General features: G+C 70.6%; 53 protein-coding genes and 1 pseudogene (1 of these 54 running past the window's edge). 28 read left to right on the plus strand and 26 right to left on the minus strand.

Features of this window, described 5'->3' with window-relative positions:
* Both ADL25_RS46540 and ADL25_RS27340 read right to left on the minus strand, forming a co-directional pair.
* Window positions 1-326 carry the 5' portion of a helix-turn-helix domain-containing protein gene (locus tag ADL25_RS46540; protein ID WP_319115144.1) on the minus strand. Its footprint begins 184 nt before the window's first position, so 326 of the gene's 510 nt are visible here — the first part of the coding sequence; its start codon is at window positions 324-326; the stop codon falls past the left edge of the window.
* The gene (locus tag ADL25_RS27340) at window positions 262-1,140 is read right to left on the minus strand and encodes a helix-turn-helix transcriptional regulator (RefSeq protein WP_059130492.1); all 879 of its coding nucleotides are present in this window, start codon (window positions 1,138-1,140) and stop codon (window positions 262-264) included. Before ADL25_RS27340 ends, ADL25_RS46540 begins: the two co-directional genes overlap by 65 nt.
* A gap of 105 nt (window positions 1,141-1,245) precedes the next feature.
* Here ADL25_RS27340 and ADL25_RS27345 point away from each other — a divergent pair, with 105 nt between their 5' ends.
* The gene (locus ADL25_RS27345; protein ID WP_059130545.1) at window positions 1,246-1,941 is read left to right on the plus strand and encodes an SDR family NAD(P)-dependent oxidoreductase; all 696 of its coding nucleotides are present in this window, start codon (window positions 1,246-1,248) and stop codon (window positions 1,939-1,941) included.
* Window positions 1,942-2,575: 634 nt separating this feature from the next.
* Here the strand turns inward: ADL25_RS27345 and ADL25_RS27350 are convergent.
* The 3 genes from ADL25_RS27350 to ADL25_RS50775 are packed head-to-tail and all read right to left on the minus strand — an operon-like array spanning window position 2,576 to window position 4,865.
* The gene (locus ADL25_RS27350) at window positions 2,576-2,947 is read right to left on the minus strand and encodes a MerR family transcriptional regulator (RefSeq protein WP_059130546.1); all 372 of its coding nucleotides are present in this window, start codon (window positions 2,945-2,947) and stop codon (window positions 2,576-2,578) included.
* A gap of 26 nt (window positions 2,948-2,973) precedes the next feature.
* Window positions 2,974-3,744, minus strand: coding sequence for an SDR family NAD(P)-dependent oxidoreductase (locus ADL25_RS27355; protein ID WP_059130493.1), 771 nt, complete (start codon window positions 3,742-3,744; stop codon window positions 2,974-2,976).
* A gap of 53 nt (window positions 3,745-3,797) precedes the next feature.
* The gene (locus tag ADL25_RS50775; protein ID WP_234381063.1) at window positions 3,798-4,865 is read right to left on the minus strand and encodes a helix-turn-helix domain-containing protein; all 1,068 of its coding nucleotides are present in this window, start codon (window positions 4,863-4,865) and stop codon (window positions 3,798-3,800) included.
* 4 nt (window positions 4,866-4,869) lie between these two features.
* Here ADL25_RS50775 and ADL25_RS27365 point away from each other — a divergent pair, with 4 nt between their 5' ends.
* From ADL25_RS27365 to ADL25_RS27380, 4 genes are all read left to right on the plus strand, one after another.
* Complete coding sequence (locus tag ADL25_RS27365) at window positions 4,870-5,232, plus strand: transposase (protein WP_416384740.1); 363 nt, start codon at window positions 4,870-4,872, stop codon at window positions 5,230-5,232.
* Between the two features lie 127 nt (window positions 5,233-5,359).
* A complete protein-coding gene (locus ADL25_RS27370) occupies window positions 5,360-5,722 on the plus strand; it encodes a MarR family winged helix-turn-helix transcriptional regulator (protein WP_059130495.1) in 363 nt (120 codons plus the stop codon).
* The gene (locus tag ADL25_RS27375) at window positions 5,719-7,152 is read left to right on the plus strand and encodes an MFS transporter (protein ID WP_059130496.1); all 1,434 of its coding nucleotides are present in this window, start codon (window positions 5,719-5,721) and stop codon (window positions 7,150-7,152) included. Before ADL25_RS27370 ends, ADL25_RS27375 begins: the two co-directional genes overlap by 4 nt.
* A gap of 33 nt (window positions 7,153-7,185) precedes the next feature.
* Window positions 7,186-7,479 (plus strand): DUF1330 domain-containing protein, encoded by a 294-nt coding sequence (locus ADL25_RS27380; protein WP_059130497.1) that lies wholly within the window; start codon window positions 7,186-7,188, stop codon window positions 7,477-7,479.
* Window positions 7,480-7,727: 248 nt separating this feature from the next.
* Here ADL25_RS27380 and ADL25_RS27385 read toward each other — a convergent pair whose 3' ends face one another.
* A complete protein-coding gene (locus tag ADL25_RS27385) occupies window positions 7,728-8,846 on the minus strand; it encodes an FAD-dependent oxidoreductase (RefSeq protein ID WP_059130498.1) in 1,119 nt (372 codons plus the stop codon).
* 53 nt (window positions 8,847-8,899) lie between these two features.
* Between ADL25_RS27385 and ADL25_RS27390 the strand changes: the two genes are divergently transcribed.
* The 3 genes from ADL25_RS27390 to ADL25_RS27400 all read left to right on the plus strand — a co-directional run bounded on the left by ADL25_RS27390 (window position 8,900) and on the right by ADL25_RS27400 (window position 12,295).
* On the plus strand, window positions 8,900-9,592 hold the full coding sequence (locus ADL25_RS27390; RefSeq protein ID WP_059130499.1) for a TetR/AcrR family transcriptional regulator: 693 nt from the start codon (window positions 8,900-8,902) through the stop codon (window positions 9,590-9,592).
* Between the two features lie 926 nt (window positions 9,593-10,518).
* Window positions 10,519-11,454 (plus strand): SDR family NAD(P)-dependent oxidoreductase, encoded by a 936-nt coding sequence (locus tag ADL25_RS27395; RefSeq protein WP_059130500.1) that lies wholly within the window; start codon window positions 10,519-10,521, stop codon window positions 11,452-11,454.
* Between the two features lie 205 nt (window positions 11,455-11,659).
* On the plus strand, window positions 11,660-12,295 hold the full coding sequence (locus tag ADL25_RS27400) for a TetR/AcrR family transcriptional regulator (protein WP_199839216.1): 636 nt from the start codon (window positions 11,660-11,662) through the stop codon (window positions 12,293-12,295).
* 316 nt (window positions 12,296-12,611) lie between these two features.
* On the opposite strand, the gene ADL25_RS27405 is transcribed toward ADL25_RS27400, so the two are convergent.
* Together ADL25_RS27405 and ADL25_RS27410 are read right to left on the minus strand one after the other, a co-directional pair.
* Entirely contained in the window at window positions 12,612-13,811 is a 1,200-nt protein-coding gene (locus ADL25_RS27405) for an MFS transporter (RefSeq protein WP_059130501.1), read from the minus strand.
* Window positions 13,812-13,904: 93 nt separating this feature from the next.
* Window positions 13,905-14,948: an alcohol dehydrogenase catalytic domain-containing protein gene (locus ADL25_RS27410; RefSeq protein WP_059130502.1), complete on the minus strand. Its 1,044-nt coding sequence runs from the start codon at window positions 14,946-14,948 to the stop codon at window positions 13,905-13,907.
* A 260-nt stretch (window positions 14,949-15,208) separates the two neighbouring features.
* Here ADL25_RS27410 and ADL25_RS27415 point away from each other — a divergent pair, with 260 nt between their 5' ends.
* The 3 genes from ADL25_RS27415 to ADL25_RS27425 all read left to right on the plus strand — a co-directional run bounded on the left by ADL25_RS27415 (window position 15,209) and on the right by ADL25_RS27425 (window position 17,812).
* Window positions 15,209-16,162, plus strand: a complete 954-nt coding sequence (locus ADL25_RS27415; protein ID WP_059130503.1) for a helix-turn-helix domain-containing protein — start codon at window positions 15,209-15,211, stop codon at window positions 16,160-16,162.
* 113 nt (window positions 16,163-16,275) lie between these two features.
* Window positions 16,276-16,644: an ArsR/SmtB family transcription factor gene (locus ADL25_RS27420; RefSeq protein ID WP_059130504.1), complete on the plus strand. Its 369-nt coding sequence runs from the start codon at window positions 16,276-16,278 to the stop codon at window positions 16,642-16,644.
* 160 nt (window positions 16,645-16,804) lie between these two features.
* Window positions 16,805-17,812 carry a zinc-dependent alcohol dehydrogenase family protein gene (locus ADL25_RS27425; protein WP_059130505.1) on the plus strand — a complete coding sequence of 336 codons (1,008 nt, stop codon included), beginning with the start codon at window positions 16,805-16,807 and terminating at the stop codon, window positions 17,810-17,812.
* 124 nt (window positions 17,813-17,936) lie between these two features.
* Here the strand turns inward: ADL25_RS27425 and ADL25_RS27430 are convergent, their stop codons facing one another.
* The 4 genes from ADL25_RS27430 to ADL25_RS27445 all read right to left on the minus strand — a co-directional run bounded on the left by ADL25_RS27430 (window position 17,937) and on the right by ADL25_RS27445 (window position 20,122).
* Window positions 17,937-18,107 carry a hypothetical protein gene (locus ADL25_RS27430; protein WP_159045014.1) on the minus strand — a complete coding sequence of 57 codons (171 nt, stop codon included), beginning with the start codon at window positions 18,105-18,107 and terminating at the stop codon, window positions 17,937-17,939.
* 501 nt (window positions 18,108-18,608) lie between these two features.
* Complete coding sequence (locus ADL25_RS27435; protein WP_059130507.1) at window positions 18,609-19,055, minus strand: type II toxin-antitoxin system PemK/MazF family toxin; 447 nt, start codon at window positions 19,053-19,055, stop codon at window positions 18,609-18,611.
* Window positions 19,056-19,136: 81 nt separating this feature from the next.
* On the minus strand, window positions 19,137-19,319 hold the full coding sequence (locus ADL25_RS27440; RefSeq protein WP_059130508.1) for an antitoxin: 183 nt from the start codon (window positions 19,317-19,319) through the stop codon (window positions 19,137-19,139).
* A 98-nt stretch (window positions 19,320-19,417) separates the two neighbouring features.
* Window positions 19,418-20,122 carry an SDR family oxidoreductase gene (locus ADL25_RS27445; protein ID WP_059130509.1) on the minus strand — a complete coding sequence of 235 codons (705 nt, stop codon included), beginning with the start codon at window positions 20,120-20,122 and terminating at the stop codon, window positions 19,418-19,420.
* A gap of 107 nt (window positions 20,123-20,229) precedes the next feature.
* Here ADL25_RS27445 and ADL25_RS27450 point away from each other — a divergent pair, with 107 nt between their 5' ends.
* From ADL25_RS27450 to ADL25_RS27460, 3 genes are all read left to right on the plus strand, one after another.
* The gene (locus ADL25_RS27450; protein WP_059130510.1) at window positions 20,230-20,739 is read left to right on the plus strand and encodes a winged helix-turn-helix transcriptional regulator; all 510 of its coding nucleotides are present in this window, start codon (window positions 20,230-20,232) and stop codon (window positions 20,737-20,739) included.
* 90 nt (window positions 20,740-20,829) lie between these two features.
* Window positions 20,830-21,402, plus strand: coding sequence for a TetR/AcrR family transcriptional regulator (locus tag ADL25_RS27455; protein WP_059130511.1), 573 nt, complete (start codon window positions 20,830-20,832; stop codon window positions 21,400-21,402).
* Window positions 21,403-21,485: 83 nt separating this feature from the next.
* Window positions 21,486-22,502, plus strand: coding sequence for an alcohol dehydrogenase catalytic domain-containing protein (locus ADL25_RS27460; protein ID WP_059130512.1), 1,017 nt, complete (start codon window positions 21,486-21,488; stop codon window positions 22,500-22,502).
* Window positions 22,503-22,576: 74 nt separating this feature from the next.
* Here ADL25_RS27460 and ADL25_RS27465 read toward each other — a convergent pair whose 3' ends face one another.
* A complete protein-coding gene (locus ADL25_RS27465) occupies window positions 22,577-23,500 on the minus strand; it encodes a LysR family transcriptional regulator (protein WP_059130513.1) in 924 nt (307 codons plus the stop codon).
* A gap of 141 nt (window positions 23,501-23,641) precedes the next feature.
* Here ADL25_RS27465 and ADL25_RS49165 point away from each other — a divergent pair, with 141 nt between their 5' ends.
* From ADL25_RS49165 to ADL25_RS27475, 3 genes are all read left to right on the plus strand, one after another.
* Window positions 23,642-23,785 carry a hypothetical protein gene (locus ADL25_RS49165; RefSeq protein ID WP_159045015.1) on the plus strand — a complete coding sequence of 48 codons (144 nt, stop codon included), beginning with the start codon at window positions 23,642-23,644 and terminating at the stop codon, window positions 23,783-23,785.
* 216 nt (window positions 23,786-24,001) lie between these two features.
* Complete coding sequence (locus ADL25_RS27470) at window positions 24,002-25,162, plus strand: YbfB/YjiJ family MFS transporter (RefSeq protein ID WP_079050608.1); 1,161 nt, start codon at window positions 24,002-24,004, stop codon at window positions 25,160-25,162.
* 78 nt (window positions 25,163-25,240) lie between these two features.
* A complete protein-coding gene (locus ADL25_RS27475) occupies window positions 25,241-25,849 on the plus strand; it encodes a GOLPH3/VPS74 family protein (protein ID WP_059130514.1) in 609 nt (202 codons plus the stop codon).
* Window positions 25,850-25,867: 18 nt separating this feature from the next.
* Here ADL25_RS27475 and ADL25_RS27480 read toward each other — a convergent pair whose 3' ends face one another.
* Complete coding sequence (locus ADL25_RS27480) at window positions 25,868-26,563, minus strand: SDR family oxidoreductase (RefSeq protein WP_059130515.1); 696 nt, start codon at window positions 26,561-26,563, stop codon at window positions 25,868-25,870.
* A gap of 314 nt (window positions 26,564-26,877) precedes the next feature.
* Here ADL25_RS27480 and ADL25_RS27485 point away from each other — a divergent pair, with 314 nt between their 5' ends.
* A complete protein-coding gene (locus tag ADL25_RS27485; RefSeq protein ID WP_059130516.1) occupies window positions 26,878-27,510 on the plus strand; it encodes a TetR/AcrR family transcriptional regulator in 633 nt (210 codons plus the stop codon).
* 47 nt (window positions 27,511-27,557) lie between these two features.
* Window positions 27,558-28,121 (plus strand): CGNR zinc finger domain-containing protein, encoded by a 564-nt coding sequence (locus tag ADL25_RS27490; protein ID WP_059130517.1) that lies wholly within the window; start codon window positions 27,558-27,560, stop codon window positions 28,119-28,121.
* A 122-nt stretch (window positions 28,122-28,243) separates the two neighbouring features.
* On the opposite strand, the gene ADL25_RS27495 is transcribed toward ADL25_RS27490, so the two are convergent.
* The gene (locus tag ADL25_RS27495; protein ID WP_059130518.1) at window positions 28,244-29,308 is read right to left on the minus strand and encodes an alpha/beta fold hydrolase; all 1,065 of its coding nucleotides are present in this window, start codon (window positions 29,306-29,308) and stop codon (window positions 28,244-28,246) included.
* Between the two features lie 552 nt (window positions 29,309-29,860).
* Here ADL25_RS27495 and ADL25_RS27500 point away from each other — a divergent pair.
* Window positions 29,861-30,841: a D-cysteine desulfhydrase family protein gene (locus tag ADL25_RS27500; protein ID WP_059130519.1), complete on the plus strand. Its 981-nt coding sequence runs from the start codon at window positions 29,861-29,863 to the stop codon at window positions 30,839-30,841.
* Window positions 30,842-30,964: 123 nt separating this feature from the next.
* On the opposite strand, the gene ADL25_RS27505 is transcribed toward ADL25_RS27500, so the two are convergent.
* From ADL25_RS27505 to ADL25_RS27515, 3 genes are all read right to left on the minus strand, one after another.
* Window positions 30,965-32,452, minus strand: coding sequence for a flotillin family protein (locus ADL25_RS27505; protein ID WP_059130520.1), 1,488 nt, complete (start codon window positions 32,450-32,452; stop codon window positions 30,965-30,967).
* A gap of 133 nt (window positions 32,453-32,585) precedes the next feature.
* Window positions 32,586-32,804, minus strand: a complete 219-nt coding sequence (locus tag ADL25_RS27510; RefSeq protein ID WP_199839217.1) for a hypothetical protein — start codon at window positions 32,802-32,804, stop codon at window positions 32,586-32,588.
* Between the two features lie 24 nt (window positions 32,805-32,828).
* Window positions 32,829-34,250 carry an amidase gene (locus ADL25_RS27515; RefSeq protein WP_059130522.1) on the minus strand — a complete coding sequence of 474 codons (1,422 nt, stop codon included), beginning with the start codon at window positions 34,248-34,250 and terminating at the stop codon, window positions 32,829-32,831.
* 159 nt (window positions 34,251-34,409) lie between these two features.
* Here ADL25_RS27515 and ADL25_RS27520 point away from each other — a divergent pair, with 159 nt between their 5' ends.
* Complete coding sequence (locus ADL25_RS27520; protein ID WP_059130523.1) at window positions 34,410-35,444, plus strand: LacI family DNA-binding transcriptional regulator; 1,035 nt, start codon at window positions 34,410-34,412, stop codon at window positions 35,442-35,444.
* A 137-nt stretch (window positions 35,445-35,581) separates the two neighbouring features.
* On the plus strand, window positions 35,582-37,009 hold the full coding sequence (locus ADL25_RS27525; RefSeq protein WP_059130524.1) for an aldehyde dehydrogenase family protein: 1,428 nt from the start codon (window positions 35,582-35,584) through the stop codon (window positions 37,007-37,009).
* Between the two features lie 16 nt (window positions 37,010-37,025).
* Here the strand turns inward: ADL25_RS27525 and trxA are convergent, their stop codons facing one another.
* Window positions 37,026-37,412, minus strand: a complete 387-nt coding sequence (gene trxA, locus ADL25_RS27530; protein WP_059130525.1) for a thioredoxin — start codon at window positions 37,410-37,412, stop codon at window positions 37,026-37,028.
* A 119-nt stretch (window positions 37,413-37,531) separates the two neighbouring features.
* On the opposite strand from trxA, the gene ADL25_RS27535 reads away from it, so the two are divergent.
* A complete protein-coding gene (locus ADL25_RS27535; protein WP_059130549.1) occupies window positions 37,532-38,962 on the plus strand; it encodes a dihydrolipoyl dehydrogenase family protein in 1,431 nt (476 codons plus the stop codon).
* A gap of 212 nt (window positions 38,963-39,174) precedes the next feature.
* Here the strand turns inward: ADL25_RS27535 and ADL25_RS27540 are convergent, their stop codons facing one another.
* Together ADL25_RS27540 and ADL25_RS27545 are read right to left on the minus strand one after the other, a co-directional pair.
* On the minus strand, window positions 39,175-39,489 hold the full coding sequence (locus ADL25_RS27540; RefSeq protein WP_147317838.1) for a hypothetical protein: 315 nt from the start codon (window positions 39,487-39,489) through the stop codon (window positions 39,175-39,177).
* Between the two features lie 33 nt (window positions 39,490-39,522).
* Window positions 39,523-40,347, minus strand: coding sequence for an SGNH hydrolase domain-containing protein (locus tag ADL25_RS27545; RefSeq protein ID WP_267889280.1), 825 nt, complete (start codon window positions 40,345-40,347; stop codon window positions 39,523-39,525).
* Window positions 40,348-40,706: 359 nt separating this feature from the next.
* On the opposite strand from ADL25_RS27545, the gene ADL25_RS27550 reads away from it, so the two are divergent.
* From ADL25_RS27550 to ADL25_RS27560, 3 genes are read left to right on the plus strand one after another with little or no spacing between them, the layout of a single operon-like run.
* The gene (locus ADL25_RS27550) at window positions 40,707-41,519 is read left to right on the plus strand and encodes an SGNH hydrolase domain-containing protein (protein ID WP_159045016.1); all 813 of its coding nucleotides are present in this window, start codon (window positions 40,707-40,709) and stop codon (window positions 41,517-41,519) included.
* A complete protein-coding gene (locus ADL25_RS27555; RefSeq protein WP_079050605.1) occupies window positions 41,512-42,729 on the plus strand; it encodes an acyltransferase family protein in 1,218 nt (405 codons plus the stop codon). Before ADL25_RS27550 ends, ADL25_RS27555 begins: the two co-directional genes overlap by 8 nt.
* Before the next feature lie 58 nt (window positions 42,730-42,787).
* Complete coding sequence (locus tag ADL25_RS27560) at window positions 42,788-43,486, plus strand: alpha/beta fold hydrolase (protein ID WP_059130530.1); 699 nt, start codon at window positions 42,788-42,790, stop codon at window positions 43,484-43,486.
* 135 nt (window positions 43,487-43,621) lie between these two features.
* Here ADL25_RS27560 and ADL25_RS27565 read toward each other — a convergent pair whose 3' ends face one another.
* A complete protein-coding gene (locus tag ADL25_RS27565; RefSeq protein ID WP_059130531.1) occupies window positions 43,622-44,287 on the minus strand; it encodes a peptide deformylase in 666 nt (221 codons plus the stop codon).
* A 206-nt stretch (window positions 44,288-44,493) separates the two neighbouring features.
* Between ADL25_RS27565 and ADL25_RS27570 the strand changes: the two genes are divergently transcribed.
* The gene (locus ADL25_RS27570) at window positions 44,494-45,909 is read left to right on the plus strand and encodes a PepSY-associated TM helix domain-containing protein (protein WP_059130532.1); all 1,416 of its coding nucleotides are present in this window, start codon (window positions 44,494-44,496) and stop codon (window positions 45,907-45,909) included.
* 197 nt (window positions 45,910-46,106) lie between these two features.
* On the opposite strand, the gene ADL25_RS27575 is transcribed toward ADL25_RS27570, so the two are convergent.
* The 3 genes and pseudogenes from ADL25_RS27575 to ADL25_RS27585 all read right to left on the minus strand — a co-directional run bounded on the left by ADL25_RS27575 (window position 46,107) and on the right by ADL25_RS27585 (window position 47,477).
* Window positions 46,107-46,454 (minus strand): tetratricopeptide repeat protein, encoded by a 348-nt coding sequence (locus ADL25_RS27575; protein ID WP_059130533.1) that lies wholly within the window; start codon window positions 46,452-46,454, stop codon window positions 46,107-46,109.
* An 81-nt stretch (window positions 46,455-46,535) separates the two neighbouring features.
* Window positions 46,536-46,979, minus strand: coding sequence for a hypothetical protein (locus ADL25_RS27580; RefSeq protein ID WP_059130534.1), 444 nt, complete (start codon window positions 46,977-46,979; stop codon window positions 46,536-46,538).
* Window positions 46,976-47,477, minus strand: a pseudogene (locus ADL25_RS27585) (MarR family winged helix-turn-helix transcriptional regulator). The gene ADL25_RS27580 and the pseudogene ADL25_RS27585 overlap by 4 nt, the downstream one beginning before the upstream one ends.
* A gap of 174 nt (window positions 47,478-47,651) precedes the next feature.
* Between ADL25_RS27585 and ADL25_RS27590 the strand changes: the two are divergent.
* Window positions 47,652-48,617 carry a pirin family protein gene (locus ADL25_RS27590; protein ID WP_059130535.1) on the plus strand — a complete coding sequence of 322 codons (966 nt, stop codon included), beginning with the start codon at window positions 47,652-47,654 and terminating at the stop codon, window positions 48,615-48,617.
* 67 nt (window positions 48,618-48,684) lie between these two features.
* Here ADL25_RS27590 and ADL25_RS27595 read toward each other — a convergent pair.
* Window positions 48,685-49,162, minus strand: a 478-nt coding sequence (locus ADL25_RS27595) for an HAD-IA family hydrolase (RefSeq protein WP_159045017.1), incomplete at its 5' end; no start/stop codon positions are given.

The following is a 49,162-nucleotide window of genomic DNA, read 5'->3' on the forward strand; positions in this document are numbered from 1 at the left end:
AGAGCGGGCAGGGCGGCGGACAGTTCGGAGTAGGTGGTCTGACCGCGGCGTAGGAACTCGCGGACTACCAGCGGCGTCCACCGACCACCCAGCGCGGCGAGGGTGATGTCAACAGGGCACCGCGGTTCGTGGCCAGGCGGAACGAGGGCGCCGTCCGGGCAGTCCGCCAGCGGGCCGTCCTGATCACCCGTCGGTGCGTGTCCAACGGTTTGGTGCGTCACGAAAACCGTGAGCCGTCGGTCGGCCGATGGGCGGGGCGGATCAGTTGCGCGTGCCGGCCGGTGGGCCGACGACGGTGGTGAGCTGGAGTTTGGTCTCGTCCTCACTGCCCGGCGCGGCGGTCATGATGACAATCTTGAGCTCCGTGTCGCCGTCGGTCAGGACATCGCAGTCCACCGTGACCGGGCCCACCGACGGGTGATCGACCCTCTTGTGGACCTCGCGATTCGCGGTCACCTCTCCTGTCGCCCACAGCTCGGCGAACCTCTCGTTGCCTGCGTTCAGGTCGCGGACCAGCGCGGCCAGGCGGCTGTCCCGGGGGAAGCGGCCGGTGGCGCGGCGCAGATCGGAGACGAGGGCGGCGTCGGCGGTGTCGGGGTCCGTCTCGGTGACCGGCCACAGCGCGAGGGGGGTGTGATCGACGTCCACCGGGAACCTGTCGCGGGCGAAGTTGCGCATCCGCGGCGGCGAAGCCAAGGGGTCTCCCAGCAGGGCGGCCCACCCGTGGTTCCACCACACCAGTTGCCAGTCCGCCGCGAACACGGCCACCGGTACGTCTCCGAGGCGGACGAGTACCCGTTGCATACCGGGGGGGAGATGGTCGCAGATCGTGCCGTCCGCCGGCGGCACGATCTGGGCCAGCCGGTAGAGGTGGTCCCGCTCGGCGGTGGACAGTTGGAGAGCGCGCGCCAGGGACGCCACCACCGACGCCGAGGGTGTCGTGGCCCGCCCCTGCTCCAGGCGCACGACGTAGTCGACCGACACTCCGGCCAGGTCGGCCAGTTCCTCGCGCCGCAGCCCGACAGCCCGGCGCTTGCGGACGACCGGCAGCCCAGCGGCTGACGGGGGCAGCCGGTTCCGCCACGTGCGGATCATCGCGCCCAGTCCAGTTCCGGGGGGTGTCGTCGTCATGCTCTCCATCCTCCCGCGTCCCCGATCACATGCGGGGGCGCGAGGGTGGTACTGGTCTTCCCACCGTCGAAGCGTCCCTGGTCCGGCTCCCTCGTCAAGGCAACCATCGAAGGCATGACGATCACTTTCATCACCGGAGCCAACAAGGGCATCGGCCGCGAGACCGCCCGCCGCCTCATCGCGTGCGGTCACACCGTTCTCCTGGGAGCCCGCGACCGTGAGCGGGGTGAGGAGGCAGCCGCCGCGCTGGGCGCACGCTTCGTCCCCGTCGACGTGACCGACGACGCGTCCGTGGCCGCCGCCGCGGACGTCGCCGAGCACGAGGGCAGGATCGATGTCCTGATCAACAACGCGGGGGTCCAGGGTCCCTTCGGTGATCCCGGCGATCTCACCGCCGCCGACGCCCGCGCCGTCCTCGACGTCAACGTCATCGGCGTGGTCCGCACCACCACCGCGTTCCTGCCGCTGCTGCGCCGTTCGGACGACCCCGTGATCATCAACGTCAGCAGCGGCATGGGCTCCCTCGCCTTCACCCACGACCCCGGCCGGTCCGAGTCGCACGTCGTCGTGCCGCTGTACGCCTCCTCGAAGGCGGCGCTGACGATGTTGACCACGCAGTACGCCAAAGGGCTCAAGGGCATTCGCGTCAACGCCGCCGACCCCGGCTACACCGCGACCGACATAAACGGTCACAGCGGCTCCCAGACCGTCACCGAGGGCACGGACGCGATCGTCGCCCTCGCCACCGAGGGGCCCGGTGCCGGCACCGGACGCTTCATCGACCGCCATGGCGAGATCGCCTGGTCCTGAGACCGGCGGTGCCGGGTCACCGGCCCTGAAGAACAGAGCGGGCAGAACATCGAGACCGGTCCCGGATAGGAGAACCGCTGCCGCTACTGGCGTCGGCGGAACCTCCGGCCGAGGTGATCAGGACGTACGAGCCGGGGCCCGGCAATTCGAGACGGTAGCCGCCGTCGGGCCCGGTGACCGCGCGGTCCAGACGGCGTTCCACATCTCCGCCGCCTTCTTGGTGGTCGCCGCCCTCGTCGCCGCGTTTGTACTCAAGCAGAAGGGCTGGGAGAGCGTCGCCGAGGCAGATGCCGCCGTCGGGATGGCGGAAGGATGACGATGCTGCGGCAGCTCGGGTTCCTGACCGGAACTACTGCGCGACGCACTGGACTTGCGAGGAGCACGGAGACCACCCGCGCCACCCACCTCCTGCGCGCCCTGCTCGTCCTGACGAATCTTGAAGTCAACCGCTGACAGACGATCTACTCCGGAGACTGCCGCCTCCGACCAGCGTGAGAACCTCGGGAGACCGTCACGCCAGCCCTTTGACCTGTGCCTTCAAGTTGGCGGAGGCTCAGTGAGGGTCTGTAGTCACTGTGTGTGACCAGAGCGAAGGGGGACCGGCTCTTTCGAACCTCTGCGGTGAGGCGGGCGGTCAGGCCGCCGGCCGGATCCGGTCGCCGGTTGCGTGGCGCAGTGCGGTCTTGAGCCGGTCCCGGATCGCGGTCTGGGCGGCGATGCGTTCGTTGAGGACCGTCAGTCGCTCTGATGCGACCTGCAGGGCCTTGTCGGATGGCGGCGTCGTGGTCACGTCTCCGTCCAGGCACGGCAGGAAGATCTGCACGTCGTCCAGGGTGAGCCCGGCGGCCAGCAGGTGGCGGATGTTGCGGACCCGCACCACCGTCCGCTCGTCATAGATGCGGTAGCCATTGGGGGCCCGCTCCGAGGAGATCAGCCCCGCCTGCTCGTAGTGCCGCAGCGCACGGGCCGTCGTCCCGGTCGTCCTGGCCAGCTCACCGATCTGCACCCGCTCCACCTCCACGGCCACTCCTATCACGTCACGACCGCCCCGCCGTCGACCGGGAGTACCACGCCGGTGACGAACGACGCGGCTGGTGCGGCGAGCTGGGTGATTGCCCAGGCAACCTCCTCCGGTCGGCCGATCCGGCCCAGCGGGGTGTGTGCCAGCTGCCACTCTCGTAGTGCTGCCATCCGTTCCGGCGTCAGTCCCTGGTGCTCGCCGATCGGGGTGTCGACCGCGCCGGGCGCGACCGCCACCACCCGGACCCCGCGGGGTGCCAACTCGACCGCCCAGCTGCGAGTCAGCAGTTCCAGCGCGGTCTTGGTCGCCGCGTAGACCGAGCTGCCCGGCCAAGCCCGCTGCCCCACCGACGTACTGACGTTGACGATCGCTCCGCCGGACGCCTCGAGGGACGGCAGCGCGGCTTGGGCCAGCAGGATGGGTGCGATCAGATTGGTGGCGATCTGCGGCGTGATCATCTCCGGCGTGAGGGTGCCGAGGGCACCGCCGTGCACGATGCCGGCGTTGTTGACCAGCACGTCCAACCGGCCGTGCGCCTCCAGCGCGGTTCGGACGATCCGATCGGGCTGGCCCTCGGCGGTGATGTCGGCGGCCAGCGGGGTGATCCTCTCGTGCCCGGCTGCGGTCTCGCGGAGCGGTTCGGCCCGCCGGCCGATGGCCAGGACGCGGGCGCCCTCAGCGGCGAACGCGCGGGCGGTGGCCCGGCCGATGCCGGTGCCGGCCCCGGTGACGGCGACGACCCTGCTGACCGGAGGTGCAGTGCTGCTGTCCATGCCGGTCATCGTTCAACCCTGCCGCCAGTGGCAAGGTCAAACGGCGGCTGGTGGCCCTGCGGTCACCGAGTGTGGTCTCCGGGTGCGTAGTGTCGCCAGGTTCCTTCGGCCTCGGCGGCGAGTTGGGCGGTGGTGTCGTCGTGGTAGCTGAGCATGCGGGCGACCACGGGGGCGGGGGCCCGGAGTACGAGGTGGCGGATCGCCGACGTGCGTCCTCGCCGGGTAGGGAAGCCCAGGTCGCGGAGGCGAATTTCGAGGGTGTCCGAGGTCATGGGTTGTCCGGCCCGTCGACCTGGGAAGAGCCATCGGGCGCCCGGATTGGTTGCGGTCATGGTGTTCGGCCGCTGGCCCGGGTAGTCCAGCAGCATGCCGGCGAAGGGCTCAGGGACGGGCGACGGCGGGTCGCCGAGCCGGATCTGGACCTCGCCGTCCTCACGGAGGACATCGTCGATGGTGAGCCGTGCGATCCGGGTGAGCGACTGCGCGTAGAGGAGGACGAGCGGGGCGGCCACGCGGTCCTGGAGAGGGATGTCGTCGCGGTCGACGACCTGCCGTAGCAGGGTGAGCCGTTGCTGCTGAACGAGAGGGGTTGGGTTGCTGGTGGAGCGGTGCGGAACGGTGACCGTGGGCATGTGGTTGGACCGCATCGCCCATCGCAGGAAGGCAAGGGTGAGGCACTGGGCGGTGTAGCCGCCTGCGTACCAGTCGTGGACATCGGCCTGCGTGCAGTCGGCGAGGGTTCGCCCGCGCTCGGCGAGGTGAGCGAGGAAGGCGGTCGCGAGGTGGATCTCGTTGCGGGCCTGGTGGATCTGCTTGCTGGTGAGCGGGCAACGGTCGGCCAGGGTGTGCAGGCGGCGCTGGATGTGCCAGGTGGCGAAGAGCTCCAGCAGGCGCCGACGCCCGGGGTCATCGATGGCGGGCGACAGGTCCACGATCGCGTCGCCGGTGGCGACCTTGCGGATGGCGGCGTTCTCGGTCTTGGTGGCGATCAGGTCGGCCGGGGTGCACTCGAAGATGTCGCAGAGTGCGGCCAGCACCGGCAGCGACAGCCGCTCGGGAGTGCTGGTGACCAGCCGGTGGACCTGGGAGACCGTGCGGGTCGCCCGGGCCAGCAGCCCCCACGGCACCACTGCGATGTGGATCCGCGACCGCCTCGACGGCCTGTTCAGCGACGAGGACTTCACCGCCTGGTACCCGCGCGACGGCCGCCCCGGGCTCTCGCCCGCGCAGCTGGCCACCGTCTGCGTGCTGCAGTACGCGCTCAACCTGTCGCACCGCCAGGCCGCCGAGGCGGTGCGCTGCCGCATCGACTTCAAGTACGCCCTCGGCCTGGAGCTGGAAGACCCCGGCTTCCACCACAGCGTGCTGTCCGACTTCCGCGAGCGGCTCGCCGAGGGCGACCGCGCCGACCGGCTGCTGGGCCTGGCACTGACCCGGATCCGGCGGGCCGGCCTGCTCAAGGGGCGCGCCGCCCGCGCCAGTCGACCATTTCCATAAACCATGAATATAAAAAGGCTATGCTTCGCGCATGAGTCGTCAAGACACCGCTCCTGGCGCGTCCGCCGTCATCGGGGCAGCCCTCTACGGCCTGGCCACCAGGGCCGCGAGACGCCTGCCCCGGGACATGAGCCTGACGTCCGCCGCCACCCTGGCCACCCTGGACCGGACCGGCCCGCGGCGCATCACCGATCTGGCCGCGGTCGAGGGCGTCACCCAGCCCGGGATGACCGCCCTGGTCCGGGTTATGGAGGAGTCCGGCCTGGTCGAGCGGCGGGGCGACGCGTCCGACAAGCGGGTCACGCTGGTGTGCCTGACCGAGGCCGGCGCCTCCTATGTCCGGACACGGCGCCAGGCGGGCGTCCACGCGTTCGAGCGGTTGATCGGCGGGCTCACCGGCGACGAGGTCGAGGCGCTGGTGGCGGCCCTTCCGGCGCTGAAGCATCTGGCAGATCTCGAAAGCCAGGACCGCGAAGGGCCGAAGCAGTGACCGGGCAGCCGGTCGGCGGGGTCGCGGTGAAGGCGTTCCCCGTGGCGCGTTCCGAGGCGCGGCTGCTGGTCCCCGCCCTGGTGTTCATCGCTCTGGTCGTGGCGGCGGTCGCCAGCCTCGGGACACCGCTCATCACCAGCGTGGCGACCTCGTTCCACGTCTCGCTCGGCAGCGCGCAGTGGACGCTGACCGTCGCGCTGCTCAGCGGCGCCGTCGCCACGCCGGTCCTGGGCCGGCTCGGAGCCGGCCGGCACCGGCGGGCCACGATCCTCGCCACGCTGGCGGTCGTCGTCGCCGGCAGCGCGCTCACCGTGCTGCCGCTGCCGTTCGCGTGGCTGCTGGCCGGCAGGGGGGCCCAGGGCGTCGGGCTGGGGCTGACGGCGCTGATGATGGGCGTGGCCCGGGACCACCTCCCCGAGGAGCGCAGCGCGGCCGTGATCGCCCTGATCTCGGTGGTCTCGATCATCGGGGCCGGCGTCGGCTACCCGCTGGCTGCACTGCTCGCCGAGCTCGGCGGGGTACGGGCCGCCTACGGCCTCGGCCTGGTCGTCACCGCCGCCGCTCTCCTGACCGCGTGGCGCTCCATGCCCGAAGCCCCCGAAGGCCGCTCCGCCCACGTGGACGTGGCAGGCGCGGTCGTCCTGGCCGCTGCGCTGCTCCTGGTGCTGTTCCTCGCCGGCGAACGGAATCTGTGGAGCCGGCACCTCGCCGTGGCGGCGGGCCTCGCCGTCGTCGCGGTGGTGCTGCTCTGCGTCTGGGCCGTCATCGAGCTGCGCAGCACGACGCCCCTGGTCGATGTGCGGGCGGTGCGGCACCCGGCGGTCGCCGGGGCGAACCTCGCCATGTTCGTCGGCGGGATCGGCATGTACCTCCTGCTCACGCTCATCACCCGGTACGCGCAGACGCCGCACGGCGCCGGCTACGGCTTCGGGCTGACGACCTTCGTCGCCGGGCTGGTCCTCATCCCGTTCTCGGTGCTGGGGTTCGTCGCCGGCAAGCTCACGCCGCGGGTCCGGACGCGGATCGCCGACCCCCTGGTCCTGGCCGGCAGCGCCGTCGTGGTCGGCGGCGGGTTCGCCCTGTTCGCGGCGGCCCGATCGGACCTGGCCGAACTGTTCGCGGCGATGGGCGTGCTCGGCTTCGGCGTCGGCGGCTTCTCGGCCGCGATGCCCGGCGTCATCCTGGCCGTCACCCCCAAGAGCGAGACGTCGAGCGCCATGAGCTTCAACTACGTCGTCCGCAGCGTCGGGTACTCCCTGGGCAGCGCCATCGGCGGCCTGATCCTCGCCGCGGGCACCGGCCCCGGCCACCTCTTCCCCGACGACAGCGCCTACACCACCGCGGCGCTGGTCGGCATCGGCGCCATGGTGATCACGACGCTGACAGGCCTCGCTCTCGCCCGCCGACGCTCGTCCGAGACCAACCCGTAAGTCAGATGCACTCATCCCAACACTGGAGGTTCCATGCCCAAGGGCTACTGGGTCAGCGCCTACCGCACCATTTCAGACCCTGAGAAGCTGGCTGCTTACAACAAGCTGGCCGGTCCGGCCGTCGAGGCCGGGGGCGGTCGGATCCTCGCCCGTGGCAGTCGGGTCGTGGCGCATGACGCCGGAATCGCCGAGCGCACCGTCCTGATCGAGTTCGACAGTTTCGAGCAGGCCGTCGCGGCGCACGAGAGCGCGGCCTACCAGGAGGCGCTGGTCGCCCTCTCCGACGGCGTCGAGCGCGACTTCCGCATCGTTGAAGGCATCGACTGACCGAGGTCGAGTCGGATCTTCACTGAAGCAGCAGGATTCTGGGGTATACCGGCCCGCTCCCGTGAAGGAGCTGGACCTGACCGCCGCCGGTCTCGGCCAGGCTGCCTGAGCCGCGGAGGCGGTAGCGGGCTGAGGGCGGTGCAGTCCGTGCGTTCGTCTAACGCTGGTTTGCCGGAACGGACCGCGGCGGTGCCGTACTGTCCCGTGAAGCCGTGGCGAGCTGTTAACGCTGGTGCTCTCATTGGCAGTCAGGATGGCTGGACTTGGTCGAAGAGGGCGAGGGCTTCGGCGGGGTCCGGGCTCACTAGGCGTTCCAGACCGGCCATCGTGATCTTCGCCCACCTGCCGGCCCGTGCCCACATCTGTTCCTCGAAGGCGCGGACGGTCTCGTCCAGATCTCCAGGGCTGGTGGCGATGGATTCGGCGAGTTCGGCGCCTTCCAGCATCGCGAGGTTCGCTCCCGCCCCCAATGGGGGCATCAGATGGGCGGCGTCGCCCAGTAGCGTCACCCCGACGACGTGGGTCCACGTGTGGGACACGGGCAGTACGTAGAGGGGGCGGTGGACGAAGGCGTTGCCGTGGCGGAGGAGGTCGAGGACGGGAGCGGCCCAGCCGTCGAACAGAGCCAGCAGGCTCGATCGCATGGCCTCGACGTCGGCCAGGTCCAGGTTCGTGTGCCAGTCCAGTGGCGCGCGGAACTGGGCATATACCTTGACGTGGCCGCCGCTGTTGCGCTGGGCGACTAGCGCGCGGTTCACGCCGTACACAGCCACGGAACCGTCGCCGATCAACCGGGCGAGGTCAGGGTGGCGGGCGTCGACGTCGTCCAGGGAGGTCTCGACGGAGGTGACGCCGGTGTAGTGCGGCGTCACCGACGAGACTGCCGGGCGGAGCCGGGACCAGGCGCCGTCCGCGCCGACCACGAGGTCGTACGTCTCCTGTCGCCCGTCCGCGAAATGGACCAGTACGCCACCCCGGGTCCCCGGCACAACTTGCGTCACATCCCGACCCCACTGGACGTCGAGAGGGCCGAGCAGCAGGTCACGGAGTTGCCCGCGGTCGATCTCGGGATTGGCCCGGTCATCCGGGCGAGGTTGCCAGTCGCGCAGGACGGTCCCGGCCGTGTCCAGGATGCGCATGGCCTGCCCCTCGGGACGAGACAGCGCCTGGAACTCCGCCAGCAGCCCCGCCTTGTCCAGTGCAAGCTGGCCCATCCCTTCGTGCAGGTCCAGCGTGCCGCCCGGGGGGCGGGCGTCGGGGGCGGGATCGCGTTCGAGGACGGTGACGGGATGATCATGGCGGTGCAGGACGCGGGCGAAGGTAAGGCCGGCAGGACCGCTCCCGACCACTGCGATGCGGTGTCTCATATCGATACACTGTATTGCTCATATACAGTGCATCGCAACGGTACGGTGTGAGCATGACTGTCTGGGACCGGCCGGAGCCGCCGACTCGCCCCGTGCCGCTCGACCGGGAGCGGATTGTCGCCGCCGCCATCGCCCTGGCCGACGAAGGCGGGCTGGAGGCGGTGTCGGTGCGCAAGGTCGCGGCCCGCCTGGACGCCGGTCCTATGCGGCTGTACAGATACATCTCCACCAAGGAGGAACTGTTCGACCTCATGGTGGACGAGGTCCAGGCCGAGATTCTCCCCGAGGAACAACCCGGTGACTGGCGGGAGGCGCTGCGCATCCTCGCCCATCGCACCAGGCAGGCCGCTCTCCGTCACGAATGGCTGGCCGACCTGCTCGGCGGTCGCCCGACCCTGGGTCCGAACGGCCTCGCCGTGACCGAGGCCACGCTGGCCGCCTTCGACGGCCTCGCCGATGTCGACACTGTCATGCGCGCCGTGGAGACTGTCAGTGCCTACTTCATTGGCGCGATCAGGCGCGAGATCGCGAACCTGCGGGCCGAGCACGCCACGGGCCTGTCCAAGCACGACTGGCAGCGTGCCCACGGCCCGCATGTGACGAGAATACTGGCCACCGGCCGCTTCCCGGCGCTGGCCAAGGCCGTGTACGACGGCACGGACGTGGACGCCGAGACATCCTTCGCAACCGGCCTGGACTGGGTCCTCGACGCCGTGGCCGCCAAACTCACCCCGCCGCCGGCGTGACGCTCAGCTCCTGCCGAATGTGGGCGAGTTCGGGGTCGGTGTCCACGGGCCGTGCGGGCAGTCTGTCGGTCCCATTTCGCGGCGTGTGAATTGGTCACCGGTCAGCACGGAACAGCGAGAGGTGCGGGTAGAGCCTTGGCCGGACTCGGTCGGCAATTACCCACAGTGACCAAAGGTCCACACTCGCCGTAGAGTACGCGACGGTCGATTACGCGAGGTCGCCGGTTTTTTCCCCCACGTGGGACGCCGAGCTGCTGCCGTCCCTGCCACGGCCGGAACGACCGCTCGGGCACTCGTGCCCCGATGGGCCCGGGCAACTCGTGCCGGCCGACCCCGCAGTCCGCGAGCCCGGCGGCTTCGGCACCGCGTCGGCAGCGGATGTGTGAACGTCGTCGCCTTGTCCAGGCCGTGATGGTCAGTAACCGGTCCGAGGTTGAAGGCGAGCGCTTCCTTGGGCGGGCCGTCATGCAGGTGAGCCCTTCCAGTGGTGGGCTGTCATACAGGGCGGTGCCCTGGTTAGCTCGGCCGACCCTTGACGGGGAATTCGCCTCGGCTGTGGGCTGAGGCGCGTGCGGAGCGCCGCGTCCAATGTCGGCGCGCGAGGTCCCGTTCGTGCCGGGACGGCCGTCAAGGCGCTTTGCCGCAGTGGCGACCCCCCGCGGGTGCGGCGGCCCGGGGCCCGGAGAGTCGCGGTCCCCCGGCACCGGGTCGGTTCGACCGCGTACGCGGCCCTCCGCCCCATCCGCCGGTTCGGGAAACTCGGCGATCTTCCTCACTCAACGTGACGGAACAGCGCCCCGCCCTCACTCCAGAATCCATGTCTGAACACGTTGTATGGTTTCTCGTGCACGATGTCTTGGCGGAAGCGCTGTGAGCGACCTCGCCGGCCAAGAAGCAACCACTCCTCCTTAAGGCAGGGCACGAGCATGTCGCTGACAACCACTACGTTCGGGAAGCGCGCCACCGCCGCCGAGGTACTCGACGGAGTCGATCTGAGCGGGCGCCGGATGATCGTCACCGGAGGGTCCTCCGGCCTCGGCGTCGAGACGGTTCGCGCGCTCGCGGGTGCGGGCGCGCAGGTGACCATCGCGACCCGGAACCCGGCTTCCGCCGAGGCGCTGGTCAAGGAGTTCCCGGGAACGCAGGTCGTCGCACTCGACGTCGCCGACCTGGCTTCCGTCCGTGCCTTCTGCGACGCCTGGGACGGACCTCTCGACGCCCTCGTCGCCAACGCCGGCATCATGATGCTCCCGACCCGTGAGGTCAACGCACAGGGCTGGGAGATGCAGCTCGCCACCAACTACCTCGGCCACTTCGCCCTGGCCGTCGGCCTTCGCCCCGCTCTGCAGGCGGCCGGGAACGCACGCGTGGCCGTGGTCAGCTCCGGTGCCCAGTTGCGGGCCGGGTTCGACTTCGACGACCCGCAGTTCGAGCGGCGCGCCTACGACCCGTTCGTCGCCTACGCGCAGTCGAAGACCGCCGATGTGCTGCTCGCCGTCGGAATCAGCCGTCGCTGGGCCGAACACGGCATCACCGCCAACGCCTGCGCGCCGGGCGTGATCCACACCAATCTGGCACGCCACCTCGACCAGGCGACCCTGCAGGCCCTCGGTGCCATGGACGCGGACGGAAACCTCGTCACCCCCGACTACTTCAAGACCCCGGCCCAGGGCGCCGCCACCACGGTGCTGCTGGCGGCGTCGCCGCTCCTCGACGGCGTGACCGGGCGGTACTTCGAGGACAACCAGGAATCGGAGGTTGTCGACGGGGGCCCCGACGTGATGGCGGGCGTCGCCAAGTGGTCGATCGACCCCACCGCCGCCGACCGGCTGTGGGACTACGCTCTTCCCGTGGTGCGCTGACCCGCTGGCCCCTGTGCGCCAGGGGGGACCGACCCGACGGCTGGGCGGAGCCGCCGACGTGTCGCCCATCGTGTACGTGGCCCCGTTCGCCCCCGGGGGAGCTGGGACAACGAGGCGCGGCTGTGGCGGGGGCTGCCGCAGCCAGGGTCTTCTTCGCCGAGGGGCGGGGGCGATCCGAGCACAATGACGGACTGGAAGGTGCCTGATGAGACCCGTGACCCGACGCCAAGCCGACCACCATTCCGCGCGGTCGGCCGCGACCCGGGCGCAGGTGATGTCCGCCTTTGAGCGCATGCTCGATTCAGGTGAGGCCTTCTCCGAGATCAGCGTTCAGCGGATCCTGGAGGAGGCGGGGGTGTCCCGGGCCACGTTCTACGCGCACTTCCAGAGCAAGTCGGACATTCTGGTTCGGCTCTCCGACGATCTGCGGGAGTCACTGCTGGCGCTGGCACGCCAGTGGGATCCGGCCGGCGGGGAGGACGGGGTCGACCGGCTCACCCGGTTCTTCGAGGAAGTGATCAAGATTCACCGCGCCCACCAGGGCGTGATCATCGCGGTCCGGGAGGCGGCGGCCTACGACTCCGCGGTGGGCGATTTCTACACCGCCAACCTCGAAAGCTTCGAGGAGACGTCGCTGCGGACGCTCCTGTCCGATCAGGCCGCCGGCTCGACTCCTGCCGACGTCGACGCCGTCTCCGCGAGCCGGATCATCGTCTGGGGAGGCGCCCAGGCGATCGCGCACCACATCCGAGTCGACGACGGCAGCGGTGACGCCGTCTTCGCCCGCGAACTCGCCCGGATCTGGTGGTACGGCGCCCACCGTCGCCCCGCCGGAGCCTGACCCCGCACAAGGGCGCGCCCGAGTCTCGGACAGGCATTCACCGGGTGCAACACGGCTGTCTGGCGGTCCGACCCGTAGTCGCAGTCGCCGACTTCGGGTCGGACCGCCGTCCACTGTGTTGGCACGGCGGCTGTTTGGGCGCACCGTTTGTGTACAGGTTCCGCGGCCACATGTTCGCACCGTCGGCCACGTCGTTGATGTGGTGCATCCCCGTGTCCGGAGGGAGTCGGGCCGCATTCCACGGTCCGTGGCCCGGTACCGCACCGACGAGCCACGCCGATCCCACGCAGCAGCACGACGCTCAGCCGTCCGTGGTTCAGGCGCCCTTGGGGAAGGCGTGCTTCCTGCCGCCGATCACCGCCGCCCCGGCGGCGATCAGAAGCGCCAACGACGCCCAGGTGATCGACGTCGCGTCCAGATTCGCCAGCAGAAGGCCACCGATGAAGCCGCCGAGCGCGATGGACGCGGAGAAGACTGTGATGGTGATCGACTGAGCGACGTCGGAGGCGGCTCCCGTCGCGTCGATCGCTCCGCCGATGAACAGACTGGGGGAGCTGCCGAACGCGAAACCCCAGGCCGCGACTGCGATGTAGACCAGCAGCGGTACACCTGAGAACAGGGCCAGAACGAGCACGCAGATCGCGAACAGCACGGTGCTGCCCACCACGAGCCTGCGCAGGTGTCGGTCGATGTGCGTACCGACCACGAGCACGCTCAGGACGGAGGTGACACCGAAGGCGAACAGCACCCAGCCCGTCTGCCCTCCCATGCCCGCGTGCCGGAGGAAGTCGGTGATGTAGGTGTAGAGGATGTTGTGCGCGATCATGTAGGTGGCCAGCGTGAACAGGATCGTGCGCAGCCCGGGTATGACCAGGACCTGGGGGATCGTGAAGCGTCCGTCCACCGGCCCGCCGGGCAGGTTGGGAAGCGTCGACCGGATCCACGCCATGGTGAGGACGGTCAGGGCGGCGGATGCGTAGAAGGCGACCTGCCAGCCGCCGAGTCCGCTGAGCCAGGTTCCCAGCGGGATGCCCAGGGCCAGACCGATGGGGGTTCCCGCGAGGGCGATGGCGATGGCCCGGCCCTGCCGGCCCTGCGGGGCGAGCCGGGCGGCGTAACCGCCGAGGAGGGGCCAGATCAGACCGGTGCCCAGGCCGGCCATGAACCGGATCACCAGCGTCAGCGTGTAGTCGCCCGACAGCGCGGTGAGCGCGTTGGCAAGGGCGACGATGCCCAGGGCGAGTTGCAGGACGTTCTTGCGGTGCCAGGTCGCCGTCGCGCGTGCGAGCGGAATCGCCCCCAGTGCCGTGGCCAGTGCGTAGAGCGTGACGGTCTGGCCGGTGAGCGAGACGCTGGTGTCGAGCGAGCGGCTCATGTCCGGCAGCAGGCCGGCCGGCAGGCACTCGGTGAGGATGCTGATGAATCCGGCGAGGAAGAGGCCGAGCAGGGCTTTGCCGGGGAGGTGGTCTCGTCGGGGTGTGGTGGTGGGCCGGGCTGTGCTGGTTGTGTCGGTCATTTTCGCTGTTCCGTGAGCTGGGTGTGATGTGGCGGGGGTGTTTCGCCCCGGCGGGGACGGGCGTGGTCGACGGACGGGTCTGCCGGTGAGCGGTCAGGGCTTGATGAGGACCTTGAGGCTGTTGCGGTCGGCCATGTCCTGGTAGCCGGCCGGGACGCCGTCGAGGCCGGTGGTGGCGTCGAAGACCTTCCCGGGCTCGATGACGCCACTGAGGATGTCGGGCAGGAGCTGCTCGATGGAGGCGCGGACCGGCGCCGGTCCGCCGGCCAGCCGGATGTTGTGGCGGAAGAGGCTGGCGAACCCGACCGGTGCCTGTTCGTACTGCGGCAGGCCCACCCGGCTGATGGTGCCGCCCCGGCGGACGACTCCGAGGGCCTGCTCGTAGGCGGCCATGCTGCCTACGGCGTCGATGACCACGTGGGTGCCGTGCCCGCCGGTCAGGTCGCGGACCGCCGCGATGCCCTCCGCACCGCGGGCGGAGACGACCTCGGCGGCGCCGAATTCCCGGCCCAGGTCGGTCCGTGTCCCGTGGCGTCCCATGAGGACGATGTGTTCTGCGCCCAGCCGCCTGGCCGCCAGCACGGACAGCAGGCCGACGGCGCCGTCGCCGATCACGGTGACGCCGGTGCGCTCGTCGACCCCTCCCACCACGGCCGCGTGGTGGCCGGTGCCGAGGACGTCCGCGAGGGTCAGCAGGGAGGGGACGAGGGCCGAGTCGGCGGCCACGGGCAGCTTGACGAGGGTGCCGTCGGCGAGCGGGACGCGGACGGCTTCGGCCTGACCGCCCTCGTCGGCCAGGCCGTCCCAGAGGTCGGCCTGGGGATGGGCGCAGGAGGTGTGCAGGCCATCGCGGCAGAACGCGCAGGTGTTGTCGGAGACGGAGAAGGGGGCGACGACCAGGTCGCCCTTCCTGAGGGTGGTGACCTCGGAGCCGATGTCCTCCACAATGCCGATGAACTCGTGCCCCATTCGCGCGGGGACGTCGTGCGCCGTCCTGGTGGCGTAGGGCCACAGGTCGCTGCCGCAGATGCAGGAGGCGGTGATCCGGACGAGCGCGTCGGTGGGCTGCTCGATCACGGGGTCCGGGACGTCCTCGATCCGGACGTCACCGGCCTTGTACAGGAGTGTTGCGCGCATCAGAAGTTCTCCGATCAGGTGGGGCTCGGTACTGGCGCCGGGAAGGGGTGCGTCCGCCGGTGAAGGCGGTCGGTGCCGCCACCGGCAGGTGGCACCGCGGCGGCACGCGGTGGCCCCGGGCCGCCTTCGCGGTCCCCGGCGGAGCACTCAGGCTGCTGTGGCCGCACGGCCCGGGCCAGACACCTGTCCCACCTACGTCTCGTACGACTGCCACCAGCAGGGACAGGCTTGGATCGGGACCCGGCGCGATACTCGAAGCCATGGCTCCCCACCGCATCCCCCGCACCGACCCGCAGGCCGGGTCCGGCTCCGGATCCGACCCGGGACACGCCTTCGAGCAGCGGCTCGACCCGCGTATGGAGCTCGGCGACTTCCTGCGCACGCGCAGGGCCCGTCTGAAGCCGGCCGACGTGGGGCTCGCCGACTACGGCGGACGGCGCCGGGTGCCCGGTCTGCGCCGCGAGGAGCTCGCGCAGGTCTCCGGAGTCTCCGCCGCGTACTACACGCGCCTCGAGCAGGGCAACGCGCACAACGTCTCGCTCGAAGTGCTGGACGCGATCTCGCGCGCGCTCATGCTCTCCGAGGCGGAGCACGTCCATCTGCTGCGCCTCGCCCAGACGAGGCAGCGCAGGCCGCGCCCCGCGCCGCAGCGCCAGCGGGTGCGGTCCACGCTGGTGGAGCTGCTTTCGGCGATGGAGGGCGTTCCCGCCTATGTGTGGGGCCGACGCACCGATGTCCTGGCGTGGAACCACACGGCTTCCGCGCTCTTCGGTGACTGGGGGGCGCGTGCTCCTCAGGAGCGCAACTGGGCCAGGATCACCTTTCTCGACCCGGCGGCCGGGCGGCTCTTCGTCGACTGGGAGTCCAAGGCGTACGACGTGGTGGCCCAACTGCGACTTGGCGCCGGCCTGCACGCGGACGATCCGCAGCTCGCGGCCCTGATCGGCGAACTCTCCCTGAAGAGTGAGGACTTCAGGAGGCTGTGGGCGGCCCACGACGTGAAGAAGAAGACGCACGGCGGCATGCGGATGATGCATCCCTTGGTCGGCGAACTGACGCTGCGCTACGAGACGTTCACGCTGTCTGGAGACCGGGAGCAGTCGTTGACGAGCTACCACGCCGAGCCCGGTTCGCCCTCGGAGGAGGCGCTGGGTCTCCTGGCGAGCTGGGGCTCGGACGCCTCCCGGGACTGGCGGGCCGCCACGCGCGATTGAACCCGCCACCGGTCCGGGACACATCCGGGTGCGGCCTGCGCCGGTGACGCGGACATCGAAGGCCGGGCCCGGCTTCGATGGTGGTCGTACTATCGATGGTCCGACCGCATCGCATGCCATCCCGAGGAGTCATCGTGGCCCGCCCCCGTACCGCCGCCCGGACAGTGGAGCACCCCGACCTGTCGGACGTCTCGCTCCAGCAGGTCCTGGAGGCGTTGGTGGATCCGGTGCGTCGCGGGCTGGTGCTCCAGCTGTCCAGGGCCGGAGAGGACAAGAGCTGCGGCACCTTCGATGCTCCGGTGTCGCCGTCGACGCTCACCCATCACTTCAACGTGCTGCGCGAGGCCGGTGTGATCCGGCAGTACTACCAGGGGACGGCGAAGATGAACACGCTTCGCGCGGACGAGATGGAGCGGCGGTTCCCCGGTCTGCTGTCGTCCGTGATGACCGCCGCCACTCGGTCGGCGGCGGGTGTGGCCTGAGGGCGCCCGGTCGTCCCGCCCGCCGGGCGGAGGGCGCAGGCGTACATGTATTTCGACAGCGATCAAAGTTTGACGACTGTCGAACCTTAGGGCAGGGTGGATCGTGCACGGCGCCGATTCGGCGTATACCTCCTATCCCTGTCTTGAGGACGGTTTCGTCATGGCACGACTCGTACAGTTCGACCGGCTCGGCGGTCCCGAGGTCCTGACCCTGCGCGACGTGGAGGTGGGTACCCCGGGCGTGGGCGAGGTGCGTATCCGTGTCGACGCGATCGGTCTGAACCGGGCCGAGATCATGTACCGCGAGGGCGCCTACTTCGACCGGCCGGCCTTCCCTTCCACGCTGGGCTACGAGGCCGCGGGTGAGGTCGAGGCGGTCGGTGAGGGGGTGCACGGTCTAGCCGAGGGTGATCCGGTGGCGGTCGTGCCCGCGTTCCTGCAGAGCGAGTACGGCACCTACGGCGACCACGTCGTCGTTCCGGCCGCCGCCGTCGTCCCCCGTCCGGCGAATCTCGATCCGGTGCGGGCCGCGGCCGTGTGGATGGCCTACATCACGGCCTACGGCCCGCTCTTCGAGTCCGGCCGCGTACGTCCCGGTGACCATGTCCTGATCACCGCGGCCTCCAGCAGCGTCGGACTGGCTGCCATCCAGATCGCCCGCCACATCGGCGCGATCCCGGTCGCCACCACGCGCGGCTCCGGCAAGAAGCAGCGTCTGCTGGACGCCGGTGCGGCCCACGTCATCGTCACCGACGAGGAGGATCTCCCCGGCCGCGTCAAGGAGATCACCGGTGGTGAGGGCGTCCGGCTCGCCTTCGACCCCGTCGCCGGCCCCGGTGTCGAGACCGTCGCCCTGGGTATCGCCCCCGGCGGCAGCCTGGTCGTCTACGGCGCCCTCGACCCCCGCCCCACCCCGCTGCCCAACGCGCACTCCTACCCGGAGCTGACCAGCAGCACCTACACGCTGTTCACGATCACCAAGAACCCCGAACGCCTGCGCCGCGCCGTCGCGTTCATCAACGCGGGCCTGGCCTCGGGATCCTTCACCCCGGTGGTGGACCGCACCTTCGACCTCGCGGACATCGTCGAGGCCCACCGCTACATGGCGGCGAACGGCCAGGTCGGCAAGATCGTCGTCACCGTGGACCACGCCGCCTCCTCGTCGTGATCCGGACCGAGTCGATCCCCGGGCCGGCCCCAGGAAGCAGGGGCACCCACTTGGCCAACTCCGGGCGCGCGCCGCGCGGTTAGAGGGTCACGCCGTCCATGCGCGCGGGCGATACCGGCGTTTCCTAGCGGACGATGCGTGCGACCGCCCCGGCTTCGGGATCGCCGTACGCGGCGATCAACTGCTCGTCGGTCATGCGGTCCACTTCCTCGCTGCGAGCGACGGGAAAGATCACATGGTTGTCCCGGTCCGTCCAGTACTCAACTACGCGGAGCGTGTCGGTGGCGCGGCTCATGCTGTGCTCCCTCGTGATGCGTGGGTGGTTCAGGTTGCGTCTGTGCACGTCGAGGGTCAAGAGGAAGTAGGTCTTCCGTTTTGGCCGAGGGAGGCGTAGGTTCTGCATACCCCGCGACGGCGCCTCTCCAGGCCCCGGCCCGCAGCCCCGGGGAGAGGCGGGCCACGCGGGGGCCAGTTTCCTGGCCCGGCCCGACGCTGCCCGTCGGCCGGCCACAGGTGCCGCTCACGGAGGGGACGGCCCGGCGTCGCGACATGTGCCGGGTTCCGGACTCTCCTCGAGGGGACGGCAGTTGACCGAACATGGAAGCCGCCTCCGTGGACGCCGGAGGCGGCTTCCGTTCGTTCGGAAACCCGGGACGGGCGGTAACGGCTCTCGGCCGCCCCCGCGCCGATCCGGACTCCCTCGGCTTCGCCGTGCCGGTCGCACACTCAACATGGCGAAGCGGGCCGCGTCCACTCACGTTCCTGTGGACGGGCCCGCCTCAACGGTCATGGCTGCTCAGTTCCAGCCGTACCGCTCCCGCAGTCGGTGTACCACGAGGTTGAACCGCATCCGGTCCAGTGCGCACGCCTCGCGTCGCATACCGTCCTCGTGCAGCCGCAGGACACGATCGACGTCCACCCACGAGTCGCGCCCCGAGCGGTCCCAGGGCCCGCTGCCTATCGGCACCCACTCCCGGTCGCCGTCGTGGCGCTTGCTGGAGAGTTGCACGGCGAGCAGCGTGCCCGTCGCCTCGCGGGCGACCACGAGGACCGGACGGTCCTTGCCGCGCCCGTCGTTCTCCTCGAAGGGCACCCAAGTCCACACGATCTCACCGGGGTCGGGGTCGCCATCGTGCGTGGGGGAGTACTCCGTACGCACACGCCCGACCCGGCGGGGGTCGGCCTCGGTGGTCGCGGTGGGCCCGTAGCGGCCGGGAACGTCTTCGTCGGCAAAGGCAGTCACGCCGCTCACGTTAGAGCGTCGCCGCGTGCGCCCACCGAGCGGGGTCGCGGCGTGAGACCCCGTCAGTTCACCGGCCCCGCGTCACGGCTGGGGCGGGTTGTCCCGGTCCTGCGGGGAACCCATCTGCTGCCGCAGTGCGTCCGGCCCCTTGTCGACCTGGCCGGCGGGCCTGTCCTGGGTGTTCTCGGCGGCGGTACGGCCGCTGTCGCCCGTGCGTTCCGGGTGCCCTGCCAGCATCCGCTTGAGCTTGTCCATCATGGACATGGCGCCCTCCTTGCGGTGTTCCTCCCTCCAGCATCGCGGTCCCAGGTCAGAGGTGCATCCGGGACGCGTCGGAGGCACCGCTTCGAGGCCGAGGCCGGTCAGAAACCGATGTCGTGCAGTCCCGCGATCGGGCCGGTGAGCGCCGCACGGGTCCGCCTGCTGAAATCGTCGACCAGGACTTCGTCCGCGTCGTTCTCCAGGGCCCGCATCGTGTGCTCGGCCACCTCCTCCGCCCCGATCTTGGGGGCGTCGACCGATGCACTGAGGTCCGTGTCGACGAAACCGCAGTGGACGCCCACCACGAGCGTTCCCTGCTTGCGCAGCCCCTGGCGCAGCGCGTTGGTGAGCGACCACTGCGCGGCCTTGGAGGCCGAGTAGCCCGGTGCCGTCTCGATCGCCAACCAGGAGGCCGCGGAGAGCACGTTCACCAGTGCGCCGCCGCCGCCCGCCGCGAGGATCGGGGCGAAGGCGCGGGAGACAGACCAGGTGCCGAAGTAGTTGGTCTCCATCGTCCTGCGGGCCACGTCGAGGTCCCCGTCCAGAAGGCGTGTGGCGCCGCTGCCCTGGCCGGCGTTGTTGACCAGGAGCGTGACGTCCCGAGCGACCTCCGCCGCCGCCGCGATGGTTCCCGGGTCCGTGACATCCATCAGCAGCGGGGTGAGCCGGGGGTCGGTCACGGTCTCCGGCCGCCGAACCGCCGCGTAGACCTTCGCGGCGCCTCGGCCGAGCAGCGCTCGGCTCAGGGCAGCGCCGATGCCCCGGTTGGCGCCCGTGATCAGGGCCGTCTGTCCTTCGATGCGCATGGGTCGCCCTCTTCGATCCAGGAGCAGGGCAGGACCCGCTCAAGCTGTATTGGTTTTTCCAAGTTAGCACGTGGATTGGTTTTCCCAAGTCATGTACGTTTGGGTGCATGGCCAGAGCGAAACGACCTGATGTCACGCCGGACCTGCCGGTCTGCTCGATCGAGCGCAGCCTGGCCCTTCTCGGGGACCGCTGGACCCTGCTCATCGTTCGTGAGGCCAGGGGAGGCGCGAGCCGGTTCAGCGACTTCCGCGACGCCCTCGGTATCGCCACCGATCTGCTCACGCAGCGCCTGGCGTCGCTGGTGGACGCCGGTGTCATGGAGCGCCGCACCTATCAGGAGCCGGGCCGGCGAGCCCGCTTCGACTACCACCTCACGCGGGCGGGCCGCGACCTGACGCTGGTGCTCGGCGCGCTTCAGCAGTGGGGGGACCGGTATCGCCCGCCCGCGAGCGGGCCGAGTGCCGTGCGCCGCAGCCGTACGACCCAGCAACCCCTGGAGGTCGCGTTCGTGGACGGCAGCGGCTCGGCGGTCGACATCGCGGACGTGGAGTTCGTGCTCAGTGACGGCGGTTCCGGGGCCGCGCCGACCCGGGCGCGCGAGGAGATGTCCGGCTGACGCCAGGCGCCGGAGCAGCAGGGTCGCTTGACGATTCTAAGTAGACTGGTCATATTGGATTGGTCAGCACGCGAACCGAGGTGGCATCCCATGGCACGGGCCTCCAAGCGCGAGGAGATCGCGCAGGCAGCTCTCGATCAGTTCCATTCACACGGCTTCCACGCCACCGGCATCAACGACATCACCGCTGCCGCCGGTGCGCCGAAGGGCTCCTTCTACAACCACTTCTCCAGCAAGGAGGAGAGCGCGCTGGAGGCGCTGAGCCGCTACGCCGACAGCCTGCGGTTCGACATCCTCTTCACGCCGGGGCAGCCCGCCCTCGACCGGCTGCGGGCCCACTTCGAGTTCCTGAGGCGGATGACGGTCGACAGCGGCTTCGCACGGGGCTGCCTCGTCGGCAACTTCGGGGCCGAAGTCGCCGACCACAACGAAACGATCAGATCCGCGGTCAGGCAGAGCTTCGACCAGTGGGCGGGCCTGATCAGCCGGGTGCTGACCGAAGCCCGGGAGGCGGGCGAACTCGGTGCGGGCCCCGACGCCGACGAGGCGGCGCGGTTCATCCTCAGCGCCTGGGAGGGCACGCTCATCGTCGCCCGAGCCGACAAGACCTCCATCCCCTTCGACAGCTTCTTCCACATGGTTTTCGGCGTCGTCCTGCGCTGAACGCGCCACGCCGGCGGGACAGGACCCCCACCACCTTCACTCTCCGGCCCACGAGGGCCGACAACCCACCCAGGAGATCCAGCATGTCCACGTATCGCGCCTTCGAGGCCACCGGTGTCCACCAACTGCGACTTGCCGAGCGGGAGTTGGTGGATCCCGCGCCCGGGCACGTACGACTGAGAGTGGAGGCCTGCGGCGTCTGTCACACCGACGTCCTGGCCGTGGAGGGACTGCGTGCCGACCCCGCACAGCCGCTCGTACCCGGTCACGAGGTCGTCGGCGTGATCGACGCGGTGGGTGCCGGCGTCACCGCCTGGCAGCCCGGAGACCGGGTGGGTGTCGGATTCCTCGGCGGCCAGTGCTGGGAGTGCGAACCGTGCCGGCGCGGCGACTTCGTCAACTGCCTCCGCCAGCAGCAGACCGGCACCACCGTCGACGGTGGCTACGCCGAGGTGGTCTACGCACGATCCAGCGGACTCGTCCGCATCCCCGACGGCCTGACCGCCGCCGAGGCTGCGCCGCTGCTGTGTGCCGGCCTGACCACGTTCATGGCGCTCCAGCAGGACTCCACACGGGCCGGTTCCCTCGTGGCCGTCCAGGGCATCGGCGGTCTCGGCCACCTGGCCCTCCAGTACGCCCGCAGCCTCGGCCACCGCGTGGTCGCCATCGCCCGGGGGAGCGAGAAGGAGAAGCAGGCGCGTGAGATGGGCGCGCACGAGTACATCAACAGCACGGACCAGGACCCCGCCGCGGCCCTGCGCGACCTCGGCGGCGCGGCGCTCATCGTCGCCACCGCCGCCAGCGGCGCCTCCATGAGCCCTCTGGTCGGCGGCCTGGCCCCGGGCGGAAAGCTCGTCGTGGTCGGCGCGGCCCCCGACCCGATCACGGTGTCCACGCCCGATCTCATCTTCGGCACGCGCACCCTCGCGGGCAGCCTCACCGGTTCTTCCATCCAGAACGAGGACAACCTCGCCTTCGTTCTCGCACACGGTATTCGGCCGGCCGTCGAGGTCCTGCCGTTCGAGCAGGCGATGGACGGCTACGAGCGGATGCTCTCGGGCAAGGCCCGGTTCCGCGTGGTCCTCGACGTCGCCGCCTGAGAGCGCGACACCGAACCCCGAGGCACGCAGCCACCGGCCGCGAGACGGTACGGACGGCCGGAACTCCCCGGCCGTCAGCGCCTGTACAGGTCATCGCCGGGCAGCCAGGCGTCCGGGTCGTGGATGCCGAGGTCGCCGACGTGCCCGGTCAGGGCGTCGACGACGGCCAGGACCGAGGCCCGTTCCTCGTCGCCCCGCCATACCAGCGACCAGGTCCAATAGACCTTGGGCGCGACCAGCGGACGCCGGACCAGGTCGGGCGGTACGACAGTGGTCTGGCCCTTGGGGGAGTTGACCACGGGACGGCGGCAGCGGCGCACGTGGTCGAAGAAGGCCGCGCCGGTGACGCCGCCGTCGGTGGTGCGGACCGCCCGGGCACCGGTGTCGTCGGACAACTGCTGAGCGAAGGCGTTCCAGGACGCCCAGGACGTGGTGTCCGCGTCGATGAGCACCGTGGCGTCCCGTGTGTGCACGTCGCTGTCCTCACCGCCGGGGGAGACGGCGTAGAGCCGGTCCGCGCCGATGAGTCGCGCCTGCAGGCCCAGGCGCTCGAGCTCCCCGGCGGGGATCCAGCACACCGCGACGTCGAGACTGCCCGCGGCCACCCGGGCGGCCTGGGTGTGCGAAGGGGCGACCCAGGCGTCCACATGCACCTGGGCGACCGCGGCGCTACGGGTACTCAGGTCCGGAGGCAGCCAGTTGACGTAACCCAGCCGTACCGGCTCCGACCCGGCGAGACGGCCCGCTCGGCGTCGGAGGTCGTCCGCCCGCTCCACCAGAGCGCGGGTGTGCGGGAGCAGGGCCGCGCCGGCCGGGGTCAGGGACACCGAACGGCGGTCCCGGTCGAACAGCCGCACACCGAGGTCTCGTTCGAGCGCCTTGATCTGCTGCGACAGTGAAGGACCGGCGATCAGCAGCCGCTCGGCGGCGCGACCGAAGTTCAGTTCCTCGGCGACCGCGAGGAAGTACCGCAGCTGGCGTAGTTCCACGTCCGCCATGCTACGTCGCTGGGAGGCTCCGCCTATCAGCAACGAGAGAGCCGGTCATGGCATTTGCCCAGGTGGCAGGGGAAAGATGGCAGAAGGGCGCTGCGTGGGCCCCCGATACCCGCGGGGAGCCCGCCCACCTGGAGAGGGATCATGCGCGAGTTCCTGGTCGAGATCAACACCGCGGTTGCCCGGGGCACCGGCAGGGAAGAGGCGGTGCGCGGTCGCGCAGCCGACGCCGTCCGGGCCGGGGAACCGGCCGCCGCCGACCCGGGCCGCGCCCATTCCGTGTCCTGACCCGCAGGGCGCCGGCCCGCCCTCGGCGCCATCCGGTCGCTCCGGTACATCGAGGGCGACGGAGCGCGCCACGCGGGCCTCCGCCCGGACCGAGCCTCGGAGGACAACTCCATGCGTGCGCGCACTCAGCGCCCTTCATCCGTCGGCACGACCACCACCCCACCGCACTCGCCCTGGGCCCACGTCGCCCGGGCCGCCGCCGCGCTCGCGGCCGGCATGGGGGTCGGCCGCTTCGTCTACACCCCGATCCTGCCGCTGATGCACGCCCAGGCCGGGCTGTCCGCCGACGCGGGCGCGCACCTGGCCACCGCCAACTACGTCGGGTACCTCATCGGCGCCCTCGCGGGCATCCTGGCCCCCGCGCTGGTCCGTTCACCCGCCGTTCTGCGTGGGTCCCTGGTCGTACTGGCCCTCACCCTCGCCGGGATGCCCGCCACCCACAGCACCGCGGCCTGGCTCGTGCTGCGACTGCTGGCCGGGATCGCCAGCGCCTTGATCTTCGTCATCGCGGCCAGTTCCCTCCTCAGCCACCTCAGGGAGCACCCCGCCCACCTGCCCGGCTGGGCCTTCGGCGGGGTCGGCGCCGGAATCGCGCTGTCGGGCCTGCTGGTGCTCGTGCTGCGCAACGTCGCCGACTGGCAGGCCGCATGGTGGGCCTCGGCCGTCCTGGCCGCCGTCCTCGCCGCACTCTCCTGGAACCTGAGACCCGAGGTGGCGCCCGCACTCGGCGCGACCGTCGCACAGACGGGGCCGAGGCGGCCCACACACCGCTGGTTCGGTGCGCTGTTCGTCAGCTACACCCTGGAGGGCATCGGTTACATCGTCGCCGGCACCTTCCTCGTCGCCGCGATCGGGCAGAACTCCCCGGGCTGGGCCGGTAGCGGCGCCTGGGTGCTCGTCGGTCTTGCGGCGGTGCCGTCCTCGGCGCTGTGGGCCCGGCTCGGCCGCCACTGGTCGCGGCCCGATCTGCTGCTCGCCGCCCTCGCCATCCAGGCGGTCGGGATCGCGCTGCCCGCCCTGTTCGGATCGGTGGCGGCCGCCCTGGTCTCCGCGGTGCTGTTCGGCGCCACCTTCATCGGTGTCAGCACCCTTGCGCTGGCCACCGGCGCCCATCTGCAGTACCCCCGCTCCGTCGCCCTGCTGACCACCGGATACTCCGTGGGCCAGATCGCGGGGCCGCTCGCGGTCGCCCCGCTGCTCCACCACGGCTACCGCCAGGCGCTGCTGCTGGCGGCCGTCGTGGTGCTCGCCGCCGCCCTCGCCGCGGGGCTCGTACGGAGCGGATTCCCGCACCACATGGCGCTCGTACGGCACGGCACACCCGAGGACCGGACCGTCCCGGCAGCCGCGGCGCAGACCTCGACCGACCGGAGCTGAACCGACCGCGCTACTGTCGAGCTGACGGGGCGGCCGCTCAGCGATGTCATGCCCCCCGCCTGAGACGTGGAGTCACGCATGACCACTGCACGGGATCTGCTCATTGTCGCCCTGGACGCCACCCCCGGCCGTCCCGCCGAACCGGGTGAGCTGTCGCTTTCGCTCGCGGGAGCCGAGCTGATCGACCTTCTCGACGCCCGGGCCGTCTCGCTGGACGGTGACCGCATCGTGCCGGCCGATCCGCCGGTGACGGACGACCGCCTGCTGAAGGACGCCGCGTCGTCCCTCGTGCGGAAGATGCCGCACGAGTCGATCGAGGACTGGCTGTGGCGCCGGGGGCGGGGTCTGTCCTCGGTCTACCTGACCGTCTTCGAGGAGGAAGGGCGGTTCACGCGGCAGCACCGCCGCTGGCTGCCGTCCTGGACCGGAGTGGCGTCGCTGGTCGACTCGCCCGACCGGCGCCTGGCCACGGACCGGTGGACGTCGGGGGAGCCGGTGCTCGCCACGCTCGCCGCGACCGCCGGCATCCGGGACATGCCGACGGCGGAACTCCCCGACGAGGTCGGCGAGGCGGTGGCGACGGTGCTCGCGGCCGTCGACGACGCGGTGACGGAGCTGACGGCCGTACGGCAGCGGCGGGACATCGAGAAGGCGGCCTTCGACAACATCTGGAGGGGACCCGTCTGAGGCGCCGGGGCGCGAGCCTCAGAGTGCCTCGGCATCCAGGGGGCGACAGAGGTTCGCCTTGACCTCGCGAGTGCCTTCGTCGGTGAGGACCTCGACCCTGTCCTCGATCAGGGCGCGCACGGTCTGCTCGGCGACGTCCTCGGGGGTGATCTTCGGCGCGTCCACCCAGGAGGCCAGGTCCGTCTCCACGAAGCCGGCATGCACCCCGACCACCTGGGTTCCCTGGTCGCGCAGGGCCTCCCGCAGCGCGCTGGTCAGGGACCACTGCGCGGCCTTGGACGCCGCATATCCCGGCCACCCGGGCCGGCCGACCCAGGACGCCACCGACAGCATGTTCACCAGGGCACCGCCGCCGTTCCGGGCGAGCACGGGGGCGAAGGCGCGGGCGACGGCCCAGGTGCCGAAGAGGTTGACCTCCATGGCCTCGTGGGCGCCGTCGAAGGAGCCCTCGAGCAGTTTCGTCTCCCAGCCGCCGACACCGGCGTTGTTGATCACAATGGTGACGTCGGCCGCCGCCTCGGCGGCCGCGGCGACCTGCTCATGGTCGGTCACGTCGAGCCGCAACGGTGTGACATCGGTGTCGGTGACACCGTCCGGATCCCGCACGGCCGCGTAGACCTTGGCCGCGCCGTGGTCGAGCAACGCACGGGTGAACGCCCTGCCTATACCGCGGTTGGCCCCCGTCACGAGGGCCACCGAGCCTTTGATGTCCATCGCTCCTCCTCCGCAGTCCCGCCGTGCACGGCCATGAAGGGGCCAAGGCCCACCGACTCACCATCGCGCGCGGCACGACCGCTCGCACCCGCGGGCCCTGCCGTGTGCCTTCCACGCGAGCGCGGACACCGGAGGAACCGGGGACCCCTGGCCGTTCGCGTCGCCGAAGCCCACGTCCGCGAACCCGGCCGCCCCGTGGCTGCCGGTCTCGTGGGTGCCGGGGCGGTCACGTCGGCACCGTGACCGCCCCCATGGGGCGAGGAGCTGCCCGGCCCGGTGATCCGAAAGTAGACGACCGGTCGTAGACTGGCGCCATGGGACGAACCAGTGATGCCAAGGAGCGGATCCTCACGGCCGCTCAGTCGCTGATCGAGCAGCGGGGCTACTCGGCGCTGGGAGTGGCCGAGATCTGCAAGGCGGCAGGCGTGCCGAAGGGTAGCTTCTACTACTTCTTCGACTCCAAGGAGGAGCTCGCCCTCGCGGTGCTCGACGAGCACTGGGCCGGGCAGTACGCCGGGTGGAACCGCATCCTGCGTGGCGATGCCCCGCCGCTCGAACGTCTGCGGCAGCTGTTCGAGGAGACCGAGGCCGAGCAGCGTGCCGGTCAGCAGAGCTGCGGCACCGTCTCGGGCTGCCTGTTCGGGAATCTGTCCCTGGAGATGAGCAACCAGACCGAGGCCATCCGCGAACGGCTCCAGCAGATCTTCGAGGCCCAGGTGGACATGGTCGAGGAGGTCGTCGCGCAGGCGCGTGACGGTGGAGAGGTCACCGTCGCGGACAGCCGCGAGGCCGCCCGATCCGTGGTCGCCCAGCTCGAGGGCCAGGTACTGTTCGCCAAGCTCTACAACAACACGCAGCGCCTCGACGCCCTGTGGGCGAACTGTCTGGCCCTTCTCGGCGCCACGGCACCCGGTGCGTCGCATCGTGCGGGAGCATCACTCGTCTGACGGGTGACGCTGTTGCCGTGATGCATGTCACCTGTCAAAATGGTGACGTGAAACTGGAGCATGCCTTTCCGTGCGGGAGCCCCGCCCTCGACTTCGCCGCGACGCTGCGCGCGCGCCGTTCGGTGCGGTTCGAGATGTTCGTGTCTCCGGACCGGCTGGACGCCTGGTTTGTCGAGTCCGGGATCGTCGACGCCGTCACCCCGAGCCGTGAGTCCGACGTGGAGCGGGCCATCGAGGTCCGGGAGGCGATCTACACGCTGGTCGGCGCCCGGATCGCCGGCGAGGAGTTCGACCGGGGGGCGCTCGCCGTCGTGAACGCCGCCGCCCGTATGCAGCCCGCCACGCCCCAACTCACCCCCACGGGGCGCTGGACGGACGCGACACCCGACGAGGCGCTCTCCGTGGTGGCACGACATGCCGTCGAACTTCTGAGCGGGCCGGATGTGCCTCTGATGAAGGAGTGCGGCAACCCGCAGTGCACGCGGGTGTATATCGACCGTTCGCGTGGCATGCGCCGGCAGTGGTGCGGCATGGAGTCCTGCGGTAACAAGCTCAAGGCGCAGGCCTACCGCGCCCGCAAGAAGGAAGCCCAGGTGCCCGCCTCCCGCTGACCGGGCGCCGGGCCCCTGCGCGCTCCGACGGGGACTCCGAGGGCGACCGACTCGTCGCACTCGGCAGGGGATCTTGACCGTGGAGGCGACGAGCCGGCCGGTGCACCGGCCGCACCGGCGGATCAGCGGCGCCGCAGGGAGTCGGCCTCCACGACCGCTTCGGCGAACGCCTTCGGGGCCTCCTGGGGCACGTTGTGGCCGATGCCCTTCAGGGTCCTGTGCGCATAAGGTCCGGAGAACTTGTCCCGGTACATCGACCCGTCACCGGCGGGCGTGAACGGGTCGACCTCCCCGTCGAGGGTGACGGTCGGAACACCGATGACGGGTCCCTGGGCGAGCCGCTGTTCGAGGGAGTCGTAGCGCGGATCGCCCGCCGCGAGCCCCAGTCGCCAGCGGTAGTTGTGGATCACGATGGCGACGTAGTCGGGGTTGTCGAAGGCGGTGGCGGTGCGCTCGAACGTGGCGTCGTCGAAGTTCCAGGTCGGCGAGTTGAACTTCCAGACGAGCCGGGCCAGTTCGTCCCGGTACTGCGGGTTCTCCAGTCCGAGGCGCCCCCGCTCCGTGGAGAAGTAGTACTGGTACCACCATGCCCACTCGGTCGTGGGGGGCGCCGGCTGCTTGTTGGCCTCACGGTTGGTTATCAGGTAGCCGGTCACGGAGACCAGCGCCTTGCAGCGCTCGGGCCACAGCGCCGCGATGATGTCCGCCGTCCGCGACCCCCAGTCGTAACCGGCGAGGACGGCCTTCTCGATCCGCAGTGCGTCCATCAGGGCGATGATGTCGAGGGCGACCACCGTCTGCTGGGCGTTGCGGAAGGTCTTCTCGGACAGGAAACGTGTCGTCCCGTGGCCGCGCAGATAGGGCACGATCACCCGGTAGCCCCTGGCCGCCAGCAGCGGCGCGACATCGACATAGCTGTGGATGTCATAGGGCCAGCCGTGCAGGAGGATGACCGCGGGGCCGTGGGCGGGGCCCGCCTCGGCATAGCCGATGCTGAGCTCACCCGCCTTGATCTGCCGCAGCGGGCCGAACGGCGTGTGTCCCCGCCCGGCGGTCGAGCTCGCGGGCGTCCGTATCCCGCTAGGTGCGGCTGACGCGGCCCCGGCCGAGCTCGCGCCCCAGCCGATCAGCGATGTCCCGACCGCACCCACACCAGCGACCTTGCCGAAGCTCCGCCTGTTGATCATCCGAGACCTCTCTCCTGAGTCGTACGGCTGTGACGGCCGCTTGCGCATCGTCCGGCCGCGTCCGAATCGCGGGGGACCAGTGGTCGCCATAGGCTCGTGGCAAGACCGTTGCATGGCACTCGTCACCTGTCAAACCGGTGACTGATCTCCATCGTGAGACGTTCGAGCGTGCGGCCTTACATGCGTCTACCTGGGCGAAAGGTTGTGTGGCGCCTCCGCATCACCCTCTTGACAGGTGATGGTCGATGCGTGCAGTGTGGTGGCCGACAACCAGCGGACGGCAGCCGGTCACGGTGGACCCGGCCCCTGTCCGCGTTCGTCGCGAAGGGGGGGCGGGATGCGAGTCACTCGGGCCCGCCCCCGAGCGGCGGCCGGCCCCCGTCCATCCGTTTCCGCACCGGGAGTCCGGAACGATGTCCAAGACCCTTAAGATCATGTCGGCGATCGTGGCGACGCTCGTGATCGCCGTCGGCTGCTTCACCCAGGTCTTCTGACGGCCTGCTGAACACCCGGGGCGGCGGAATCCGGTGGCCCGCTCGATCTGGAGATTCCATGAGTGACAAGATCACCCTGTCGACCTGGCCCACACCGCTGGAACCCCTGCCCCGGCTGGCGGCGGCGATCGGGCTGGGCGAGGACGACCTGTGGATCAAGCGGGACGACCTCATCGGCCTCGGTGGCGGCGGAAACAAGGTCCGCAAGCTGGAATGGACCGCCGGGGCCGCCCTCGCGGAAGGCGCGGACACCCTGGTCACCACCGGCGCCGCACAGAGCAACCACGCCCGGCTCACCGCGGCCGCCGCGGCGCGCCTGGGACTCGACGTCGTGCTCGTCTTCCCCGGCACACCCGACGGCGCCGCCGGCGGCTCGGGCAACCTGGTGCTCGACGGCCTCTTCGGCGCGAGGATCCTCTGGGCCGGGGACGGCACTCCGAGCGAACTGGCCGGCGCCGCCGAGGAGGTCTGCCGAGAACTGGCCCAGGACGGCGCCCACCCGTACCTGATCCCATTCGGAGGCTCCAGCCCTCTCGGAGCACGCGGATACGTCGAAGGCGGCCAGGAACTGCGAACCCAACTGCCCGACGTGGACCACGTCGTGGTCGCCCTGGGCTCCGGCGGCACCATGGCCGGACTGATCGGCGCCCTGGGTGCCGAGCGCATCCTCGGCGTGCACTGCGGAGCGGTGGCCGAGCCGGCCGCGACCGTGGCCGACCTCGCCGGCGCGCTCATGGGCCGCCCCGTCGCCCCCGGGGCCCTCCGCGTCCGTACCGACCAGGTGGGCGCCGCATACGGCGTCCTGCACGAGCCCGTTCTAAAAGCGATGCGGACAGCCGCGGCCACCGAGGGCATCGTCCTCGACCCGGTCTACACCGGACGGGCCATGGCCGGTCTGATCGCCGCCGTCCGGGACGGCGATATCCGCAGGGGACAACGCACCGTGTTCCTCCACACCGGCGGACTCCCCGGGCTGTTCGGACACGCCGAAGCCGTGCATCGTTCCGTCGCCACACTGCGCTCGCACAGGTCCGGCTGAGCGGTCCGCCGGTCCGAACGCGCTTCGGGTGTACGGGAGATCTCCCGTACACCCGAAGCCCCAATGCATCAGCGGCTCATCGCCCCGGCCCCCGAACGACTCGGGAAACCGGTGCGTCCGGCCTCATCCCTCGCCCTTCTCCACCGTGACCCTCTCCGGGCGCGGCGGTGTGGAATCGTTGAGCCCGACAGCGCCGTTCGACGCCGCGCCGTTCTGGTTCATCGAGGACAGCAGTTGGCGGGCGAGACCCAGACCGGTGCCACCCATCGTCAGCGCCTTGGCAAAGACATCGGCCATACCGTCGGCGCCGTTGAGCAGCACCATGTTGTCGACGTTGCCGAAGGCGGACGCCCCCGCCTGGACGATCTCCGGCCACTTCTCGGCCAGTTGCTGCGCGACCACGGCCTCCTGATTCTCCGCAAGGGCTGCGGCGCGCGCCTTGATGGACTCGGCCTCGGCCAGACCCTGGGCCTTCGTCGCCTCGGCCTGCGCCAAGCCCTTGGCCTGGGCCGCGGCCGCCTCCGCCTCACCGGTGGCACGGGTCGCCGCCGCCGAGGCCGCACCCCGCGTCTTGGTCGCCTCGGCCTCGGCCCCCGCGGCCGTCTTGACCCGGGTCGCCTCGGCCGCGGCGGCCAATTCGGTCTCCTTCGCCTTCGCCTGCGCCGAGGAGATCCGCACATCGCGCTCCGCCTCGGCCAGCGTGCGCTTCTCGTAGGCCTTGGCGTCCGCCGGCTTGCGGACGTCCGCCTGAAGCTGCTGTTCGCGCCGGTGCGCCTCGAGTTCGGCGACCCGCGTCTCCTGCACGACGACCTCCTGCCGGGCCGCCGCGTCGGCGAGCGGACCGGCCTGACGCGCAGCGGCCGCCGCCTTGTCGCGTTCGGCCTGGTAGCCGGCCTGCAGGATCTCGCTGTCCCGAGTCGCCTCCGCCATCCGCGCGAACGACTGCTGCTCCGCCTCGGTGGCGAGACGGTTCGCCTCCGCCTGCGCGATACGCGCGTCCCGCTGCACCGCCGCCGCGTGCGGCGCGGCGAGGTTCCGGATGTACCCCGTCGGGTCCTCGATCTCGTGGATCTGCAGCGAGTCGACGATCAGACCGAGCTTCTCCATCTCCGTGCCGCACGCCGCCCGAGTCTGCCCGGTGAGCTTGTCCCGGTCGCGGATCATGTCCTCGACCGTCAACCCGCCCACGATGGACCGCAGATGACCCGCGAACACGTTGTGCACGCGCTCCGACATCAGCTTCTGCTGGTCCAGGAAGCGGCGGGCCGCGTTGGCGATCGACACGAAGTCGTCGCCCACCTTGAAGATGACCACGCCCCGCACCCGCAGCGGGATGCCCTGCTGGGTCACGCAGTCCACCTGCAGTTCCGTCTCGTTGAGGTCCAGCGAGAGTTTGCGCACCGCCTGCACACCCGGCATCACCAGCGTGCCGCGCCCCGTGACGATGCGGAATCCCATGCCCTCTTCGAGGCCTTCGGTCCGATGCTTCGAACCGGAGATGATCAGCGCTTCGTTGGGCTCCGCGACACGCCACATGAGCTTGAAGACACCAACGATGCAAACCAGTGCGAGGACAACCGCCCCCGCCACGACGCCGATGACCATCGGCATGCGCCCCCTTTGCCTGGTGCCGGGTCGGCACCGAACGAAGGGAGTGTGCGCCTGTGCAAGCCGGGGGTGAAGACGCTGACGGATCCTTGTCGCCATCTTGACACGAACGGCTCTCACCTGCGGCGAGGTGGGCTCAACTGTCGTACACGGTCTCGACGTAGACCGTCCGCGGCGGCAGGTGCTCCACCACCATGACCACCGTGCCCGGCTCGATGCGCCCCTTGCCGTCCGCGGGATAGGCGAGGAAGTGCTCGGCGCCGCCGCGCACACGGACCATCACCTCACCGATCAGCCCGGGCCCCACGGTGCCGGTGACACGCCCCATCAAGCCGACCAACGACGCATCGCCCATGGCCACAGCGTACGGTCAACGGGCCTACGCCGCCCGGTTGTCCGCCGACATCCCCTGCCCGGGCCGGTGTTCGTGCCACCGGAGGTCCGCCTCCAACTGCGCCGCCAGCGACACCAGAAGGGGCTCGCTGTGCGCCGGGCCGAGCAGTTGGGCACCCACCGGCAGCCCGTCGACGAAGCCCGCCGGGACGTTGACGCCGGGCCACCCCAGGACGTTCCACGGCCACGCGTACGGGCAGGCGGCGATCATCGCGCGGTCGGTGTTCCAGCCGCTCATGTTCGCCAGCGTCCCGATGCGCGGCGGGGGAGCGGCCGTTGTCGGGGCGAGCACGACGTCGTACCGCGCGAACAGCGCCCCCACCCGGCGGTGCAGCGCCGCCTCCGCGCGCCGCGCCACACGCAGTGGCGCCCCGCCGAGCAGTCGGCCCAGGCGTGCTGCGTCACGGGTGCGCCGGTCCAGCAGGTGGGGCGACGGTACGTCCCGCACCCGCTCGGCGATCCCGGCGGTCGCCCGTGGTACGAAGGCCAGCCCGATCTGCCCGTAGCGCGGTTCCGCCTCCTCCACCACATGCCCGAGCGCGGCCAGCCGCTCGGCGAGAGCGCGGACGCGGTCCCGTATGCGGGGATCGAGGCGCGCAGGCACCGCGGTGAAGGGCGGCTTCAGCGACAGGGCGATCCGCAGTGTGCCGGGATCGCGCCCCACCGCGGCCGAGATGTCGAGGGCGGCCGGCCGGTGCAGGTCACCGTCGTGGTTGCCGCCGGCCGCGTCCAGGAGCAGGGCCGCGTCCGCCACCGTACGGGCGAGTGTGCCGTTGACGGTGATGCCCTGGAACGACTCGGGGCGCGGCCAGGTCGAGATGCGGCCGCGCTGCGGTTTGATGCCGACGAGATGGGTCCAGCCGGCCGGGATACGGATCGACCCGGCGCCGTCCGAGCCCAGCGCCGCCGGAACGAGGCCGGCGGCCACCGCGGCGGCGGACCCACCTGATGAGCCGCCGGGGGTGTGGCCGAGGTTCCAGGGGTTGCGGGTGTCTCCGAAGGCGGGCCCCTCGGTGAACGGCCACTGCCCCAGTTCGCAGGTGTTGGTCTTGCCGACGATCACGGCACCTGCCGCCCGCAGTCGCCGTACCGCCTCGCCGTCCTCGGCCGCGGGCGGAAAGGCCCCCCGGCAGCCGAACGCGGTCGGCTCGCCTGCCACGTCCATGTCGTCCTTGACGGCCACCGGCACACCGAGCAGCGGTCGCCGCACCCCGGCCGCGAGCTCGTCGTCGGCCGCCTGGGCCTCGGCGAGGGCGGCCTCGGTGCGTACCAGGCGAAAGGCGTTGACCGAGGACTGCGTCGCCTCGATCCGGGCCAATGCGCGCTCGACGAGGATGCGGGAGGTCACCTCGCCCGCGGCGAGCATACGGGCGCAGTCGGCCAGCCCGGGAGTACGGTCGGACGCCATGGGGGACACCTCCGCGAGTCCGTTGTCTACCGAACGGTAACCTGCGGCAGCCCGACGGACCGTCGATTGCCCGACTTCCCTTGTCACAAGGGTTGTTGAGGAGCCACCTCGCACCCGGAGGCCGCCCGCCGTGACCGTTCTGCAAAGATGCGGTGCGTCATGGTGGAGATACCTGAACGGCCCGACCCTGCGTCGTCCGCACCCCCCGCCGTGCCGACGAGTGCCGATGTGGCCCGCCTGGCCGGTGTCTCGCGCGCGACCGTCTCGTACGTCCTGAACAACGCAGGCGCCGTACGCATCAGCGAACCCACGCGCCGCCGTGTCCGCGCGGCCGCCGAGGAGTTGGGGTACGTTCCGCACGCCGCGGCCCGCAGTCTGCGCGCCGGGCACAGCCGCATGGTGCTCATGCCGGCCCCGAACGTGCCGGTGGGTCCGCTGTACGGCCAGTTCATCAACGAACTGCAGTGGGCCCTCAGCCGCCTCGAGTACACGGTCGTCCAGTACGCCGGCATGGGTCTGCACGGTGACGAAGCCGCCCGTGCCTGGGCCGAGTTGCGGCCCGTGGCCGTGATCGTCCCCGGCGGTGGCCTCGGCCCGACGGGTGTGCGGATCCTCAAGCGCTCCGGCGCGCGCGCCGTGGTGACCCTCGGCCCCGAACGTGTCGAGGGCGCCCATGCGCTGGTCATGGACCACTACGGGGTCGGTCACAGCGCGGGAGCGCACCTGCTCGCCAGGGGGTGCCGCCGGATCGGAGTGGTCGTTCCTCAGGAGCCCGGCCTGGAGTACTTCTCCAGGCCCAGGCTCGAAGGAGTGCGGTGCGCACTGGAGGACACCGGGGCGGCCGTCACGGAGCTGCCGCTCGCGTACGAGGAGGAGGCCGCCGCCCGGATCGCCAGGCGCTGGCGCTCGCTCGGTCTGGACGCCGTGTTCGCCTACAACGACGAGTACGCGATGCTGCTGATGCGCGCACTGCAGGACGACGGGGTGGTGATTCCGGAGGAGACCGCCGTCATCGGCGCCGACGACCTGCTGCTCGGGCGGCTGCTGCGTCCGCGGCTGAGCACCGTGCATATCGAACTGCCGTCCGGACGCTTTCTCGCCGAGCTGGTCGACCGTGTCGTGCGCGATCCTGGAGGTGTGCCGGAGGCGCACAAGGTGCTCGGGGCGCGGGTCGTGCATCGCGAGTCCAGCTGAGCGCACGGCGGACGCGGAGCACCCGCCGCGCCCGTCGTCGGCGGCCGGCGCGCCAGGTGGCCGTCCGACCGGCCGCGAACGACACGGGACGTCCGCCGGAGCGGAGGTCCCGTCCGGTGACCGATGGGAGAGCCGTGATGCCGCTCGACCCGACGAAGTGGCGGTCCCGGCCGCTGACCGGCGCCGACTACGCCGTCACCGAGCCCGCCACGGGAGACACACTGACCACCGTCACCCTCGCGTCCGAACAGGACGTGGCGGCGGCGGCCTCGGCCGCGGACGCCGCCCGGCACGCCTGGTCCCGGGCTGCGCACTCCCAACGCGCCGCCGTGCTCCGCAAGGCGGGCGACCTGTTCGCCGCGCACGGGGACGAGCTGCGCGACTGGATCGTCCGCGAGTCCGGATCGGTCCGGGAGAAGGCCGACCTCGAATTGCGCGCCGCCGTTGGGCAGTGCTACGAGGCGGCTGCTCTGGCGTTCCGGCCCACCGGCCAGGTCCTGCAATCGGAGGCGGCCCCGCTGTCGTACACCCGCCGTGTACCCGTCGGCGTCGTGGGCGTGATCGCGCCGTTCTACGCCCCGCTGTTTCTCGCCGTGCGCTCTTTGGCACCGGCACTCGCGCTCGGCAACGCCGTCGTGCTCAAGCCCGATCCGCGCACCGCCGTCTGCGGAGGATTCTGTCCCGCCGCCGTCCTTGCCGAGGCCGGACTGCCGTCCGACCTGTTGCACGTGCTTCCCGCGGAACCCGACGTGGGGCAGGAGATGATCGCCGACCCGAGGATCGCGGTCATCTCCTTCACCGGCTCCACCACCGCCGGACGTGCGGTCGCCGAGGCCGCCGGACACCACCTCAAGCGGGCCCACGTGGAGCTCGGAGGAAACTCCGCACTGATCGTCCTGGAGGACGCCGACCTCGACGCGGTGATCCCTGCGGCGGCCTGGGGGTCCTTCTTCCATCAGGGGCAGGTCCGCACGGCGACGGGCCGTCACCTCGTCCACGCCTCGCTGTACGACGAGTACGTCGAGCGCCTGGCGGCCAAGGCGGACGCCCTCACCGTCGGCGATCCGTACCGCGAACAGGTGCACCTCGGGCCCGTCATCGACGCTGCCCAACTCGACCGGATCCACGGACTGGTGGAGGCCAGTACGGCCCGCGGCGCGAAACTCGTGGCGGGCGGCACGTACCGGGAGCTGTTCTACCGGCCGACGGTGCTGGCGGGCGCCGGCGACAGCACACCCGCCTACACGGAGGACGTCTTCGGGCCGGTCGCTCCCGTGCGGCCCTTCCACACGCCCCAGGAGGCCGCGACCCTGGCGTCAGCCGGGCCGTACGGCCTCTCGGTCGGGATCGTCACCCGGGACACCCTGCGCGGTCTCGACCTGGCGGCGCGCATCCGTACGGGCATCGCACACGTCAACGACCAGACCGTCAGCGACGCCGTGCCCTTCGGGGCCGCCGTCTCCTGCGGCACCGCCGCCCGCTTCGGAGATGAGGCCGTGATCGAGGCCTTCACCGACGAACGCTGGACGACGGTGCGCGAGGATGTGGCGATCTACCCCTACTAGGCGTTGCCTGCCGGCGTCACTCGCCGTTCTGGTCGGCCTTGGACTGCTGCTCGGCGACCGCCTTGCGGACCTCGTCCATGTCCAGCTTGCGGGCCTGCCCGATGACGTCGTCGAGGGCCGCCTGCGGCAGGGCGCCCGGCTGCGCGAACACGGCCACGCGGTCACGGACGATCATCAGCGTGGGGATCGACTGGATGCCGAAGGCCGCCGCCAGCTCGGGCTGCGCTTCCGTGTCCACCTTGCCGAACACGAGGTCGGGGTTCTCGTCGGCGGCCTTCTGGTACACGGGGGCGAACTGACGGCAGGGCCCGCACCAGGACGCCCAGAAGTCGATCAGGACGAAGTCGTTGTCCTGCACCGTCTGGTCGAAGTTTTCCTTGGTGAGCTCCACGGTGCTGCTCATTGCCTATCCCTCTTCCTGATGTCGGGGCTGAGCCGCTGTCCACAACGGCGACACAGGGGTATGTATTCCGCGCGCGTACCCGTGTGGCCACCGCGCACACCAACAACCAGACTGTCCCCATGACGGAAACGGAATCCATCGCCTACGACGTAGTGGTGCTCGGCGCCGGACCCGTGGGGGAGAACGTCGCCGACCGCACGCGTGCGGCCGGCCTCTCCACCGCGGTCGTGGAGAGCGAACTGGTCGGCGGCGAGTGCTCGTACTGGGCGTGCATGCCCAGCAAGGCCCTGCTGCGGCCGGTGATCGCCCGCGCCGACGCCCGCCGCGTGCCCGGCCTCGCCCAGCTGGCGCAGGGCGACCTCGATGTGCCCGCGGTCCTGGCCTACCGCGACTACGAGGTCTCGGACTGGAAGGACGACGGCCAGGTCGCCTGGCTGGACGGCGTCGGGGCCGACCTCTACCGGGGTCAGGGACGGCTCGCCGGGCCGCGCACGGTCACCGTGACCGGGCCCGACGGAGAACAACGCGTGCTCACTGCGCGGCACGCGGTGGCCGTGTGCACGGGCAGCCGCGCCCTGTTGCCCGGCCTTCCGGGGCTCAGCGAGGTGAAGCCCTGGACGAGCCGCGAGGCGACGAGCGCCAAGGATGCCCCGGGCCGCCTGGTCGTCGTGGGCGGAGGCGTGGTCGCCGTCGAGATGGCCACGGCCTGGCAGGCCCTGGGCTCCCGGGTGACCCTCCTGGTCCGCGGCAAGGGCCTGCTGTCGCGTATGGAGCCCTTCGCCGGGGAACTGGTCGCCGAGGCACTCACGGAGGCGGGAGCGGACGTACGCACCGGCACCTCGATCGAGTCGGTACGGCGCGAGGGCGGCACGCTCGTCGTCGTCACGGACACCGGTGACCGTATCGAGGCCGACGAGATCCTCTTCGCCACCGGCCGTGCGCCCCGCACCGAGGACATCGGGCTCGAAACCGTCGGCCTGGAGCCCGGTTCCTGGCTCTCGGTCGACGACACACTGAGGGTCACCGACAGCGAATGGCTGTACGCGGTCGGTGACGTCAACCATCGGGCGCTTCTCACCCACCAGGGCAAGTACCAGGCGCGTATCGCGGGAGCGGCGATCGCGGCCCGCGCGGCGGGTGTCCCGCTGCTGGAGACGGACCGCTGGGGCGCCCATGCCGCGACCGCCGACCACGCGGCCGTCCCTCAGGTGGTCTTCACAGACCCGGAGGCGGCGGCCGTGGGGCTCTCCCTCGCCGAGGCGGAGGAGGCGGGCCGCCGTGTGCGGGCCGTCGACGTCGACCTGTCACGGGTGGCGGGGGCCGGCCTGTACGCCGACGGCTACCGCGGCCGTGCCCGCATGGTCGTCGACCTGGACAGCGAGACCCTGCTCGGCGTCACGCTGGTCGGCCCCGGTGTCGGCGAACTGATCCACTCGGCGAGCATCGCGATCGCCGGCGAGGTGCCGATCAACCGTCTGTGGCATGCCGTGCCGTCGTACCCGACGATCAGTGAGGTCTGGCTGCGCCTGCTCGAGGCGTACCGGGGCTGACGATGTCACCGGCGGGGGACACCCGGGCCCCCGCCTCGCTCCATGAGGACGGCGAGGCGCCCGCGGAACCTGCCGCGGGCGCCCTCCCCGTACGGTCCATGACTCCTGAGCGGCAAACCAACTGCGAGGCGGATTCAGGGCGTTCGTCCCCGCAGTCGCCGCACCGGTCCCCGGCTCCGCACGGACTCGGTGCCTGAACCGGATCCGTCGCGTCAGTCGAACTTCACGTACTTGAAGACATGCCCGAACTCTCCGGGACCGATGGTGCTCTGGGCTTCGCCCCGACAGCCGCTGGACTGGTAGGAACGAACCCTCCGGTCCGTGTTGTTCGACGAGTAGAACGGAGGGTTGTTCCCGGAGAGGGTGTAACAGCGGCCCGACTGCGGGGAGGACAGCGCTCCGTCCAGCGCACCCACTCCGGAGGTGCTCCAGGAGAAGTCCCCGGTCGCCGCGTGCGCGGGCGCCGGCAGCAGTGCCAGCACAGCGGCAGCCAGCAGCCCCGGGCCGGTCGCCCGCACGATCTTCACGCCATACATTTCAGCAGACTCCAATCTTCGCGATTATTTCGCCCGCAGTGTTTCCCTATGGAACATGGAATTTAGAATCCAGTTCCCGAGACGCAGTTCGGATTGCTTGCTGAGGTGACTCGGGCCGTATACGGGAGTCCCGGAAATCTCTTTCGGGCACTGATTCAAATCGTTGCACAGCTGGTGATGGGTATCCAGGTGGTGCACCCTGGGATATTTCTTGCTGAATTCCAGAAGGATCCCGGAGTATGCGACCGTCACCGAACCCGGGTAGTGTGCGCCCGGCCATCCCAGCAGATACACCGGTGTGCGCCTCTCGGAGAGGATCCGGACAGCCTTGTCGAGACTGGTGACGAACCTTTTTCTCGCCTCTTCGTCGAGAATCGTCACCGGCTTCCCGGTCGGGGTGACCGGCTGCGCCATGGTGTCCATCTGGACGCTCATCAAAACCGCGTCCGGACGCACATGGTCCATCAGGGAGGGCCACTCGACCTCCCACTTCGGGCAAACCGTGGAGTGCTGGACGCGGATCCCGCAGCCGCCTTTCGCGGCATCCGTGACTTTCCCTTTTCCGGCAAGGGCCGTCGTAATCCCGGCGGCCGTGGCCATCCCCCAGGAGTCGCCGACCACCAGCACTTTCTTCCCTTCCGTGCCCGGCAGCAGGGTGGGGTCGCCCCACGGGGGGAGACCGGTGTTACGCGAGGCTGAAGGCCTTTCGGGGTACAGGCACGGAGCGGAGTAGCACGGAATGTCCGAGCGCCTCGGCTCTTGAGCGGCCCCCGGGGCGGCACTCAGGCACCCGAAAATTCCGGTTGCCAGGCACAGGGATACGCCTTTCAGGACTTGAAACGCGGGCATTTTCGCCAGCCCTTCCAGCGAAGGAAACAGACAGTTCACGAACGGATTTCGAGAACTCGGCGGACCAGAGGGTACTGGCGAAGAACGGCCGGACGGCCGCCCAACATGGCGAGGCCGGTAGGAATTACACCTGATCGGCCCTGGGCGACTCGAAGGATGCCACCGCACGATGCGCGCAAACTGGCGTGCCGGAACTTCATACGGACGGCCCGACGGCTAACCTCCTGGTGGCCAATCCGATTCCTTCCGACGGCGGTGCGGGCGTTGTTCCGTCTGATTGCAGCGCTTCTGCGCGTGGAATCCACAAACGCCGTCCGACGATGACGGACTCCCGAGAATCCAGGTGGATGATGATGTTGATGCGACGAAGAATTCGCGAACTCGGCGTCGCAGGAGCGGTCGCCGTGCTGGCGTGCGCCTGCAGCTCGCACCATGATGAGAAGACCACGGCGACGCACTCAAAAGCCGTAGCGGGCAGTGCTGGTGAACCACACTACGGAGCAGAGGTTCCCGCTCTCGGCTCCCCTTCGCTCTCCCGCGCGGTGACCGGCAAGACCGTCCTGGTGGTGGGCGACTCCTGGTCCGCCAGCATCGGTCTGGGCATGAGCGAGGTCGCGGCCTCCCACAACACCATCGTGAACGCGGGACTCGGCGGCTGCGGAATCCTGCTTCCTCCGGGCAAGGAGACCCCGGCAGCCTGCCGCACGTGGCCAGCCCAATGGCCCGCCTATCTGAAGAAGTACAAGCCCGACGCCACCCTACTGACCGTCGGCTTCTGGGACGTCACCCCCCAGCGGCTGGCAGGCGACCGGGAGGCCCGCGATCTCACCTCGCCGACCCACGAGACGGCCTTCCGGGACCGGCTGGGCCAGGCGATCTCCATTCTGACCAGCCGGAACACCCCGTTGTTCCTGATGACTTCACAGCAGGTCGGCAACCCGAAGTACCGCTCCTCCGCCCTGGTGATGAACCGGCTCCTGCGGGAAGCCGCAGCGAAACACCCCGGTGTGCGGCTACTGGATCTGCGCGGCCAGTTGTGCAATGACGCCGGCTGTCCCCGAGTCCTCGCGGGCACAAAGGTCTACGACCCCACGGAGCACCCCACCAAACCCGCCCGCGCACGACTGGCCGACTGGGCCCTGAACGCCATGTTCGCCAGGGACGGTGCCTGAGGTGTCGCTGGTCCTCGAACCACCCCCGGCCACAGTCGAGAGACAGACTCTGCACCGGAGAATCGGCGCGATCGACGGCCTGCGCGCCGTCGCCGTCGCCGCGGTCATCGCGTTCCACTACGGGGCCGGGCTCGACGGCGGCTTCCTCGGCGTCGATCTCTTCTTCGTCATCTCGGGGTTCGTCATCACCCGGCTGCTCCTGGCGGAACGAGCCCGAACCCCGCGCCCCTCACTTGCCGGATTCTGGTTCCGGCGAGTCAAGCGGCTACTGCCCGCCGTCCTGTTGGTGGTCGCAGCCGTCCAGGCGTGGGTGCTCCTGCAGGACCCTCCAGGGCTGCGTCCCACTGTCAACGCCCAGACACTGGCTGCCCTCACGTACACGTCCAACTGGTACGCGATCCTCGGACACATCGACTACTGGGACGTGGCCCAGGAGCAGGCGCCGCTGAACCACCTGTGGTCGCTGGCCGTCGAGGAGCAGTTCTACCTCCTGTGGCCCCTCGTGCTGATCGGGCTCACCGCCGGGGGAGCCCGATGGATCCGCCATCCCCACCGGCCCCTCCTCGCGACCGCCGCGGTCTGCTATCTGCTGGCGCACCTGCTCTACCTTCCCGGCGCCCAGGATCGCGCCTATCTGGGCACCGATACCCGGGCCGGGGCGCTCCTGCTCGGAGCCGCCATCGCCTTCCGCCCGGGCCTGCTCTCCCGGTTCTCCTGGCCGGCGGTAGCGGCCCTCGGCTGGCTGTGGTGCACGGCGGACATCGACACACCCGCGTTCTACGCCTGGCAGCTGCCCCTGGCGGGGATCGCGGCGGCCGCCGTCATCGATGCCATCGCGCACGCGGACCGCTTCCGCAACGTACTGTCGTCCCGCGCGCTCCTCTGGCTCGGGCACCGCAGTTACGGGCTCTACCTGTGGCACTGGCCCGTTTGGGTCTATCTCGGTGTCAGCCACCCGGAGTGGGACCAGGGCACGAAGGCGGCCGTGGCCCTCTGCATGTCCGTCCTGCTCTCCGCGGCCGGCTACCTGCTGATCGAACGCCCCGTTCGCCTCTCGTCCTGGCGCCCCCGTGCGCTTCTCCCTGTGCTGACCGTCTGCTGCGTCACGCTGGCCCTGGTCACCGCCATCCCCGTCACCCGCCCCGTGGACGCCCGCCACAACGGCCCGATCGTCACCGGACCGAACGTCTCCGACGGGAAGGGCAACTAGAGCGTGTATCGAACGCATCTTCAGGGCGGTTGCAGGGCTGCTCCGCTACTGTGCGGCCATGGCCGACTTCGTACTGGTTGCAGGCGCGCGACTCGGGGCGTGGGCGTGGGACGACGTGGTGCCGTATCTGCGTGCGGCCGGCCATGGTGCCCACCCGTTGACGCTGTCCGGACTTGCTGACAAGCAGGGGGTGCCGGCCGGGCAGCAGACCCACGTCCAGGACGTCGTCGACGAGGTCGAACGCAAGGATCTTCGCGATGTCGTCCTGGTCGGTCACAGCTACTCGGGGATCCCCGTCGGTCAGGCCGCGGAGAGAATCGGCGAGCGGCTGGCACGCGTGGTCTTCGTCGATTCCGCTGTTCCGGCCGACGGCGAGTCGTTCGTCTCCGCGTGGCCGGACGGCGGGGCGACGGTGAGGGCGTCGATCGCCGAGAACGGAGGATTCTGGCCGCTCGTGACCGCAGCACACTTCGACGGCCATGGCCTCGCCGATGAGCAGATCGCACGGATCGTGGGCGGTTCGACGCCGCATCCGGGCGCTACGCTGACCGAGCCTGCCGTGCTGGCCCGATCGCTTGCCGAACTTCCGGCGACGTACATCCTGTGCCTGCTCGCCGGAGCCGAGCCCGACGAAGACGTGACCAAGCTGCTGACCAGCGAGCACTGGCGGCTGGTCGAGATGAACACCGGACACTGGCCGATGTTCTCCCAGCCGCGCGAACTGGCGGACATCCTCCTCGACGCCGCGGGGGAGTGATCGAAGGCCGACGCTTGCGGGCCACCTTCAGGCGTGCATCGGGTGCACTGGTCCATGTCGGCTACGGGGAACCGCTTGTCGGGTGGCGGCCAGCGAAAGGTCCGGAGGGCCGACGGCTCGGGTGCGTTACCGGGTTCATCGGCCGGGCAGTGTGAACCCCAGTTCCGCCGCCGCTCGTTCGGGTGTCGGCTGCGCCCAACGCGCCATCACCGCCTCGTTCGTCGCCAGTGAGCGCAACTCGGCGCGGTCCAGATAGAGCACACCGTCCAGATGGTCCGTCTCGTGCTGGACGATGCGGGCCGGCCAGCCCGCGAACTCCTCGTCCACCACGGTGCCGTGTTCGTCCAGCGCCCGCAGCCGTACCCGCGCATGGCGGGCCACCACGGCCTGCCAGCCCGGCACGCTCAGGCAGCCCTCGAAGAACGCGGCCCGTTCGCCACCGAGCGCCTCGTACGACGGATTGACCAGCACCCGGAAGGGCTGCGGCAGCCGGCCGCGCGCCACCCTGACCTCCTCGGGCACGGGCGCCGGGTCCTCGATGACCGCGATCCGCAGCGGCACCCCGACCTGTGGGGCCGCGAGTCCCACCCCGGGCGCCGCGTGCATCGTCGTGCGCAGGGCCTTGACGAAGCGGGCCAGCAGCGCGGGCGACAACTGGCCGTCGTACGGCTCGGCTCCACGGCGGAGCACCGGGTGGCCGGCGGCGACGATCGGCAACGGGTCGCCGGCGACGAGGAGTTCTTCGACCAGCTCGGCGATCGGGCGGCCAGTGGGGTTCGTGCGGTCGACTTCGGATGCCATCCGGCCAGCATGACAGCAGAAGCGCGAGGCGAGGGCGCTCGCCGGGCGTCGCTGTGGCAGATGTCACCGCACGGGGGACCGATATGTGACGCAGGTCACGAACGGCGCGGGGAACTCGTCCGCACGGCCCTCCGACTACTGGACCGCCACGTCCCGCCTTCCGGTGCGTGGCCCCGAGTCCGTCACCAGCCCCGGAGAAGCTGCCGATGCCCACCGCTCCCACGACCACGACGGCCGAGCCGAGCCGGCCCGCCGCTCCCGACCCGTCCCGATGGGCGCCGCTGCGCCCGCTGGTGCTGCGCCTGCACTTCTACGCAGGCGTCCTCGTCGCCCCGTTCCTGCTGGTCGCGGCCGTGACCGGATTCCTGTACGCGGCGTCGTTCCAGGCCGAGAGGGTCGTCTACGCGCAGGAGACGACCGTCCCGGCCGGTGACAGCACACTGCCGATCGGCCGGCAGGTCGCCGCGGCACGCGCGGCACACCCCGAAGGCACGCTGTCGGCGGTACGGCTCTCCGCGGAGAAGGACGCCACCACCAGAGTGCTGCTGTCGGGTGTGCCCGGTGTGGACGAGGGCCATGTGCTCGCCGTCTTCGTCGACCCGTACACCGGCAGGGTGCGCGGCGCCTTGGAGCAGTACGGCTCCACCGGTGCCCTGCCGCTGCGCACCTGGATCGACGAGTTCCACCGCGATCTGCACCTCGGCGAGAACGGCCGCCTCTACAGCGAACTCGCCGCCAGCTGGCTGTGGGTGATCGCCGGTGGCGGTCTGGTGCTGTGGTGCGCGCGCCGGCGGGCGCAGCGCAAGGTGCGTGGGACGAACGGCCGCCGTCGCACCCTCGGCCTGCACGGCACCGTCGGCGTCTGGACCGCCGCCGGATTCCTCTTCCTCTCCGCCACCGGCCTGACCTGGTCCACGTACGCGGGGGCGAACATCGACGAACTCCGCACCTTGCTGGGCCAGGCGACCCCGTCCATCTCGGCGACCGTGGGCGGCGAGCACGCGGGCCACGGTTCGGCGGCGCGTGGGGACGGCCGGCACGGTGTGGGTCTGGACAGGGTGCTCGCTGCCGCGCGCGCCGAGGGCCTCACCGACCCTGTCGAGATCGTCCCGCCCGCCGACGCGTCCTCCGCCTACGTCGTCCGCCAGATCGAGCGCGGCTGGCCGGGCAAGCAGGACGCGGTTGCCGTCGAACCCGCCACCGGTGAGGTGCTCGACGTGCTGCGGTTCGCGGACTACCCGGTGCTGGCGAAGTTGACGCGCTGGGGCATCGACCTGCACACCGGTGTCCTGTTCGGACCGGTCAACCAGATCGCCCTGATGGGTCTGGCCCTCTCCCTGGTCCTGCTGATCGTGTGGGGATATCGCATGTGGTGGCAGCGGGGCCGCGCGGGCATGTTCGGGCGACCCGTGCCACGCGGTGCGTGGCAGCAGGTGCCCCCACAGATTCTCGTCCCGGGCATGGCAGCCGTAGCGGTGCTCGGCTACTTCGTGCCGCTGCTCGGGATCCCGCTGGCGGCGTTCCTGGCGGTGGACGTCGTCCTCGGTGAGATCGCCCACCGCCGGGGCCGAGGTTCCCGCGGGGGCCGGACGGCCCGGTCCGGCACGCTGACGCGCAACTAGCGCGGCCAACCGGACGGGCACCATGGTGCCGGGTGGTCTCTCCCATCGGACTGACCGGTGACATGGCGGCCCTTTGTGTCGCTCTTTCCGCCGGGGGAGCGGTGCCCATGGACCCCGCCGTGGCCGTTGCAACCCATGGGACGGCCCGTGCCCGGAAAAGCCGGGCACGGGCCGTCACCGTCGTCACCTGCGGACCGTCACACCTGCGCGAAGTCGCCCCCGAACGCGGACGCGATCCGCAGATGCGGCTCCGCCTCGCCGTCGCGACCCTGCCGCTGCAGGGTGCGCCCCAGCAGCAGACGGGCGTAGTGCTCCACCGGGTCGCGCTCCACGATGATGTTCAACTCGGCCTCGGCGCGACGCAGTTGGGCCGAGTGGTAGTAGGCGCGGGCCAGCAGCAGCCGCGGTCCGGTCTGCTCCGGCACCTCGTCGACCAGCCCCTCCAGGACCCGCGCTGCCGCGTAGTAGTCCTTGGCGTCGAAGAACATCCGCGCCCGCTCCCAGCGCTCCGCAGGCGCCCCGTGGTCGTAGTACGTCGTTTCCACTCGATACCTCCTTACGGGAGCTCACAACCGACCCGGATTGTTGAATATTCCACGACCATGCCCGGCCTGTTCCGGGAGAGGCTATGCGGCCGTCAGCTCGGTGTTCGCGCGCTGGAGGACCAGTGCCGGCACCCGCCCGGCCGTCTCCAGGTCCTCCTGGGGGATGCCCGCGTACAGCCGGGAGGCGACCTCCTTGCCCCCGTCCTGGATGCCGTCGAGCAGCTCCCGGCCGCGGTCCGTGAAGGACACCCGGTCGTCGGCGGACATGTTCAGCATCCCGTTCGCGACAAGGCCCTCGACGGCCGTGGCGATCTCCGGCTCGTCGGTGGTCCTGAGTGCGTCGCGAACGAGACTCACGAGCGAGCCGCGCTCGAGGACCCCGCCGCGGTCCGCAAGCGTCCGCAGTGCCGAGGACTGGGTGAAGGTGGTGCCGGTGCGAGCAAGGATGCGCTCCAGCAGTGCGCGGCTCGCGTAGTGGGTGAGGCCGATGAGCCGGCCGTTGGCGACGGGAACGGGGTGGGTCATGACGTCTCCTCCGTGATGCCGATGCCGATGCCGGTGCTTGCGGCCGACGGGTCGAGTGGTGCGTCGAGCAGGGTGCGCACTTCGTCGGTGAAGGCCTGGATGCGGGAGGTCGAGGCCGCCCAGCGGTGCGAGGAACTGCTCGTGGAGCCGCTGGACCACCTGGATCGCCCGCCGCGCGACCTGCTCTCCCTCAGCGGTGAGCGAGAGCTGTATGGCCCGCGGGTCCGCCGGGTCGCGCGCCCGGTCCACGAGACCGGCGGTCTCCAGGGTGCGGGCGAGCTTGGAGACATAGAGCGCCTCGAGCCCGGTGTGGTCGGCGAGCTGATGCTGGCTGGGGCGCCTGCCGCTGCGGTGCATACCGAACAGCGTTGCCACCAGTGCGTACTGGGCGTGCGTCAGACCGAGCGGTGCCACTGCGCGATCGACGGCCACGCGCCACTTCGTGGACAGTCGCCAGACGAGAAAGCCGGGGGTCGCGCCTTCGGGTGCCGTACTCATGGGAATTACCGTACATGGCTACTATAGCCATGACTACTATATTTTCGACTCCATCAGTCCTCCATGAGTGAAGGCCCCCGCGGGGAATCTCGACGTCAGGTTCGATTCAAGAGCGCCGCTACGGACGCGTGGTTGGCCTGACGCAGGCGTCCGCGCAGGACTAGGTTGTGCGGCATGAGCAATCTGGATCGCGAGGCGGTGCCCGCCGTGTGCGGCGGCCGCGGGTTCGTGGTGGCGGAGCCGGTGCGCGAACTCCTCAGTCCACGCCGTGTCCGGCTCGGCGAGTCGACGGAGGTCCGCCGACTGCTGCCGAACCTGGGGCGTCGCATGGTGGGCGCGTGGTGCTTCGTCGATCACTACGGTCCGGACGACATCGCCGACGAGCCCGGGATGCAGGTCCCGCCGCACCCGCACATGGGCCTTCAGACGGTTAGCTGGCTGCACGAGGGCGAAGTGCTGCACCGTGATTCGACCGGCAGCCTCCAGACCATCCGTCCGCGCCAGTTGGGCCTGATGACATCGGGCGGGGCGATCAGCCACTCCGAGGAGAGCCCGAAGTCGCACGCGCGCTTTCTGCACGGCGCGCAGCTGTGGGTGGCCCTGCCCGACAGCCACCGGCACACCGAGCCGCACTTCGAGTACCACGCGGAACTGCCCGTGGTCACGGCACCAGGCCTGACGGCCACGCTGATCCTGGGCGGGATCGACGGCGCGACGTCGCCCGGTACGACGTTCACCCCGATCGTGGGCGCCGATCTGTCTCTGACACGCGGATCGGACGTACGACTGCCGCTGGAGGCTGACTTCGAGTACGCGGTGCTGTCGATGTCGGGCGAGGCCCATGTCGACGGCGTGCCGGTCCTGCCGGGTTCGATGCTCTACCTCGGCTGCGGCCGCACCGAACTCCCGCTGCGTGCCGAGTCGGACGCGAGCCTGATGCTCCTCGGCGGTGAACCGTTCGACGAAGAGCTGATCATGTGGTGGAACTTCATCGGGCGCACGCAGGAGGACATCACCCAGGCGCGTGCCGAGTGGATGACGGGCTCACGGTTCGGTGAGGTGAAGGGGTACGACGGTGCTCCGCTGCCCGCGCCCGAACTGCCGCCGGTACCGCTGAAACCGCGCGGGCGGGTGCGCTGACCCGAGTAGTGGATGCCGCCGGGGAGGGCAGGGTCCGCGTCGGCCTTGGCGGCGACGGACCTCGCGGTCACACGTGGCCCGGGCCGCCGTCCCCGTGCCGCTCGATCAACTGGTCGGCGATCGCATCGAGGTCCTGTCCGATGAGATCGGGTTGCGGGCCGACGTCGAGTGGCGCGTTGCCCTTGCGAAGGATGAGCGCCGTCTGCCAGCCGGCCGCCGCGGCGCCGATCGTGTCCCAGACGTGGCAGGCGACCAGACAGATGTCGGCCGGATCGAGGTCGAGTGCGGAGGACACCGATCGGTAGGCCTCCGGGGCGGGCTTGTGGCGTCGGACGGTCTCGTCGACGCTGAACCGGCGCTCGAACAGGTGGGTGAGGCCCGCCCGATCCAGCTGCCGTCCCGAGATGTCGAGAGTGTTGTCGGTGAGCGTGAACAGCCGGAAGTCATGGTCGTTGAGGCGGCGCAGGGCGGCGGGGACCTCGGGGTGGGGCGGCATGGCGGCGAACCGGTCGGTGAGTTCGGCGGTGTCGGCGTCGCTGATCGTG

Origin of the sequence: Streptomyces sp. NRRL F-5122 (genome assembly GCF_001507435.1) — a bacterium.
Taxonomy (GTDB): Bacteria; Actinomycetota; Actinomycetes; order Streptomycetales; family Streptomycetaceae; genus Streptomyces; species Streptomyces lannensis.

Bases quoted from the DNA above. Each gene is read 5' to 3' on its own strand.
- ADL25_RS27340 (WP_059130492.1), bottom strand. From the start codon at position 1,140: ATGGAGAGCATGACGACGACACCCCCCGGAACTGGACTGGGCGCGATG.
- ADL25_RS27345 (WP_059130545.1), top strand. From the start codon at position 1,246: ATGACGATCACTTTCATCACCGGAGCCAACAAGGGCATCGGCCGCGAG.
- ADL25_RS27355 (WP_059130493.1), bottom strand. From the start codon at position 3,744: ATGACCGGCATGGACAGCAGCACTGCACCTCCGGTCAGCAGGGTCGTC.
- ADL25_RS27365 (WP_416384740.1), top strand. From the start codon at position 4,870: ATGTGGATCCGCGACCGCCTCGACGGCCTGTTCAGCGACGAGGACTTC.
- ADL25_RS27370 (WP_059130495.1), top strand. From the start codon at position 5,360: ATGAGCCTGACGTCCGCCGCCACCCTGGCCACCCTGGACCGGACCGGC.
- ADL25_RS27380 (WP_059130497.1), top strand. From the start codon at position 7,186: ATGCCCAAGGGCTACTGGGTCAGCGCCTACCGCACCATTTCAGACCCT.
- ADL25_RS27385 (WP_059130498.1), bottom strand. From the start codon at position 8,846: ATGAGACACCGCATCGCAGTGGTCGGGAGCGGTCCTGCCGGCCTTACC.
- ADL25_RS27390 (WP_059130499.1), top strand. From the start codon at position 8,900: ATGACTGTCTGGGACCGGCCGGAGCCGCCGACTCGCCCCGTGCCGCTC.
- ADL25_RS27395 (WP_059130500.1), top strand. From the start codon at position 10,519: ATGTCGCTGACAACCACTACGTTCGGGAAGCGCGCCACCGCCGCCGAG.
- ADL25_RS27400 (WP_199839216.1), top strand. From the start codon at position 11,660: ATGAGACCCGTGACCCGACGCCAAGCCGACCACCATTCCGCGCGGTCG.
- ADL25_RS27405 (WP_059130501.1), bottom strand. From the start codon at position 13,811: ATGACCGACACAACCAGCACAGCCCGGCCCACCACCACACCCCGACGA.
- ADL25_RS27410 (WP_059130502.1), bottom strand. From the start codon at position 14,948: ATGCGCGCAACACTCCTGTACAAGGCCGGTGACGTCCGGATCGAGGAC.
- ADL25_RS27415 (WP_059130503.1), top strand. From the start codon at position 15,209: ATGGCTCCCCACCGCATCCCCCGCACCGACCCGCAGGCCGGGTCCGGC.
- ADL25_RS27420 (WP_059130504.1), top strand. From the start codon at position 16,276: ATGCCATCCCGAGGAGTCATCGTGGCCCGCCCCCGTACCGCCGCCCGG.
- ADL25_RS27425 (WP_059130505.1), top strand. From the start codon at position 16,805: ATGGCACGACTCGTACAGTTCGACCGGCTCGGCGGTCCCGAGGTCCTG.
- ADL25_RS27430 (WP_159045014.1), bottom strand. From the start codon at position 18,107: ATGAGCCGCGCCACCGACACGCTCCGCGTAGTTGAGTACTGGACGGAC.
- ADL25_RS27440 (WP_059130508.1), bottom strand. From the start codon at position 19,319: ATGTCCATGATGGACAAGCTCAAGCGGATGCTGGCAGGGCACCCGGAA.
- ADL25_RS27445 (WP_059130509.1), bottom strand. From the start codon at position 20,122: ATGCGCATCGAAGGACAGACGGCCCTGATCACGGGCGCCAACCGGGGC.
- ADL25_RS27450 (WP_059130510.1), top strand. From the start codon at position 20,230: ATGGCCAGAGCGAAACGACCTGATGTCACGCCGGACCTGCCGGTCTGC.
- ADL25_RS27455 (WP_059130511.1), top strand. From the start codon at position 20,830: ATGGCACGGGCCTCCAAGCGCGAGGAGATCGCGCAGGCAGCTCTCGAT.
- ADL25_RS27460 (WP_059130512.1), top strand. From the start codon at position 21,486: ATGTCCACGTATCGCGCCTTCGAGGCCACCGGTGTCCACCAACTGCGA.
- ADL25_RS27465 (WP_059130513.1), bottom strand. From the start codon at position 23,500: ATGGCGGACGTGGAACTACGCCAGCTGCGGTACTTCCTCGCGGTCGCC.
- ADL25_RS49165 (WP_159045015.1), top strand. From the start codon at position 23,642: ATGCGCGAGTTCCTGGTCGAGATCAACACCGCGGTTGCCCGGGGCACC.
- ADL25_RS27470 (WP_079050608.1), top strand. From the start codon at position 24,002: ATGGGGGTCGGCCGCTTCGTCTACACCCCGATCCTGCCGCTGATGCAC.
- ADL25_RS27475 (WP_059130514.1), top strand. From the start codon at position 25,241: ATGACCACTGCACGGGATCTGCTCATTGTCGCCCTGGACGCCACCCCC.
- ADL25_RS27480 (WP_059130515.1), bottom strand. From the start codon at position 26,563: ATGGACATCAAAGGCTCGGTGGCCCTCGTGACGGGGGCCAACCGCGGT.
- ADL25_RS27485 (WP_059130516.1), top strand. From the start codon at position 26,878: ATGGGACGAACCAGTGATGCCAAGGAGCGGATCCTCACGGCCGCTCAG.
- ADL25_RS27495 (WP_059130518.1), bottom strand. From the start codon at position 29,308: ATGATCAACAGGCGGAGCTTCGGCAAGGTCGCTGGTGTGGGTGCGGTC.
- ADL25_RS27500 (WP_059130519.1), top strand. From the start codon at position 29,861: ATGAGTGACAAGATCACCCTGTCGACCTGGCCCACACCGCTGGAACCC.
- ADL25_RS27505 (WP_059130520.1), bottom strand. From the start codon at position 32,452: ATGCCGATGGTCATCGGCGTCGTGGCGGGGGCGGTTGTCCTCGCACTG.
- ADL25_RS27510 (WP_199839217.1), bottom strand. From the start codon at position 32,804: ATGGGCGATGCGTCGTTGGTCGGCTTGATGGGGCGTGTCACCGGCACC.
- ADL25_RS27515 (WP_059130522.1), bottom strand. From the start codon at position 34,250: ATGGCGTCCGACCGTACTCCCGGGCTGGCCGACTGCGCCCGTATGCTC.
- ADL25_RS27520 (WP_059130523.1), top strand. From the start codon at position 34,410: ATGGTGGAGATACCTGAACGGCCCGACCCTGCGTCGTCCGCACCCCCC.
- ADL25_RS27525 (WP_059130524.1), top strand. From the start codon at position 35,582: ATGCCGCTCGACCCGACGAAGTGGCGGTCCCGGCCGCTGACCGGCGCC.
- trxA (WP_059130525.1), bottom strand. From the start codon at position 37,412: ATGAGCAGCACCGTGGAGCTCACCAAGGAAAACTTCGACCAGACGGTG.
- ADL25_RS27535 (WP_059130549.1), top strand. From the start codon at position 37,532: ATGACGGAAACGGAATCCATCGCCTACGACGTAGTGGTGCTCGGCGCC.
- ADL25_RS27545 (WP_267889280.1), bottom strand. From the start codon at position 40,347: ATGCCCGCGTTTCAAGTCCTGAAAGGCGTATCCCTGTGCCTGGCAACC.
- ADL25_RS27550 (WP_159045016.1), top strand. From the start codon at position 40,707: ATGCGACGAAGAATTCGCGAACTCGGCGTCGCAGGAGCGGTCGCCGTG.
- ADL25_RS27560 (WP_059130530.1), top strand. From the start codon at position 42,788: ATGGCCGACTTCGTACTGGTTGCAGGCGCGCGACTCGGGGCGTGGGCG.
- ADL25_RS27565 (WP_059130531.1), bottom strand. From the start codon at position 44,287: ATGGCATCCGAAGTCGACCGCACGAACCCCACTGGCCGCCCGATCGCC.
- ADL25_RS27570 (WP_059130532.1), top strand. From the start codon at position 44,494: ATGCCCACCGCTCCCACGACCACGACGGCCGAGCCGAGCCGGCCCGCC.
- ADL25_RS27580 (WP_059130534.1), bottom strand. From the start codon at position 46,979: ATGACCCACCCCGTTCCCGTCGCCAACGGCCGGCTCATCGGCCTCACC.
- ADL25_RS27590 (WP_059130535.1), top strand. From the start codon at position 47,652: ATGAGCAATCTGGATCGCGAGGCGGTGCCCGCCGTGTGCGGCGGCCGC.